The sequence below is a fragment of the Streptococcus urinalis 2285-97 genome (genome assembly GCF_000188055.2).
GTDB lineage: Bacteria > Bacillota > Bacilli > Lactobacillales > Streptococcaceae > Streptococcus > Streptococcus urinalis.
Map to the genome: position 1 here is coordinate 510,001 of NZ_AEUZ02000001.1, position 57,671 is coordinate 567,671.

A 57,671-nucleotide genomic window follows, 5' to 3' on the forward strand; every position below is an offset into this window, starting at 1 on the left:
GCGTGAGGTCGGTGGTTCGAGTCCACTCGTGCCCATTTTTATTGATATGGTCCGTTGGTCAAGGGGTTAAGACACCGCCTTTTCACGGCGGTAACACGGGTTCGAATCCCGTACGGACTATAGTATAAAAAAAGGAAAGTGGCAATTTTCCTTTTTTTATTATTCAATTTCTTCAGGTAAAAGAATTGTTTCCTTACCTTTATTATCCAAAACTTTTATTTGTTTAGGGAATTGTGGATTAAAATCGTAATTATAGTCAAATTCTATCACAAAATCTTTTTTCAAATCAATATATTGTAGAGAAACCTTATCTTTTTTATTTACGATTAAGAATGTTAGTACCTGAGGTAAAGGAAAAACATGCTTTAAGTTATTATCTATAATTTCCCAGAATAGATCTATGATTTGATATGGTAATAGAGTTGCAACTGCAAAACTGGCATATCTTTCTTTAGTATTTTCAATTGACATTAAATTTTCTCCCTTAAAATAGCAATTAAGCACCCTCTCGGGTGCTTGACAACTCTTTAACGATTCTTCAGTTCAAGATAACGTTTGTACCAAATATCGATGTAACTTTTAGAAAATGGTCCTTTGGAATTATTAATCCAATCGACTAATATCTTAACATTTTCTTTTAAAATAAAGTCAATTTGCGATGAATAATTCATCTTTTTTTGTGAACTTCGTATTCATCTACATCAAGAAGCTTTTTTTCACCATCTGCAAACACTTTTACATCTAGATCATAGTCTATATACTTGAGTGCTTCTTCATCCATTATATAAGGACTTGCGAGATTACAGTAGTAAGAGACGCCATTATCTCTTATCATAGCTATAATATTGAACCAATATTTTTTATGAAAGTAAACAATAGCAGGTTCTCTAGTAACCCATCGTCTACCATCACTTTCGGTTACTAGTGTGTGATCATTAACTCCAATTACAGCATTTTCAGTTGTCTTTAGTACCATAGTATCACGCCAAGTGCGGTGTAAACTACCATCATGCTTATAACTTTGAATTGTAATAAAGTCGCCTTCTTTAGGTAACTTCATGTTTTTCCAACTTTCTACAATTAAACTTATCTTTAATAGCATATCATAATTTTCTGAAAAAATCACTTACTTATCTTTTTTATTCAAAAAAGTCTTTATATCTTGATTTTATATCATCATAACCGAACCCTTTTCGAAATAATGATTGAATTAATCGTTGCTTCAATTCATAGCCTTGGTACTTTTTACTATATTTACGATATTGTTTTTCTAATTCTTTATCCAAAAGATTTTTTTCTTGAGTCTCATCTTTTTCCAATGGTAACTTTTTTAGACTAATAGTTATCATTTCTGTTGAGAATCCCTTTTGAGCTAAAAATGTTTTTATTTTTAGTTTTAATTGGTTAAGTGGGTATTTCTTATAGTATTTTTTAAAAGCTTTATTTGCGATACGATCTGAAACATTTTGAAAATCATAATTTTCTAATAGTTTATCGATTCTCGTTAGGGTTATACCTTTTTGAAAAAGTTTTTGTTTAATTTGTTTAGGACCTTTATCGCCATGATTTAAGTTTGATTCTATAGTGCTTTTGATAAATAAGTCATCATCTATCCATTTTTTCTCTTTTAAATGACTTACTACTTTGATTATGATTGGTTCAGTTATGTCATGTTTTTTTAGATATTGTTGGATTTCATTTTCTGTACGTGCTTGAAAGGAAATGTAATAGAGAGCTAAATCTTTGGCATAGGATTCTTGTGCAAAGGTTTCAATATCAACAAGTTCATTTTCAGTTAGGGACTTTCCTTTTGTGAGCATAAAGCGAACAATCGTGTCTTCAGTCACATATATTTTTTTCAAATTATCAAATTCAAGAAGGTAAAGGCGTTTTTTCTTTTCAATTTTGGTTATTTTCATATTAATAATTATATCAAAAATGTTAGAATATTATAGAGGCTATCAATGATAGTTTGAAACCAGTTTAAGTAGGTATTTGAATGTTATTAAAAGAAAGACAAACTTTTTCTCTCAAAATAAAACGCATGGGAATTAACGGTGAAGGAATTGGATTTTATAAAAAGACATTAGTCTTTGTTCCAGGCGCATTAAAGGGAGAAGAAGTTATTTGTAGAGTTACTTCTGTTAAACCAAGGTTTATCTTGGCTCAGTTAGTTTCAATAAAAAAAGCTTCTAAGTATCGTGTTATCCCTGAATGTCCTATTTACGAAGAATGTGGTGGCTGTCAAATCATGCATTTGAGGTATGATAAGCAACTGGATTTTAAAGATGATTTAATTAAGCAGTCGTTGAAAAAATTTAAACCCAAAAATTATGAATCAATTGAAGTTCGTCATACTAAAGGAATGGAAGTTCCAAAGCATTACAGGGCTAAACTCCAATTTCAAACTAGAATGATTTCGGGTTCAGTTAAGGCAGGGCTTTTTAAAGAGGGCAGTCACCATTTGGTTTCAATTAAAGATTGCTTAGTACAAGATAGTACAACTCAAAAAATAATTAACGAAATCGTTAGATTATTGGATAAATACAAAGTACCAATTTATAACGAACGTAAAATTCAAGGGATAAGAACTGTAATGATTAGGCGTGCTAAAGCAAGTGATGATGTTCAAATTATCTTTATCTCTAGTAAAGAAGTTAGATTGACACCAGTTATCAAAGAACTTGTAAATCAGTATGATAATCTTAAAACAATTGCTATAAATCTAAACAATTCTAAAAAAAGTGATATTTATGGTCAAGATACTGAAATTATTTGGGGCCAAGATAATATTACTGAAGAGGTATTAGATTATCAATTTGCATTATCTCCTAGAGCCTTTTACCAATTAAATCCTAGCCAGACTAATGTACTTTATCAGCAAGTGGTAGATGCCTTAGAAGTTAACGAAAATGATGATATTATTGATGCTTATTGTGGTGTTGGCACAATTGGCTTTGCTTTTGCAAATAAAGTCAAAAGTATTAGAGGAATGGATATTATTCCTGACGCTATAAAGGATGCAAAGAAAAATGCCTCTTTTATGGGATTTAAGAATACCTCTTATTTTGTTGGGAAAGCCGAAGAATTGATCCCAAAATGGTATAAAGAAGGTTACCGAGCGGATGCTTTAATTGTTGATCCTCCTAGAACGGGTTTGGATGATAAATTGCTAAAGACCATAATTCAATACCCTCCTAAAAAAATGGTTTATGTATCTTGTAATGCCTCTACATTAGCAAGAGACTTAGTGACCTTATCAAAACTTTATCAAATTGATTATATTCAGTCTGTCGATATGTTTCCACAAACAGCTAGGACTGAAGCGGTAGTGAAATTAAAACGAAAATAAGACTAGAATGTTTAATGAATCATATAAAAAGTGAGGTTAATAATGAGTATTTTAGTAAGATTTGCAAGTCTAAAAGATGCACAATCACTTTTATCTATTTACAAGCCCTATGTCGAAAAAACAGCCATAACTTTTGAATATGAAGTTCCTAGCTTAGAAGAATTTGAAAATAGAATCAGTCAGATTCAATCGTTTTATCCCTATTTAGTTGCCGAGGAGAACGGTCGCATTATTGGTTATGCTTATGCAAGTCCGTTTAAAGATAGAGCAGCTTATGATTGGTCGGTTGAAGTTTCAGTTTATTTAGATCATCAATCACGAGGACAGGGTGTTGGTACCATTCTTTATGAAAAATTAGAAATCATTCTTGAGGAAATGGGAATATTAAATACCAATGCCTGTATAGCCTATGCTTATGATGATACGCCATATTTAACAAATGCCAGTCAAGCATTTCATAAAAAATTAGGCTATCAAATTGTTGGTCATTTTCATCAATCTGGTTACAAATTTCAACACTGGTTTGACATGATTTGGATGGAGAAGCTAATTGGTGATCATACTTCAAAACCAAAACCAGTAAAATCAGTAAATGATATTAAGATTAGTTTATACTAATCTTTTTATTTTTACCTATAATTAAATTGCAATAAAAACATAATTAAGTTAAACTATTTAAGTATAACCGTTCGTGATAATAAAATAACCATTGATGATGTTTTAGCAGTTCTTGATTATCTTACTTGCTAAAATAAATGAAAAAGGAGACTGCATGAAGTATTTTATTGTCGAAAAAAATAACCAACTCTATCACATCAATCAACACGATGTCTACTATGTTTATACTAAAAATGATGCACCTCATTTGGTTTTTTATTGCACTGAAGATGGTGAATTTTATAATAGAACCACATTAAAAGCACTTCTTGAACAAAAAAGTTATCTTTTTAAGAGATGTCATCGAAGTGTCATTATTAATTTAGAAAAAGTAAAGTCATTAGATCCTCAGAAAAGGTTGATTTCATTCAGTCGTAGTATCCAAAGCGTTGTGGCTTCGAGACGTTATTTTAAGACTATTTTGGAAGAATTCAAGGCAGGTTAATTGAAATGTTTAATATTTTTGTATTAGAGGATAACTTTCTTCAGCAAACCAGATTAGAAGAATTACTTTTATCTATTGCCAAAGAAAAAGCAATTACTTATAAATCATTATCACTGTTTGGGAAACCCCAAAGCCTAATTGAAGCAATAAAAGAAAAAGGATCTCATCAACTCTTTTTTTTTAGATATTGAGATAAAAGATGAAGCTATGAAGGGATTGGAAGTTGCTAAGTTTATAAGACAAAAAGACCCTCATGCTATTATTATTTTTGTGACAACACATTCTGAATTTATGCCCTTAACATTTCAATACCAAGTTTCTGCTTTAGATTTTATTGATAAGACTGGGTCAGATAAAGAGATAAAAGCTCGTCTTGAGGCAGCCATTGATTATGCTCAGGATAAATTAGATTACCCTGAGCAAGACAGTTTTTTGTATAAGTCAAATCACACTCAAGTTCAAGTGCCTTTTAAAGATATTTTGTTCTTTGAAACGTCACCCAGCGTTCATAAAGTGATTTTGTATACTGAAAGAGATCGTGTGGAATTTTATGCTAAAATTTCAGAAATAGCAAAGTTAGATAAACGTTTGTTTCAATGTCATCGCTCATTTGTACTAAATCCTGCAAAGATTGTTAGGATTGATAAGGAAAATAGGATAGCATACTTTAGAGATGGTTCATTTTGTTTGGTTTCTAGAATGAAAATGAAAGGTTTAATCGAAGTTATGGAAAAACTTCAGTGTAGACATTAGAAATGAGAAACATGAATTTATTATTTTGGCAAATCGGTATCGTATTATTATTTGAAATGATAGATATTTTTTTACTACTTTGTTTTTTTAACTTTGTTAGTGATTCTAGACTACCTAGACGACAAATAGTGATACTTTCAGCTATTATTTGCGTTTGTAAAGCTATTATTAGTATTATTTCTGTCAATTTTTTACATTTGGATATTACCTTTATCTTTTTAATTTTTTTCTTTCTCAGTTTACCAATGATCTTAGATCATTATTCTGGATTAAGCATAAAACTCTTTTTTGGTATTTTTTCAATGGTAGTTGTCAATATTTTTTTGAGATTTATGACTTTTTTTATTTGCCCACTTTTTAATATTGATACAAAAGAAGTAAATAACAATTATTTAAGTCTTTACTTTTTTGATTATCTTAGTATTATAGTTAGCTTTTATTTTGTCAAATTATTTAGCTATGATTTTAACAGTTGGAAAGTAAACCTAGATAGTAAAGTGGGTAAGTTATTATTAAATACCATAAATATTTCAATGATTATCTATTTTGTCATTATTCAACTTTTGACAATGGTTCAATTTTCAAATATTAATATTGATACGAGTAATCCTAGAAAAATAATAGTTCTTTTTTATTTATTTTTATTTTTTTCCTTACTTGCTATTATAGATCGAAATGTTAAAAATAATTTATATCAAGAAATACTAAGTCAAAAAGAAAAACAGTTAATTGATTTATCTAATTATAGTCGACAAATTGAAAAAATTATATAATGACATTCGAAGTTTTAGACATGATTACGCTAATATTCTAACTAGTTTAAAGATCGGGATTGATTCACAGGATATTGAGGTCATATCTACTATTTATGAAACAGTTCTTAAAGACTCAAATAAAAGTTTAAATAAAGGGAATTTTTCATTGGGGTGACTATCAAATTTAAATAATGATGCTATAAAAAGCATGCTTCCTGCAAAAGTCTTAGAAGCTCAAAACCTTTGTTTAAAAGTAAATGTTGAAATTCCCAAACCAATTGATTTAAGACATATTGATACTTTAGATTTTATTCGGATTATGACGATTCTATTAGACAATGCTATCGAAGCTGCTATTGAATCTCGTGACAAAGAAGTCTCATTAGCATTTCTTGATGAAAAAGATAAAGTGGTTATTGTCATAAAAAATACCACAAAGCAAAAAAGAGTAAGTTATCAAAATATCTTTAATAAAGGTATTTCATCAAAAGGTTATGGTAGAGGTATCGGTTTATCCAGTGTCAGTGAAATTTTGGATCGCTATAGTTATATTACGATAACAACAACGTCTTACAACTTTTCATTTACACAAATAATAGAAATAAAAAAACTAGGATAATTCCTAGTTTTTTACTAAACACGTCTTAGTATAACAAATCTTTCTGCGACACCTTTTAAGAAACGTAAACTACCGTTAATTTGAGTCATTTCTTCTTTAGTTAGTACTTTATACTGTTTGACTGATTTATTATTGTTCATAAGACACACCCCTTTGTTTTAATAACTGTATTGTAATCTTTTTTGTTCTCAAAAGGTTAGGATGTCATAAATGGTAATAATTTAGTAGTAAATAGTCATAAAAATTACGTATTTAAGGTATACAACTGACTGTAAACGCCTTTTTGCGATAGGAGTTCTTGATGATTACCATACTCAACGATCTTACCTTTATCAAGCACTAAAATACAGTCTGTTTTCTTAGCAACAGATAGCCTGTGTGCAATAAAAATGATGGTTTTATCTTGAATAGACATGAGGTTTTGAATCACACTATTTTCAGTTTTTAAGTCAAGTGCACTCGTAGCCTCGTCCAAAATAATTATTGGTGATTGCCTTAGTAATGCGCGTGCTATTGCAAGTCGTTGTTTTTGTCCTCCAGATAAACCTGATGTATTGGAAATATGGGTATCAAATCCGAAAATCATTTGATTGATATCTTCCATTATATTAACTGTTTGGCAAACATCAATTAGTTCTTGGTCGGTCACCTCTTGAGAAAGTCCCAAGGTTAGGTTTGAACGTATGGTTCCCTCAAAAAGAAATGATTCTTGTGGAATATAGCTTATCATAGACCGTAAAAGAGTTGGATTGATCGTGTCAATATTGGTTTGATTAATTTTTATGATACCTTGTTGAGGTTTTATGAAAGAAACGAGTAATTTAGCAACTGTTGATTTTCCCGAACCAGAACTCCCTAATACCGTTATTTTTTGACCAAATGGTATTTTTAAATTGAGCTTTTCTATTGCATTTTGTGGATATTGGTATTGATAGCTGACGTTTTGAAGCGTAATCTCAGGATCCTTTTGAGAAAATTTTTGAGAAAGCTGTTGATTTTCAGTTTTTAAGTACAAAACATCATTTAAGCGAGAAGTTGCAACTTTTGCTTTTTGAATTTTTTCTTGAAGATTAATAATATTTTCAAGAGGATTCAAAAAAAGATCAGTAGCATATTAAAAGTAATAAGTTGTCCAATGGATAACCTTCCTTCTTCAATCATGGAAGCGCCAAACCATAAAATTACTATGGATAAAAATAATTGAGTCAGCTGTTTTAGGGCATTTTGAAGAAAATGTAATTTGGAAAGTTGAAATGATTCTCGCAAATAATCATTTAGTTCTAGCTTTATTTTTTCTTTGAAAAACAGTTCTTCACATAGTGATTTGATGGTTTCTATACCATTAATTGAATCAATCAGAGTAGCATTTAGTTTGGTGTTTTTTGCCATAATCTGTTGATTTTTTTCTCAAAAAGAGGGATAAACAATAAGATAAAAAAACAGTAAAAAGGAATTGATAAACAGACAAAAATAAATAAATGGGGACTTTGGCCTATCAAATAAAGTCCTATGAGAATAATCATTGTCAAATCCAGGAATAGAGAAATGACAATATTTGATAAGGCCTCAATAATATGGTTAGCATCTGTGAATCTTGTTAGTACATCACCAGCTTGTCGGTTGTAGAAAAACGACATTGATAGTTTAAAAAGATGGTTGATATATTTGAATAGAATCATGAACGTTAATTTTTGACTAAATTTCTCAAGAATTAATTCTTTTTGAACATAAAGAAATTGTTGAAAAAGATAAGCAATACCAAGTGTGATAAAGACAAGAGATAAGTCGTGTACTTTTGAATTTGGGATGTACTTATCAAGTGTCTTTTGAATGACATAAGAGCTAGATAAATTAATGATTGTGATAATCATGCTAAATAAGACACCAAAAATGATTTTTGATTTTGATTTTAATAACTCTTGTAAAAATGATTTTAAGTTGGATTGAGATTTCTTTTGGTCTATAAATGTTGTTCCTGGTGTCAATAAGATTGTATTACCAGTCCATTGCTTTAGAAATAGTTTGATATCAATCCAATGTTTTCCAAAGGCAGGATCAGGATCAGCAATCAGTAATTTGTTATTTTTTATATGATAAATTACTACAAAATGAGGCATATTGTCGTCTCTTAAGATATGCGCGATAAATGGATAGGTAAGATCGTGAGCATTAAATAACTCTTTATCAGCTTCAATACATAAGGTATCAAAATTTAGTTGGTGGGCAGCTTCGACGATACCTAAGATATTTGTACCACACTGGTTCGTTTTAGCTAATTCTCTAAGGTAATTTAGAGAATAAGTAGTTCCATAGTATTGTGCAATAGTTGCTAATGCTGCAACACCACAATCACCAGCATCATTCTGATATATGATTGGAAAATGTTTCAATTGTTTAACCTTTCTAAGTTATACTTATTATTTTAAGTTATATTGATTGGAGAAAATTAACTGTTTATGATACTTAAGCAGCCGTTTATGATTTAGTTCTTTAAAACTTTCCATTTACGTTAAACTTCTAAAAATAAAGAGTTTATAGAGAGCTTAGAAATGTTTCCAAAACAATACTATAAAGAAGTGATTAGATTGCTTATTTTTTTATGCCTGTTCTACATTGTTATGCAATTTTTATTCTTTTTGATGTGTGACTTTGAATATTTAACAAAACGATTTAGAATCATCTTTAGCTTATTTTCTGTTTATTGTTTGATAGTAAAATGTCGTCATCTTAGATTAAGAAGAAATAAAAAAAGAAGGTATGAATAAATAGCTACTAATAATCATGCACTTAATTGTATCATGTCAATATATAATAAAACTATTATTATAATTTAATTTTATTTAAATTATTATGAAAACTTGTAAAGAATTTAGTTGCCAAATGTTGAATTACCTGTAACCGATTTCTAAAATTTTTCTTTATCATCTTTTTTATATGAATTTTATAAGGAAAATGGTTTATATTAATTCGATAATTCCGTTTATTTATCTATTTTTTATTAAAAGCATTAATGTTTTATAAATTGATAGAATTATGGTATATTATAATTGATATTAAAACACTATTATAGAAATAAGTGAAAGGAGACGATATGGTTCAAAAATATCTTTTGTCGATTTGGCATTTTTTTCAACTGACAGTCATTTTTCATCTTCTATCATTTAGTGGCATTCTTTTTTTTGGTATTGGACCTGCTTGGCAAACAATACTGACACTTTACTTGATACATCAAAAAGAACCTTATCGTTATTCACTAAGAGAAGCATTTCATATTTGGAAACATAATTTTAAAAGAGCCAATCTCTATTTCTGGATGATGACACCTCTCTTTTTAGCTCTAATTTTTAACTTGAATTTAAGTATGCAAGGAAATGGAGTATTCTGGTACCTACTGACTTTTTTGATCTTTGTATTAATTATCATAGGTATGCTCTTTTATGTCTATCTGGCATTTTATGAATCTACTTATGAATTATCCATATGGGATAATTATAAATTGGCTGGGATTAGCTTAATGATTGACATCAGACGAACGCTAATATTGACTATAGCAATGATGTTGATGTTTATCGTGACTTGGTATTGTCCTGTTTTCTACCTTTTTTTAACTTTTGGTATTAATGTGTTTCTCTTTGATAAATTGACAAAACCTGTACGAAAAATTATTGATGACTTATTTATTATTAAACCAACGCGTCTGATTGACTAAAAAGTACTCTGCAGAGTACTTTTTTTGTTATACTAATAAAAGAGAAGAGAGGTTAAAAATGATAGACATTTTAATTAAGTCAATGGGATTTATCCTCATTATTTGTTTAGGTTATTTATTAAAAGTAAAGCGCTTTCTTAGTCTAGAAGATGGGAAAGCTATTTCACGTTTAGTTATTAATGTAACCTTACCTTGTGCTCTAATATTATCCACTAGAGAAATCAATGTTTCCGCAGAATTGTTTATTCTATTATTTGTTGGATTTTTTTCAAATTGTCTCTTGTTATTTCTTGGTTATATGCAAGGTAGACATTTTGATTCCATTTTAAAAGGTCAAAGTATTATTCAATTAGCTGGGTTTAACGTTGGTAACTTTGCTTTTCCTTTCGTTCAAAGTTTCTTTCCAATTCAGTATGGTGTATCTGTTATTTTATTTGATATAGGTAATGCGATCATGGTTTTTGGGGGTAATTATGCTTTATCCTCTTCAATTTCTGGAATTGGTGAAAAACTCAGTTTTAGAGGTTTGATAAAAACCCTATTACATTCAGTACCATTTTGTACCTATCTTGTTTGTTTTATTTTATCTCTTCTAAAATGGACGATACCAGATTCGATTGTAAGTGTTATTAAGCTCGGAGCTGATGCGAATCCTTTCTTAGCCATGTTGAGTTTAGGTACTATGGTCGATTTATCTATCAATAAAAGCCAAATTAAAGAACTCTTTCAGCTATTGGCAAGTCGCCTTTTACTAACTTTTCTTATTATTGCAATACTTAACCTCTTACCAATATCATCTATAGCAAAAGAAATGGTGACAATTTGCTTACTTGCGCCAATTGCTGTTGTGACACCAATTTTTGCACAAAAACTAGGCAGTAGCAGTTCTACCCCAGCAAATGTCAGCACACTTAGCATCTTTTCAAGTATTCTTTTAATGATGATTGCTATTTTAGTTTTTCACTGATTTCTATGTTATTTTTTTCGATCTTTAGTTATAATGAATTAATATTTGTGAAAGGTAAGTCTATCAATGATACTAGAAGAATTTGATTCAACTAAAACAGCTATTATCAACCCTTGTGACATTATTGCACCAATTGTTTCATTTCCAGATACTGTGATTACATGCTTTGCAAGAGAAACATTTAAACGTTTATTGCAGGAATTCCCACATCGACAGATTGCAAAAACCAGTGTCGCCAATTTAGACATACCTATTTATGAATTAACTTATCATCATCAGAGATTTGCTTTTTTTAATAGCTATGTTGGTGCTTCAGGTTGTGTTGCCGTTTTAGAAGATTTGGTCGCTATGGGGATGAAGAATCTTTTGGTTTTTGGGACCTGTGGTGTCTTAAAATCAGATATTCAAGAGATATCTATTATCATTCCAACAAGTGCTATTAGAGATGAGGGAACAAGTTATCATTATCTTGAGGCTAGTCCAGAAGTTAGTGTAAATAGAGCTTTTCTTAAGGATTTAGAAAGTTTTTTGACAAAATCAAAAGTTCATTATCAAACTGGAAAAGTCTGGACTACTGATGGTATTTACCGTGAAACGATAGAAAAAATGCGTCAACGAAAAGCTCAAGGTGCTATCTGTGTTGACATGGAATGCTCTGCAATAGCTGCATTTTCACAATTTCGAGAGATTAACCATATTCAATTTTTTTATTCTGCAGATAATTTAGATGCAGAAGTTTGGCAAGCAAGAACCTTAACTAATGAAAGTGACCTAGAAACTAAAGATACCATTGCTTTGCTGTCTCTTGAAATAGCTAGTCATATCTTTAACCATTAAGAGAAACTCTATAGAGGGTTTCTTTTTTTAGTTATTTGATGTAAAATAGTGAACACAAAAATAAATATAGGCTAACTAATATGCAACATTCATATTCTTTAAGATCAGTTTTCATACACAGTGGCTACCGTACACCAATAGGTGTTTTTAAAAAGCAATATTCTCACACTAGACCTGAACTACTAGGGGCAATATTTTTAAATCAATTAAAGAATGAATTACCCAATCAAAACTTAGATGCCTTTATATGTGGCAATGCCATTGGAACTGGTGGAAATATCGGAAGGTTGTGTCTTTTGTATTCTCATTTTGATGAGAGGATACCAGCACAAACAGTTGACCTTTAATGTGCTTCAGCAAGCGCAGCAATTGGCATAGGGTATTTAAAAATAAAAACAGGACAAGCTAATTGTGTCATTGCTGGAGGTATTGAAAGTAGTTCTCTACAACCTAAAAGGATTTATGCTGAGAATGATGAAAGATTGGGTGCCTATCAAGTTGCACAGTTTTCTCCAGATAGTGTTAGCCAATCAGTTATGATAGAAGCTGCAGAAAATATTTGTCTTGATTATTCTTTTCAAAAAAACTATTTGAATCATTATGCCTTAAAGAGTCATCAAAAAGCCGTACACGCTAAGGAGACTAAATTATTAGATGAACTTATTTTTCCAATTAAAGACTTTGAAGATCAAGGTATCAAAGATACGTTAACGCTAAAATTATTGGACCGACTACCAGCTATTTTAGGAAAAAACAAACAAATTACAGTGGGAAATGCCTGTCTAACACATGATGGTGCTGCTTTTGTGACACTTAGTCAAAGAGAATCACCTTTTGAAATGATTGATTATACTGAGGTAGCAGGTGATCCTAAAAGGTGTCCAGAATTGGTTGTGAAAGCTACTAAAGCTATATTAGAAAGAAATGAGTTAACAATGTCTTGCATTGATGCTGTTGAATGGAATGAAGCTTTTGCTGTTACTGATGCTTTATTTGATTATTATTTTTCTGGTTTTAGAGACATTTACAATATTTTTGGAGGAGCATTAGCTTATGGACATCCTTATGGTGCTTCAGGAGCCATCAATTTATTACATCTGATGCAAGCACTAAAATTAAAAAAAGGAAAATTAGGAGTTACCGCAATAGCTGCTGCTGGAGGTGTTGCTATAGCAATATTAGTTTCTTATAAAGGAGAATAAAGTGATTAATAAGCTTAAAGAATGGGTATCTATTTTTCCAGATAAAATTGCCATCACCTATCAAGATCAAACTATAACCTATGGTGAATTGTTTAATCAGATTTCAGAGACTGAAAAACAAAATCCAATTATTTTTGAAAAAAATCCTATGCAACAATTGATTTGCTTTTTAAGAGGACTTTATCAGGAAGTCTGTCCTATCTTATGTCATCCTTCTTTAGAAGCTACTGATATTGTGAAAAACCAATTACAATGTCAATCTAGACCTGAAATTGCGGATTTTGGCATACTAACATCAGGAACGTCATATCATGCAAGGATCATTTGGAGAACTTTAGGATCATGGAAAGATTTTTTTGAAGAGCAAGCTAGGAAATTTAAATTGACTGCTGATAGTCATTTATTTTGCTTAGGATCACTAAGTTTTTCAGGAAATTTGAATATGGCATTATGTCAGTTGTTTCTGTGTAAAGGATGCCTATGCTTTAAAAACCAATGATCAGACTAAAGAGACTTATGATTTAATAATTACTTTGAAAGAAAAAAATGAGCTAGATAAAGTAATGAAAAAAGTTAGAAAGTCTTCATTTCTACAACCCAAACAGATACATTTGTTAGATGAAATACCACGAAATGATTCAGGCAAAATTGCTATTAATAAGCTTAGACAGATTATTTTAAGTCAGGATGTTTAAGTTTTGTTTAAGTTAATAGTCCTAGAATGAGTCGTCATATGAATTGAAGTGATTATTTTAGGATGTGTTCATTGAAAAAAATGCTATAGCTAAGTTGTTTTCAATATTTTGTGAGCTTCAAAAATAAAAATGACTGAACAGCTTAGAATCATCCTATAAACAATCATCTTTTGGTTACAATAATGACAAAATTGGTTTTATTATTTGGAATAAAAAGACCAAAAGGGGGAGGAAACTAATGGTTTGTGTAGATTTCATTGATCAAAATACTTATGAAGAGTCTGAAGGGTTTTACGTTTCAGATTTAGATTTGGGCATTAAAGCTATGGTCAAAACACGCTATCCATCACTGATGGAAAATGATTTTATTTCTTATGGTAATTTAAGCCATTATTGTATGACTTACATTGATGAGATTGTTTTACGAGCCAAGCAGAAAAATGAGACGATAAAAGATAACGTCACTGGATTGATGAAAGATGAAGAAAAACCGTTCAACGTTGAAGAAAGATTGAATAAACAAGCAACATTTGGTCAACGTATTGCGGATAATGTCGCTAGATTTGGTGGTTCTTGGACTTTTATTCTTATTTTTGTGTTTGCGATGGCAATTTGGATGCTAATCAATGTCTTTAAACCTTTTGGGATTCAATTTGATCCTTATCCGTTTATATTATTGAATCTTGCTTTATCAACCATTGCAGCTATTCAAGCACCATTAATCATGATGAGTCAAAATAGAGCTGCGGATTATGATCGTCTTCAGGCTAGAAATGACTTTAATGTTAATAAAACTTCTGAAGTTGAAATCCGCTTATTGCATGAAAAAATTGATCACATGGTGCAACAAGATCAAACCGAATTGCTTGAAATTCAGAAATTACAAACTGAGATGTTAGTGTCATTGACAAATCAATTAGCACAATTAAAACAAGAACAAAAATTGAAATGACATTAAAAAAGCCAACTTTAAAGTTGGCTTTTTTTATTTACTTGTATCCAGTCTTTTAAATTGACCATTTTTAACAACTTTAAAACCATTGTTTAAAAGTAATTTTTTAGATTGTTTGTAGCTGATATAGCTAATTTTTTTACCATTAGAGTTAATGGAAACACCATTAATTTTTGAAAGCTCATCCAAATCACCTTTAGTATAATCAACTGAAACTTTTTCTACTAGATAAGTATCTTTATAATCAATAGATTCACTTAATCCTTTAACACCTTGGTATTGTTTAGTTGATGAGGCTAATTTTGCTTTAGCTTCGTCTTTATTTGTTGCACCAATAGCAGAATACTTAATAGTATTAGTTGCCGTTTGTTTGGTAACTTTATCACCTTTATAATAGTAAACCATACGAATGTCTTTGACATTGTCAATTTGTTGGAAATTAGTGTGTTTAACTGGCGTGCTAGTTGTCTTAGAGCCACATGCTGCGAGAACAACCAAGAAGAAGGCTGACAAAGTCACTAATAGATAACGTTTTACTTTCATAATCTCTCCTTTATTAAGTTTGTTATCGGATACAAATTTATTATAACACATGATTTTAATTTTTTTTATTTAAGGTTTTTAATTATTAAAAACAAAAAAATCCTTCAAAATGAAGGATTTTATGCCACCACCGAGAATTGAACTCGGAACTGAGCATTACCATTGCTCTATTATACCATTTAACTATAGCGGCTACCTTTCTATGATACTATAAGTTATATAGTGAAGCAAGATTTATTTTTCGTTATTTTGAATTATTAAGACCTTTGATAGGACATTTTTGTCTCCCGTCTAATAATTCATGTAGAAGGTCAGCTAAAAGTTGCGATTGTTCTGAATCAAGATTTTTTGTAAAGGTATTATTAATTTCTTGACTTATTCGTTCAAAGTTTAGCTTTTGGTCTTTTAATTTTTGACTAAGAATAATCACTTTACTGCGTTTATCTTCTGGATTTGGAAGTCGCTTGATATATTCTTTTTTTTCCAAATTTTGAAGGATTCCAGTGACAGTGGGATTTGACATGTTAAAGGTATGTTCAATATCGATTTGCCTGATCTTTTTTTCTTTAAAGTGATTAACATACCTAAGAATCTTAAACTGACTAGGTGTCAAATCATAATGTTTTAATATTGTTGCTGCGTCTTTTTCAAATTCCACACTTGCCATTTTGATTAAGATACCAATTTTATGTGTTTCCATAATTCTCTCTTTTTAAGTATTTCTCAAATAAATTTATCTTATCACAGTCAAAAATTGGTGTCAAACCCTAATTAGAAGGTTTTGATAGCACTTTCTTTTTTCATATGATATAATGAAAACACCAAATGAAAAGAGGGTCAAATAGATGACTTATGAGCAAGAATTTTTGCATGATTTTGAGGAATGGATCAATTCGCAAATCATGATCAATAATCTAGCAATGGAAGAAAGCCGTCGAATTGCTGAGGAAGACAAGGACGAAAGAGCTGCTGATGCTTATATTCGTTACGAAAGTAAACTTGATGCCTATCAATTTATTAAAGGTAAATTTGAAAATTATCAAGCTGGAAAATCCTTTCATGATTTACCGGACAATTTATTTGGTGAAAGACATTATTAACATAAAAGAAAGTAGGAAATCACTATGGCATCACAAAAAAATCGTAAAAAAGAACTAAAATTAGGTCTTAAACGTCAAGGTATTATTGGTCAAGAAAATCCAAAAGTTGTTACTATCGATAATAATGCTGACGTTACATCTCTTCAAAAAGATTCAGCAACTGTTTCAATCAGTGAAAAATAAAGCTTAAAAGAATTTTCTAATTCACCAGAACTTGAAGGATTACGTTCTGATGTTATTGAAAATATCTATGAAGAAGGTGTTACTTCAACAGATGAATTAAAAGACATGTCAGAAGAAGATTTGTTAGATGTTAAAGGTGTTGGGCCAGCAACCGTTGAAAAATTAGCTGAAAATGGTGTAACATTCAAAAAATAATCTTTTGGAAGCAATTGCTAAATCAATTAGCAATTGATATAATAATGACATTCAGAGGTAATTTGACAAGAACTTTTCACAGAAAGCGGTGTTGATGAGAAATCCGTAAAAGTTGCAGATGAGTTGCTGAATGCTTAATTAAATAGTAAAGTTGCGAATGAAATCATTCGAAACAGTGGTGGTACCGCGGAAATCAAACATGAAATTCGTCCCTGTCTAGTCAATCTAGACGGGTTTTTTAGTCTAAAAAGAGGAGGCCAATATGGTAAAACGTCAATACACTAGTTTTGGGAATCCAGAATTATTTGAAGAAGCAATTGCTGTAACGATGGACATAAATAGTCATTATCATGAACCTAAAGAATTACGTGAGTTGATGAGTCAATTGATTGGTAAAAAAGTTCCTGATAGTTTTAGATTATTTCCACCATTCTATGCTGATTTTGGAAAAAATATTACTTTTGAAGAAGATGTTTTTGTTAATTCTGGATGTCATTTTCAAGATCAAGGTGGTATTGAGATAGGTCAAGGAAGCCTTATAGGACATAATGTTGTTTTGGCTACTGTCAACCATGCTTTAGAGCCAAGTCAAAATCGCAAAAACACATATAATGGTATCACAATTGGAAATCATGTTTGGATTGGTTCCAATGCCACCATTTTACCAGGTGTTAGAGTGGGAGATTGGGCTGTTATTGCTGCTGGAGCAGTTGTTTCTAAAGACGTTGAGCCATACACTATTGTGGGTGGTGTACCTGCAAAAGTCATCAAAACAATTGATCCAAATAGTTAATAATTAGTAATGATATGTTATCAAAAGAAAAAGCCAACCAAAGTGGTTGACTTTCTCGGGGAGATTTATGAAAAAGAAATTGTTCACCTAAATGAACATACCAACACTGTTGGTAAGATTTTAGGATGTCTATAGTATAAGATGTCCCACTTAAAGAAGACTTAAAATATAATGAAAGGTAAACAGTAATGTCAAAAGAACTATCACCAAAATATAATCCAGCTGAAGTAGAAGCTGGACGTTATAAAAAATGGCTTGAGGAGGATGTTTTTAAACCATCTGGCGATAAAAAAGTAAAGCCCTACTCAATCGTTATTCCACCTCCAAATGTTACTGGTAAACTCCATCTCGGACATGCTTGGGATACGACACTCCAAGATATCATTATCCGTCAAAAAAGAATGCAAGGTTTTGATACTTTGTGGTTACCAGGTATGGACCATGCAGGGATAGCAACTCAAGCAAAAGTTGAAGAACGTTTGCGGCAACAAGGTATTTCACGCTACGATCTTGGACGTGAAAAATTCTTGGATAAAGTATGGGAATGGAAAGATGAGTACGCATCAACCATCAAGTCTCAATGGGGGAAAATGGGTATCTCTGTGGATTATTCAAGAGAGCGATTTACTTTAGATGATGGTTTGTCTAAAGCAGTTCGTAAAGTTTTTGTTGACTTGTACAATAAAGGATGGATTTATCGTGGTGAATTTATCATCAACTGGGACCCTGCAGCAAGAACAGCACTATCTGATATTGAAGTTATCCACAAAGATGTGGAAGGTGCTTTTTACCACATGAATTACTGGCTTGAAGATGGCTCAAGAGCTTTAGAAGTTGCTACAACCCGTCCTGAAACCATGTTCGGAGATGTGGCAGTGGCAGTTAATCCAGAAGATTCACGTTACAAAGATTTGATTGGTCAAAATGTAATCTTACCAATTGTTAATAAAGCTATTCCAATTGTTGCTGATGAACATTCTGATCCTGAGTTTGGAACTGGTGTTGTTAAAATTACACCAGCTCACGATCCAAATGACTTTGCTGTTGGACAAAGACATGGATTACCACAAGTGAATGTCATGAATGAAGATGGTACTATGAATGAACTTGCTGGTGAATTTAATGGTATGGATCGTTTTGAAGCCCGTAAAGCAACTGTTGCAAAATTAGAAGAAATAGGCAACTTGGTTAAAGTAGAAAAAATGACTCATTCAGTAGGTCATTCAGAACGTACTGGTGTAGTTGTTGAACCTCGCTTGTCAACACAATGGTTTGTCAAGATGGATCAATTGGCAAAAAATGCCATTGCAAATCAAGACACGGATGATCGTGTTGAATTCTTCCCTCCACGATTTAATGATACTTTTAATCAATGGATGGAAAATGTGCATGACTGGGTTATTTCTCGTCAATTGTGGTGGGGACATCAGATTCCAGCTTGGTACAATGCTGCTGGAGACATTTATGTTGGAGAAGAAGCACCTCAAGGTGATGGTTGGACACAAGATGAAGATGTCTTAGACACATGGTTCTCATCTGCATTATGGCCATTTTCAACAATGGGTTGGCCAGATACTGAGTCTGAAGATTATAAACGTTATTTCCCTACATCCACCTTAGTCACAGGTTATGATATTATCTTCTTCTGGGTTTCTCGTATGATTTTCCAATCATTAGAATTTACTGGAAGACGTCCATTTAAAAATGTATTAATGCATGGTCTGATTCGTGATGAAGAAGGTCGCAAAATGTCTAAATCACTTGGAAATGGTATTGATCCAATGGATGTTATTGATAAATATGGTGCAGACGCTCTTCGTTGGTTCTTATCAAATGGTTCTGCTCCAGGTCAAGATGTGCGTTTTTCATACGAAAAAATGGATGCCTCATGGAACTTCATCAATAAGATTTGGAATATCTCACGTTATATACTTATGAATAACGAAGGATTAACCTTGGATCAAGCCAAACTAAATGTGGGTAAAGTTGTTAGTGGTCAAGCTGGAAATGTGACTGACCGCTGGATTCTTCACAATCTTAATGAAACAATCGCTAAAGTAACTGAAAACTTTGATAAATTTGAATTTGGTATTGCTGGTCATATCCTTTATAACTTTATTTGGGAAGAATTTGCCAACTGGTATGTGGAATTGACTAAGGAAGTGCTGTACAGCGACAATGAAGATGAAAAAGGAATCACACGCTCTGTTTTGCTTTATACTTTAGACAAAATTTTACGACTTCTCCATCCAATTATGCCATTTGTGACAGAAGAAATTTTTGGTCAGTATGTGGAAGGGTCAATTGTAACTGCAAGTTATCCACAAGTAAATGAAGCATTTGAAAATACATCTGCTCATAAAGGTGTTGAAAGCTTAAAAGATTTGATTCGTTCCGTTAGAAATGCGCGTGCAGAAGTTAACGTTGCACCATCTAAACCAATTACCATTTTGGTGAAGACAAATGATTCTGAGCTAGAAAGTTTCTTCAAAGCAAACAGTAACTATATTAGACGTTTCACAAACCCTGAGTTATTAGAAATTAGTTCGGACATCACTACTCCAGATTTAGCCATGTCAGCAATTATTACAGGTGCAGAAATTTTCCTACCATTAGCTGATTTATTAAATGTTGACGAAGAATTATCCCGTCTTGAAAAAGAACTCGCTAAATGGCAAAAAGAATTAGACTTAGTTGCTAAAAAACTTGGGAATGAACGATTTGTGGCTAACGCCAAGCCAGAAGTCGTTCAAAAAGAACGTGATAAACAAACCGACTACCAAGCTAAATTTGATGCAACTAAAGAGCGCATTGGAGAAATGAAGAGATTATGAATCAAATTTCTAATATGATTGATAGACTGAAGGAGTACAATGTTCAGCATGAGAAGCTAATGAGTTGGCTAGTTTTTCCTATAGTAGTAGGATTGATTTTAAAAATTTTTCCAACGGTATGTAGTAATGTACGGAAATATTTTGGAAAAATAGATATAACTAAAGAAAGCTTCATAAATTGGTTTTAACTGATGTAGTCGTTGAGTCATACCAATATGTTGATTTAGTTATTCAAAATGGATTTGATAATACTTCTCAGACAGTAAGTTTTTACAGATTTAATAATGGAACCCAGAAGAGTAATATAAAAAAATATAATGTTGACATAAAATATCATAATTCAACCAATAATACAACGAATATTATTGAAAATAGGACTATAGATGGCCAATCATTAAAAAGTGGTGAAATTGAAATATTGTTAAAAATTAAGTTATCAGATCCAAAAATAAAAAGCTATTTTAAAGATTCGATACCCGATTACAAGCAGAATATCGAGATTGTAATATATTCTAAACATGAAAAATGTAAGATAGACATCCCATATTTAAGTTCAATAAGAAAATTTAATAGAAGTCTTGGAGGAAATGGGGTACCAATTGATAAGCCTATTGTACCTGTACTTGAATTGATAGATCCATATAAACGAGATTATAGTTTTATTATTGATCAAACTTTAATGGAGGGAAATAATTATTTTAAATTTAATATTTTAGTTGATAAAGCAAGTTTAATAACATATAAACTCAGCCTTACTGACGATAAAGGAAAGATTATTTTGAGTAAACAACAAAAAGTACCTATTCAGATAAGATTTCCCCAATACAAACTATTTTCCCCTTATAAAGATGATATTTATCATTATATGATAAACAATAAACTGAAAGAGAGTAACATAGACGAAGTTAAATTTCGTAAACCGGACTTAGTAAATAGTATTAATAAAACAAAGGTAGAATATAACTTTCAAAAATAGTGAATTTATCTAAATAGCTAATTTAGAAAATTTATATATGAGTTTTATGGATTTTTTTAATAGAAATATGAATTATACATAATAATTCTAGTGTTATCGGATTAGAATTTATTTGGATTGATATTGATAACCCACCTACTGATGCAATTGGATGGGTTGCCAAACAAAATTAAGTTAATTTTAATGATTATACATTATACTATCCTTATCCTAAAACTTTTCTTTTTCATAAAAAGTCCAATCCAAAGTGATTAGGCTTTTTTTGTTATAATATTAGCAATGTAAAAGGAGAAAAGATGACTATTTTATCGGATTTTTTCAAAAAACAAGAAGTATGCTTTGAGAAACTTCAGCCATTTGGTTTTAAAAAAAAGCAAGATAGTTATGTCTATCAGAAGTCTTTTTTTGATCAACAGTTTTTAGCAACTTTTATTATCACAAGTGATGGTGAGATATCTGGACAAGTTATTGACAATGATTTAGGTGAAGTTTACCAAGCAATAGAAGTGGAATCTCAACAAGGTTCTTTTGTGAGGCAAGTTCGTAAGCACTATCTTGATTTGTTATCAGAGATTGCTGATGCTTGTTTTAAACCTAAATTATTTCTTTCTGATCAAGGTAATTGGTTAGCAAATCGCATTCAACAAGATTACGAAGACCCGTATGATCATCCGTTTGAAAAACATCCACAGTATATTTCATATCGCGTACACCAAAAATGGTATGCACTTATTTTTCCACTTGAAAAAGGAAAATTAATCCCAGATTTAAAAGGTGATGATTTTGAAGAGATTGTTGAAGTAATTAATCTTAAAGTTGAAGCCTCAAAAATGAGCCAACTCCTTAAAAAAGATGGTATTTACCCCTCTTATCACATGTCTAAAAAAACATGGATTTCGATCATTTTAGATGATAAGCTGTCAAATCATGAATTGTACCAATTGGTAGAAGAAAGTCGTGAGCTTGTTAATCCAAAACCTTTGTCTAGTCAGGTAGGTCCTGATTATTGGGTCATTCCAGCCAATTTAAAATACTATGATATCGATGCTGAGTTTTCTGAGGACCCAGTTGTCTTATGGACACAAAAAGCATCTATAAAAAAGAATGATTTTGTTATTATTTATATCACAGCACCTACCAGAGCAGTTCGTTATATTTGTCAGGTGCTTGAGTCAGATATTCCAAATGAGGGCTATCGTGAAAATCCTAATATTAAAACATTAATGCGGTTAAAAATGATTGTTAAACTTAATGATGATCAGTTGACTTTTGACAAAATGAGTTCACTTGGAGTAAAAGCGGTTAGAGGACCAAGAAGAATTACGCCACAATTAATAGCCTACTTACACAAGATGTTAGCAATAAGTGACACATAATGTTATAGAATTATCAAAATTTTTAAAAAATTACAAATTAAAGCTTTTCTTTTGATCATATTGAGAGTATAATAATTTCATTGTTATAAAAACAAAATGTTATCAAAAAGGAGGAGCTATGAAAAAAAGTTTTATTCATCAACAAGAGGAGATTTCCTTTGTCAAGAATACATTCACAAAATACTTAATTGATAAATTAGACGTTGTTGAAGTGCAAGGACCCATTTTAAGTCGTGTCGGGGATGGTATCCAAGATAATCTAAATGGTATTGAACATCCAGTTTCTGTACGTGTTTTGAAAATCCCTGATTACAATTTTGAAGTTGTCCATTCCCTTGCAAAATGGAAACGTCACACACTTGCGCGTTTTGGTTTCAATGAAGGAGAAGGCCTTGTTGTTAATATGAAAGCCCTCCGACCTGATGAAGATTCGTTAGACGAAACACACTCGGTTTATGTTGACCAATGGGATTGGGAAAAAGTGATTCCAGAAGGTCGTCGTAATTTAGATTACTTAAAAGAAACAGTTGAAACTATATATAAGGTTATTCGCCTCACAGAACTTGCCGTTGAAGCACGTTATGATATTGAAGCTGTTCTACCAAAGAAAATTACCTTTATTCATACAGAAGACTTGGTAAAGAAATACCCTGATTTATCACCAAAAGAACGTGAAAATGCTATTACAAAAGAATACGGTGCTGTTTTCTTGATTGGTATTGGTGGTGAACTACCTGATGGTAAACCACATGATGGTCGTGCGCCAGACTATGATGATTGGACAAGTGAATCTGAGCCGGGATATCATGGTTTAAATGGTGATATTCTTGTTTGGAATGAACAGCTTTGTTCAGCCTTTGAGTTATCGTCAATGGGAATTCGTGTAGATCAAGAAGCCTTAAAACGTCAAGTTGAGATTACAGGTGATACTGATCGTTTACAATTTGACTGGCATAAGTCATTGCTTGATGGATTATTTCCTCTTACAATCGGCGGTGGTATTGGTCAATCTCGCATGGCAATGTTTTTACTTCGTAAAAAGCATATTGGAGAAGTACAAACATCTGTTTGGCCTAGTGAAGTCCGTGAAACATTTGAAAATATATTATAAAAAAAGTAAGATATTATCCTACTTTTTTTATTCACAGGCAACACCGTCATGGTCCCTATCTAGTCTTGTTGAATATCTTGGATCACCTTGGCTAACAGAAGGAATCCCTGCTTCATGCATTAATGTACAGTTAGCAAAAGAAGAGGGGCTAGCTTGATTTGAAGGCCTATCAGCAAATTGATTTTGACTCGCTTCTTGTGCAGCAGCATTTTCTGCTGCTGCTTTCTCTTCTCTTTCTTTTTGTTCATTTTCTTTCTTGGTGATTGCTGCATCGACAGCAGAAACTCGTTTTGATAGTGCTTCTTTTTTAGATGTATCTGTTAATGCATTGACTTTAGATTGAGCAGTTGCTAGAGCATCTCGAGTTTGATTTTTTTCAAGAGTTATAACTGCGTTTTCAGCTTCTGCATTAGCTTGATCTGATTTTAGTTTTTCAAGTTCTTTTTTGACTTTTTCAATACGATTTTTTAATGTTGTTTTAAAGGAGCTTTCTTTTAAAGCGTTAACTTTTGTTTGAGCTGCTACTAAGTTATCATTTGTTTTAACAGCTTCTAATTTTTCAACTACATTTTTAGCTTCAATAAGGGGCTTAACATTATTAATTCTTTTTTGAAATTTATCTTTGACAGATGCATTAGTTACTAAAGCAACTTTCTTTTCAGCTTCTAAGAGTAATTCATCACTTGGATTATTTTCTAATTTAAGTATCGCTTTATTGGCTTGCTTTTGTAATGATTTTTCTTTTTTTGCTCTTTTAAGACTTAATTTTCCAGCAGAAATGTAGTCTTCATTTTCTTCTTTAAAACGCTTAAATTCTTTCTTTTCAGCTTTTAATTGTTTTGAGAGTAGTTGATTAGTCTTTTGCTATTGATTTACTTTATCACGATGGTTACTGGTATTAATCATTGAACCAATTAAACCAATACTTAAACAAACAATTACAATATTTTTCTTATTTTTGAAAAATCCTTTTAATGACATTGTCTTTTCCTCTTTTTAATATTTGAACCACAAAAGTATTTTATCAAATAATTCTAATAAAGTATATATTATTTTAAAATCATTTTAAAGGAACCTTTTCAATACAGTTAGCTTGATTTTTGCTATAATATCAATTATGAGAATTGTATCAGGTGAATTTGGGGGACGGCCGTTAAAAACCCTCGAAGGAAAAACAACAAGGCCAACTTCTGATAAAGTCAGAGGAGCAATGTTTAATATGATTGGCCCGTATTTTGATGGTGGCAATGTCCTTGACTTGTACGCTGGCTCAGGAGGGTTATCCATAGAGGCTGTATCGAGGGGAATGACTCAAGCTATCTTAGTTGAAAGAGATAGGCGTGCGCAGGCAATTATTCAAGAAAATATCAAAATGACGCAGTCAGAATCACAATTCAAGCTCTTAAAAATGGATGCACAAAAGGCTCTTTCGCTACTTAATCAACAATTTAATCTCGTTTTTTTAGATCCACCTTATGCTAAAGAAGAAGTGATTAAGAATATCGAACAGTTAGATAAATCTGATTTACTAGCTGATAACGTTGTGATTGTTTGTGAAACAGATAAATCAGTCGCTTTACCTGAAGAAATTGCTTCTTTAGGTATCTGGAAACAAAAAACATATGGAATAAGTAAGGTAACTGTTTATGTCAAATAAAATTGCATTATATACAGGTTCCTTTGATCCGATTACTAATGGCCATCTTGATATTATCCAAAGAGCTAGTCAGCTATTTGATCAACTTATTATTGGTATTTTTTTTAATCAAGAAAAAAAAGGCTATTTTGGATTAGAAGCAAGGATCAGAATGATAGAAGAAGCTATTTCAGATTTACCAAATGTAACTGTCATTTCAGCTGAAAGTACTTTAGCTGTTGAGGTTGCCAAAAAACTTGGGGCTCAATACCTTGTTCGTGGACTTAGAAATGAAAAAGATTTTTCTTATGAAGCGGACATGGACTTTTATAATCATGCTTTATCACCAGATATAGAGACCATTTATTTGATTGCTAATCATCATTTACAAGTTATTAGTTCAAGCCATATGAGGGAGCTTATCTATTTTGGAGCTGATTTAAGCCCATATGTTCCTAAATCTGTCATTAAAGAAGTGGAGAATTTAAAAAAATGAAGAAAAAAAGAAGTCTCGTCAAATGGCTGATTTTTGTGTCAGTTTTTGTCCTGTTATTATTGGCACTCTTTTTACCTTTACCTTATTACATTGAAATGCCTGGGGGTGCCTATGATATCAGGTCAGTGTTAACTGTAGATAAAAAAACGGATAAAGAAAAAGGGTCCTATAATTTTGTTGCTGTTAGTCTGGTTAAAGCAACGCCAATAAAACTACTTTATGCTTGGTTAACACCTTTCACAGATATCCAGTCTGAACAAGCGACTACAGGAGGCTATAGTGATTCAGACTATATGAGAATTAATCAATTTTATATGGAAACTTCCCAAAATAGTGCTATTTATGAGGCATTGAATCTGGCTGGGAAAAAAGTCTCTTTAGATTATATGGGTGTTTATGTCCTAGATGTTGCTAAAAATTCAACGTTCAAAGGTATTTTAAATATTGCTGATACTGTTACTGGTGTTAATGGCAAGACATTTAAAAGTTCAAAAGAATTAATCAATTATGTCTCACATCTTTCAATTGGAGATAAAGTTACTGTTCAATTTGAATCAAATAATAAAAAACAAGAAAAATCTGGGAAAGTGATAAAACTAAAAAATGGTAAGAATGGTATTGGTATTGGTCTAACAGACCATACTAAAGTTAATTCACCAATTTCTGTCAAATTCAGTACAGAAGGTGTTGGCGGACCTAGTGCTGGCTTAATGTTCACGCTTGATATACTAGATCAAATCAATAATGAAGATTTAAGAAAAGGTCGCAATATTGCGGGTACTGGAACTATTGACCAAGATGGCAAAGTTGGTGATATAGGTGGTGCCGGTCTAAAAGTCGTTGCAGCAGCAAAAGAAGGAGCAAGCATTTTCTTTGTACCGAATAATCCAGTCAGTAAAGAAATGAAAAAAATTGATCCATCTGCGCAAACCAATTATTCAGAAGCAAAAGCAGAAGCTAAAAAATTAAAAACAAAGATGAAAATTGTCCCTGTTACTACGGTCCAAGAAGCTATCAATTACTTAAAAACACATTAAAGCGAAAAATATTTCGCTTTTTTTATTTTAACTATTGACAAAATAAAAGTAAGCGTTTACAATAACATTTGTGAGAACGGTTCCATAGGAAAGGAGATGCGATGGCGACAATAAAACAAGTAGCATTAGAAGCTGGTGTATCTAAATCCACAGTTTCTAGATACATCTCTCAAAATGGTTACATCAGTGAAGAAGCTAGCCAAAAGATTAAAAAAGCAATTGAAAAATTAAACTATAGTCCTAATGTTCTGGCACAGTCATTAAAAACTAAGAAAAATCAGTTAGTTGGTTTGTTACTACCTGATATTTCAAATCCTTTTTTCCCAAGATTGGCAAGAGGAGCCGAAGAGTATCTCAAAGAAAAAGGTTTTCGTGTTATGTTGGGTAATATTGGAAATCAAGAGACAGTTGAGGAAGAATATGTTAATGTTTTACTTCAAAGTAATGCCGCAGGGATTATTACAACACATGATTTCACCCCAAAATACCCTGACATAACAATACCTATAGTAGTTGTTGACAGGGTTGATCAAAAAACGAAGTATGGTGTGTTTTCAGATAACAAGCTAGGAGGTCAATTAGCTGCACAGACTATTATTGAGGCAGGTTCAAAATCAATTTTGTTGATAAAAGGTCCTCTTGATAATGCTGAAAATATTAATCAGAGGTTTGAAGCAAGTTATGCTTATTTGAAAAAAAGACAGAATCACCTTATTATTTGCGAAAGCAAAACGTTTGATTTTGAACAAATTCAACAAGAAGCAAAAGAAAATATAAGGAAACATCCTTATATTGATAGTATTATTGCGCCTTCTGATATTCATGCTATCGCATACATTCATGAATTGCTGTCTTTAGGAAAAAATATACCTGATGATGTCCAAATTATTGGTTATGATGATATCCTGATGAGTCAATTTATATATCCATCTTTATCGACAATTCATCAATCATCGTATAGTATGGGTCAAAAAGCGGCAGAATTGGTTTATAAAATTGCGATGCAACAACCAGTTGAAGAAGAACGCATAAAGCTTCCAGTTTACTACGTGAACAGAGAAACCATAAGGAGAAAACATGAGTAAAATTATCGTTATTGGTAGTATTTCAATGGATTTGGTTATGGAAACAAACCAAATACCAAATCAAGGAGAGACAGTTTTTGGAGAACAATTCTCAATGGTACCTGGTGGAAAAGGAGCTAACCAGGCTGTTGCTATTGGAAGGCTGAGCAATGAAAGAGATAAAGTCTATATGATTGGAGCTGTAGGAAAAGATGCCTTTGCAGAGCAATTATTAATGAATCTGAAAGAAAATCAAATAGACATGTCATTTGTGGGAACGGTACCACAATCTACAGGAGTTGCCCAAATAACACTTTATGAGAAGGATAATAGGATTATATATTGTCCTGGTGCTAATGCTAAAGTATCCACAAATGATTGGCAAGAAGAATGGGATTTGCTGAAAAATGCAGATTTAGTCGTCTTGCAAAATGAAATTTCACACGAAACAAACTTGGCAATTGCTCAATTTTGTCATGAGCATCAAGTGAAAGTCATTTATAATCCAGCACCTGCTAGAAAGACTGATTTTGAACTTTTGGAATACGTTGATTTCATCACACCTAATGAGTATGAAAGTCAACAATTATTTGCTAATCAAAATCAAGAAGCCATGTTAAAGGCCTATCCTAATAAATTGATTGTTACTTTAGGAGAAAAAGGCTCTGTATTTTATGATGGGAATAATATCAAACAAGTTCCTGCTATTAAGTCAGAAGTAGTTGATACAACAGGAGCTGGTGATACTTTTAATGGTGCATTAGCCTATGCTTTAGCTAATCAGTTATCAACGGAATCTGCATTAAAATTTGCAACACTGGCATCACACTTGTCAGTTCAAAAATTTGGTGCTCAAGGTGGTATGCCTACACTTGAAGAAATGAAGGAGAATAAAGCTTATGAAAAAGAATGGACTTTTAAATAGTCAATTGTCCAAGGTCGTAGATGATTTAGGGCATACAGACCTTATTGCAATAGGTGATTTAGGATTACCTGTACCTAAAGATATTAAAAAAATTGATCTTGCCTTAAAGATTGGATCGCCAAGCTTTAAGGAAGTTCTTGAAGAATACTTAACGCATGTCTTGGTGGAAAAAGTTTATTTAGCAGAAGAAATTAAAAGTCAAAATCCACAACAATTGGAAACCATAAAAGAGTTATTAGGTGACACCATTTCAATTGAGTTTATGACTCATGAAACATTAAAAGAAAAAACTAAGGAAGTAAAAGCTGTCGTTAGAACGGGTGAAGATACGGCATATTCAAATATTATTTTGCAATCAGGTGTTATCATTTAGAAAGGTTTGGAAAATGAAGATTGAAATGTTTCATATTTCTAAATCATTTGGTTCAAACAAAGTTTTAGAAGATATTAATTTAACAATTAACTCTGGACAGGTGCATGCATTAATGGGTGAAAATGGTGCCGGTAAATCGACGTTAATGAATATTTTGACAGGACTTTTTCCTGCCACAAATGGCAAAATTATGATTGACGGGGTCGAAAAGACATTTACCAATCCACAAGAAGCAGAGCAATTTGGGATTAGCTTTATTCATCAGGAAATGAATACATGGTCAGAAATGACTGTACTTGAAAATTTATTTTTAGGACGTGAGATTAAAACCAAACTTGGTCTTCTAGATCAAAAAGCTATGATTCGAAAAGCAAATGAAGCTTTTCAACGTTTAGGTGTTGTTATACCTCTAAAAAGACCAATCGGTGAGTTATCAATTGGTCAACAACAGATGATTGAAATAGCAAAAACGTTACTATCAGAAGTATCTGTGCTTATTATGGATGAACCAACTGCAGCCTTAACCGAACGTGAAACAGAAAATCTTTTTAAAGTCATTAATAGCTTAAAAAAAGACGGTGTCGGAATTATCTATATCTCACATCGAATGGAAGAAATTTTCAAAGTGACTGATTTAGTCACTGTTATGAGAGATGGTTGTGTTGTTGATACATGCCAAACACAAGAAACAACCTCTGAAGAACTTGTCAAAAAGATGGTTGGACGACAACTTGAAGATTATTACCCCCAAAAAACAGCAAACATTGGTGACCTTGCTTTTCAAGTAAACAATCTGACAGGAGAGACTTTTGAAGACATTTCTTTTTATGTCCGAAAAGGAGAAATTTTAGGATTTTCAGGTCTAATGGGTGCCGGTAGAACTGAAACGATGAGAGCCATTTTTGGAATTGATCCAATCAATTCAGGTCAAATATTAATTGATGGTAAGGAAGTTACGATAGCAAATCCTAATCAGGCCATAACTTTAGGAATTGGCTTTTTAACTGAAAATCGCAAGGATGAAGGCTTAATATTGGATTTCTCCATTAAGGATAATATGACTTTGCCAAGTACCAAAGATTTTATAAAAAGAGGTATGTTTGATGAAAAGACAAGTAATCTTTTTGTGCGACAATTAATTGATCGTCTTTACATCAAATCTGGAAAAATTGGAACTATTGTTGGTAATCTATCTGGTGGTAATCAGCAAAAAGTGGTCTTGGCTAAATGGATTGGTATTGCACCAAAAATTTTAATTTTGGATGAGCCGACAAGAGGTGTAGATGTTGGTGCAAAACGTGAAATTTATCAATTAATGAATGAATTAGCTGAACGAGGTGTTCCTATTATATTAGTTTCTTCAGATCTACCAGAAGTCCTTGGTGTCAGTGACAGAATAATGGTTATGCACGAAGGACATATCGTAGGAGAATTGAAACAAACAGAAGCAACTCAAGAAAAAGTTATGCACCTAGCTACAGGAGGAAAATAAAGTGAAGAAAGTTATGAAATATATGTCAGAGCTGACAACAGTAGTTGCTCTTGTTGTATTAATGATAGTAATTACCATTATTAATTCAAATTTCTTAACACCTAATAACTTATTAAATTTATTATTACAAGTAACTGCAAACGGTTTCATTGCTTTTGGGATGACGTTTGTTATTTTAACTGGTGGAATTGATTTATCAGTAGGATCGATATTAGCACTCTCTAGTGCAATTACAGCAGGTTTAATTGGTTCTGGATTTCCAGTAGCTATTGCAATTTTAGTAGCTGTCTTATTAGGTGGTATTTTTGGAATGTTGAATGGCTTATTTATCTCATATGGGAAATTAGCTCCATTTATTGTAACTTTGGCAACGATGACAATTTTTAGAGGATTTACTTTGGTTTATTCTAACGGAAATCCTGTTACAAAAGGTTTAAGTAATAGCTTTCTTTTCCAATTTTTAGGACAAGGATACATTCTAGGAATACCTTTTCCTGTCATTCTTATGTTTATTGTCTTTTTGATTTTATATGTTTTGCTTCATAAAACAGCATTTGGGAAATCTGTTTACGCAATAGGAGGTAATGAGAAAGCCGCGTATATCTCAGGTGTAAAGTTAAATAAAGTGAAAATCATTATTTATACGATATCAGGTATGATGGCAGCTATCTCAGGTTTGATTATCACATCTAGGTTGAGTTCAGCCCAACCGACTGCTGGTGCAAGTTATGAAATGGATGCTATTGCGGCTGTTGTTCTTGGTGGGACCTCCCTTTCTGGTGGGAAAGGTCGCATTTTAGGAACACTAATAGGTGCTTTAATCATCGGAGTCTTAAATAATGGTCTTAACATAATAGGTGTTTCGGCTTTTTGGCAACAAGTTGTCAAAGGGATCGTTATATTAATTGCTGTTTTACTTGATCGTTTTAAGGTTGCAAAACAATAAATGTTTATCATTCATATAATAAGGAGAAATTATGAAATCATTAAAAAAATGGTGTTTGGTTGCACTAAGTTTATCTTTAATTGTTGTATTAGGAGCTTGTGGTAAAACAGGTTTAGGAAACTCATCAGGAAATGGGTCAAAAACTGTTACAAAAAAAGATGCCAAAGATTTAAAACTTGGTGTTTCGATCTCCACAACAAACAATCCCTATTTTGTTGCTTTAAAGGGAGGATTAGAAAAGAAAGCTAAAGAAACAAAAGTTTCAATGAAAGTAGCCGATGCTCAAAATGATGCAGCTAGACAAGTAGATGATATTCAAAATTTTATCAGTCAAAATGTAGATGCAATTTTGGTTAATCCAGTTGACTCTGATGCTGTTGTACCTGCAATCAAAGCAGCAAATAATGCTAATATTCCAGTCATTCTCATGGACCGTGGTAGTAATGGTGGGAAAGCCTTAACTACTGTTGCTTCAGATAATGTGCAAGCTGGTAAAATGGCAGCTGACTATATCGTTAAGGAACTTGGTGAAAAGGCAAAAACATTTGAATTGTCAGGTGTACCAGGAGCATCTGCGACGGTTGATAGAGGAAATGGCTTTAAAAAAGTAGCCAAAACAAAATTAGATATCTTATCTAGTCAGTCTGCTAACTTTGATCGTGATAAAGCACTCAATACCACTCAAAACATGATACAAAGTAATAAAGATGTTCAAGTTATTTTTGCTCAAAATGATGAAATGGCACTTGGTGCAGCTAAAGCTGTAAAATCTGCTGGTTTAAAAAATGTTATGATTGTTGGAATTGACGGACAACCAGATGCTCATGAATCAATTAAAAAAGGTGAAATGACAGCCACAATTGCACAACAACCTGCTAAAATGGGGGACATTTCTATTCAAGCAGCAATTGACCATTACAAAGGTAAAAAAGTAGCAAAAGAAACAATTTCACCTATTTATTTAGTAACTAAAGATAATGTTGATCAACATAAATGGTAGAAAAAAGAAGACCGATGGTCTTCTTTTTTAGTGTGTGAAAAGAAGTGTTATAATGACTATTGAAGACTTCAAAGGAAAGGAAATGAAATGAAAGAAAACATAAGACTTTTACATATCAATGATTTACATTCTCATTTTGAATCTTTTCCAAAACTTGAACGATTTGTTAATCAGATTAGAGCGGAAAATCAAGAGTTGATTTGTTTTGATATCGGCGATAATATCGATAAAAGCCATCCATTGTCAGATGCGACAGGTGGAAAAGCAAATATTGATTTAATGAATCAAATTGGTATTCAATATGCAACAATTGGCAATAATGAAGGAATTGGTCTCACAAAAGAAGAACTCAATCATGTTTATGATGAAGCACAGTTTGATGTGATTATAGGTAATTTAAAAGATGAAGGAAAACAACCAACTTGGGGAAAACCATATAGTATCTATAAGACAAAGCAAGGAACACAAATTGCTATTTTAGCTTACACTTTTCCATATACTTTAACTTATCATCCAAATGGATGGGAAGTTCTAGACCCTATTGTTTGTATACAAAATGATCTGGAAATATCTGAATTGAAAAATGCTGATTTTATTATTTTAATGAGTCATCTTGGTTTACCATTTGATGAAAAAATTGCCCAATTATATCCGGAAATTGATCTAATCTTAGGAAGTCACACCCATCATTTGCTTGAAGATGGTGCTCAATTAAATGGGGTTAATTTGGCCGCTGCTGGGAAATACGGTTACTATATTGGCGATATTCAGTTAACCTTTGAAAACCATCAGAATACAGATATCCTTATCGAAACGCATGAAATGAGTCATTACCCTAGTCAAAAAACAGATTATGAGTGGACAGAACAGTTAGTTACTAGGGGTAAAACATTACTAGCACGAGATTTTGTTTCTCAGTTTGCAACTCCACTATCATTTGAAGAAACATGTCAGAAGATCATAGATGCCATGATGTGGGAAGCTGATGCAGATTTATGTATCATTAATTCAGGACTAATTTTGGATGCTTTTCCAAGTAGGTTGACAAAAGAAACTTTACAGAGCATTTTACCCCATCAAATGAGATTAGCTAGTCTTGAAGTTAATCGTAATGAACTAGAACAAATTTGTCATGATGTCTTTACACAAGCTGCTTTGTTAAAAAATCAATCAATCCGAGGTATGGGATTTCGTGGAAAAGAATTTGGGGAACTCTTGACTGGAGGGTTTACTTACAAAAACAAAAAAATAGTGTATAATAATAAGGTTACAGGTTTAGATAAAAAAATGAAATTAGTCATAGTAGATCAATACTTTTTTGCTTCCTATTTTGAAAGTATAAAAGAATTTGATGTGACATTGATTTTTCCTAAGCTACTTAGAGAAGTTGTTGGATCGTATTTAAAACAATTAACAAATAAAAACAGATAGAAAGGAGTACTTGTGAGAAAAGAAATTTCACCAGAAATGTACAATTATAATAAATTTCCTGGTCCAGAATTTGTACATTTTGATGATCTTGTCAAAAGTGAACAGGCTACTTTTAAATTACTGGAAAATTATAAAGATGCTTTTGATGTGACAAACTTTAATCAGAGATACTCTGATATTTTACTAAAATATGACTTCATTGTTGGAGACTGGGGAAATGAACAATTACGGTTGAAAGGATTTTATCTAGATAAGTCAGATATCAAAAAGACCAGCCGTATTTCCCGTGTGGAAGATTATATTAAAGAATACTGTAATTATGGATGTGCTTATTTTATCTTACAAAATGAGCACCCAGTTGAAGTGACTTTTGAAGAAGAAAAATCACCACGAAAAAGACGGTCACACAAGCATCATAAATCCAAAGAGAACAGACCAAAAGTTAACCAGACTGAACAAAATCAGTTTAAGACAAAAAAGAAAAAAGCAATTCCTGACAAGTCAAAAAACCTAGAAAAAATCAGGATAATTCAGTGAAAAATGATAATTCACATTTTGTCATCAGAAAGAAGGAAAAATAAGCAATGAAGCCATCTATTTATAACCTTACTAGAGATGAACTTATTGAATGGGCAGTAGAGCAGGGTCAAAAAAAGTTTAGAGCTAATCAAATCTGGGATTGGCTTTATAAGAAACGTGTCTCTTCCTTTGAAGAAATGACCAATCTTTCAAAAGATCTAATAACGACTCTATCTGAGACATTCTGCATTAATCCACTAAAACAACGAATTGTCCAAGAGTCTTCAGACGGAACAGTCAAATACCTATTTGAACTAACTGATGGCATGCTAATTGAAACAGTTATGATGCGTCAACATTATGGATTGTCGGTTTGTGTGACAACACAAGTTGGCTGTAATATTGGTTGTACTTTCTGTGCAAGTGGTTTAATAAAAAAACAAAGAGACTTGACTAGTGGTGAGATTACAGCTCAAATCATGCTTGTCCAAAACTATTTTGACCAACGTGCTCAAGGTGAACGGGTTAGTCATGTTGTTGTTATGGGAATTGGAGAACCTTTTGATAACTATCAAAACGTCTTGAAGTTCCTTAGAACAATTAATGATGATAATGGTTTGGCTATTGGTGCAAGACATATTACGGTATCGACTTCAGGTTTGGCACATAAGATTAAAGAATTTGCAAACGAAGGTGTCCAAGTGAACCTTGCTGTATCTTTACACGCGCCAAATAATGAGTTGCGCTCAAGCATTATGCGAATTAATCGCTCTTTTCCATTGGAAAAATTATTCGATGCTATCGAGTATTATATTGAAACGACTAATCGCCGTGTGACATTTGAATATATTATGCTCAATGAAGTCAATGATTATCCAGAAAATGCACAGGAATTAGCAGATTTAACTAAAAAAATTAGAAAATTGTCTTATGTCAATTTGATTCCTTATAATCCTGTTTCTGAGCATGATCAATATAGTCGAAGTCCAAAAGAACGAGTAGAAGCTTTTTATCAAGTTTTGAAGAAAAATGGTGTTAACTGTGTGGTTCGTCAGGAGCACGGAACTGATATTGATGCAGCATGTGGTCAATTGCGCTCTAATACCATGAAAAAAGACCGTCAAAAGGCGATGGTTGATATCTCTAACTAATGTTACTTAAAACTAAAAATATCAAAAATCGATTGTTAACGGTTTTCATCATTAGTTATGGTATTGCGATAGCTGTGATGTGCTTTTGGCCACAGCCTGCACTTTTTGATGGGAAAATAACACCTAATATTATCAAAATAGGTCGTCTAAGATTATTATTGATTCCTTTTAATAGTTTTGTTAGTTTGCCAGCTATTCATAGTTTGAGTCAATTGGTATGGTTATTTTTACAAAATGCTATGAATGTGTTATTGTTATATCCCTTAGGTCTAGCTTACTTCGCTTTAAAATCAAAAAAACAAACTCATCTAAAGGTACTAATCCTAGGGTTTACAATCAGTTTTTCAATAGAAGTAACTCAGTTGATTCTTGATTTATTACTTGATGCTAATCGTGTTTTTGAGGTTGATGATTTAATGACAAATACTTTTGGAATATATTTGGCATATCAAACCATCAAAAAACTTGGACTCTTAAAAGAATGATTCTCTCATATGAGAGAATTTTTATTGGGTTTATAAAATGAAAAATTATGACAATTAAAATATTAATTAAGAAATAATAGGAAAGGAAATTTATGTCCATCATCAAAAATCTCTGGTGGTTTTTCAAACAAGAGAAAAAAAGATATCTAATCGGGATATTTTCACTGAGTTTAGTAGCAGTGCTCAATCTGATTCCACCTAAAATAATGGGTTATGTTATTGATAAGGTTACTAAGGGTAACTTAAGTCATACTGAGCTCCTTTAATTGAAGTAACTCAGAATTTTTCAACCTTACAAACATCAATGGTTTCCGCAGGACGTGTTTTTGATTTAATTGATGAGAATGGATATGAACCTAAACAAGAATCAAAGGGAATGACTATCAGTGATGGTAATATTGCCTTTAAAAATGTCTCTTTTTCTTATGATGGCGAACATAAAATTCTAGATGATATATCTTTTGAAGTAAATCATGGAGAAACCATAGCTTTTGTTGGTCCGACAGGGTCAGGAAAGTCGTCTATTATTAATGTTTTCATGCGCTTTTATGAATTTCAAACTGGACAAGTATTGTTGGATGGTATCGATTTAAGACAATATTCACAAGAAGAATTACGTGAAAATATTGGACTTGTTCTTCAGGATCCCTTTTTATACCATGGCACTATTAAATCAAATATTGCAATGTATCGTGACTTAAGTGATGAGGCTATTAAGGCTGCTGCAGAATTTGTTGATGTTGATCAATTTATTCAAAAATTACCTCAAACTTATGATTCTCCAGTTTCTGAGAGAGGGTCTATTTTTTCAACAGGACAAAGGCAGCTATTAGCATTTGCAAGAACTGTTGCTAGTCAACCAAAGGTCTTAATTCTTGATGAAGCGACAGCAAATATTGATTCTGAAACAGAACAAATTGTCCAACATTCCCTTGAAAAAATGAGACGTGGAAGAACTACTATTGCAATTGCTCACAGATTATCTACTATTCAAGATGCAAATTGTATTTATGTTTTAGAAAAAGGAAAAATTATTGAAAGTGGAACACATGATGAGCTCCTTGCAAGAAAAGGCACTTATTATAGAATGTATCAACTACAAGCAGGAATGCTAGGTAGTGAATAAACAGAACAAATAGAGTTAGCGTATGCTAATTCTATTTTTGTATTGTGTTATAATGTTAGAAAATATCATTTTTGATTTTGTTTTAGGAGATTAAATGTTAGAACTTGTTAATGTAAAAAAATTTTACCAAGCTGGTGAGACTGAAATTAGAGCACTTGATAGTGTTTCAATTCGTTTTCGTCAAAATGAATTTGTAGCCATTTTAGGTCCTTCAGGATCAGGTAAAACAACTATGTTGAATGTAATTGGTGGCTTAGATACTTATGATTCTGGAGATATGCTAATAAATGGGAAATCAACTAAAGATTTCAAAGAACAGGATTGGGATGCTTATCGAAATAATGCTATTGGCTTTGTTTTCCAAAGTTATAACTTAATTGGACACCTTGATATACTAACCAATGTTGAAATGGGAATGACATTATCAGGCGTTGATAAAAAAGTAAAAAAACAAAAAGCTGAAAAAGCCTTAGAAAGAGTTGGTTTAAAAGCTCATATTCATAAAAAACCAAGTCAGCTCTCTGGTGGGCAGATGCAAAGAGTTGCTATTGCAAGAGCAATTGCTAATGATCCTGAAATTCTCTTGTGTGATGAACCAACTGGTGCATTAGACTCAGAAACAAGTTTACAGATTATGGAACTGATCAAGGAACTTTCAAACGAAAAATTGCTTATTATGGTAACACATAATGCCGAGCTGGCTCATCAGTATGCTAATCGAATCGTTTCATTTGAAGATGGGAAAATCTTTGATGATACAATGCCATTTGTAAATGACCACTATCAGAATGGCTTTGATTTAGTAAAAACGCATATGAGCTTTTGGACAGCACTTAAATTATCTTTTAATAATATTCGGACTAAGAAGTTTAGAACATTTTTAACAGCTTTTGCTTCAAGTATTGGCATCATCAGTATAGGGATAGTACTAGCTTTATCGAATGGCTTTCAAAAGCAAATTAAAGAGAGCCAAACCAAAACAATGTCCCAATTTCCGATTACGATTGCTCCTTTAGCAACTAATTATTCAGCTTCAATTCAAAGTAGACAAAAACCAACATTTTCAAATAAAAAAGTATTGCTTCCTGAAAAGAGTTCGGATGAAAAAGTGCAGCATACGAATGTTATCACTCAGAAATATGTTGATTATATTGAAAATATCAATCCTAATTACAGTAACAATATTAGCTTTTCAAGATCAACTCAGTTAAATTTAGTTCGTAAAAAAGGTAATGATATCATACCAGTGACATTTTCAAATCAAGATACTAATTCAACATCTACTTCAACAGAGAGTCAGAGAGCTTCTATGACAGGTATAGGTGTATCAACTTTCCCAATTGCGCTAGATAAATCTAAAACCAATTTTTTGAAAGATAATTATAAACTTTTATCAGGTTCCTTTCCAAATAAATCAACTGATGTAGTAGTGGTCTTAGATGGAAACAATGAGACTAATATTCATGCCCTTGAAAATCTTGGATTTGACGTCAAAGAAGGAAAAGCAGTTGATTTTTCAAAATTTGTAGGTACAGAAATACAAGCTATTTCGAACAATGATTATTATAAAAAACTACCTACTGGGACCTATATTCCAACGACTTCCTATAAGCAACTTTGGAACAAAACGGATAATGAATCATTGAAAATTGTAGGGATTATCAGAGTTAAAAAAAATGCATCTATGGATCTATTGGCTCCAGGTATAGCATATAGTGATTTATTTGTTCAAAATATGATTGCCAAAAATAAGGTATCTCAAATTGTAAAAGATCAAAAATCAAGTAAAACAAATATCTTAACTGGTGCAAATTTAAAAGCATCAGAAAAGACTCAACTTATTTCATATTTAGGAGGATCTTTGCTACCTTCTAATATAATGATTTATCCAAATAGTTTTAAAACAAAAGAAAAAGTATTAGACTATTTGGATAACTATAATAAAGGTAAAACTAATAACGAAAAAATAGTATATACTGATCTTGCAAGTACGATGACTTCTCTAACAGGAGGAATTATGGATGCTATAACTTATGTGTTGATTGCTTTTGCAGCAATTTCACTCATTACAAGTATGATAATGATTGCAATCATTATCTACACATCTGTGTTAGAAAGGACAAAAGAAATTGGTGTTTTAAAAGCTTTAGGTGCCAGAAAGAAAGATGTTACTAGAGTTTTTGATGCTGAAACATTTTTATTAGGTCTTGGTTCAGGCATACTAGGTATTGGAATTGCCTGGTTAAGCACATTTCCTATAAATCACATATTGTATAAAATGACAGAATTAAAAAATGTATCGCAATTAAACCCAATTCACGCCATCATTTTAATTGCTATTTCCACTATTTTAACAATGCTAGGTGGGCATATCCCAGCTAAGATGGCTGCAAAAAAAGATGCTGCCACAGCATTGAGAGCAGATTAGGAGACTAAAGATAGTCTCTTTTTTGATTTTTTAGAGACACTTCTTATTTCGAATTACTGTAAATAGCTTTGAAAGAGTTGAAAAATGAGATAAGCAATTGTTAAGAAGGGAATAAATGGAAGTTCCTTCTTCTTTTGTATCCCAAAATAAACTAACCCTAAAAAAGAAGCAATTTGAATCGGCCATAATAATACATTGAGTGAATGATTGAAAGAAAAAAGTGATAAAAATAAGAAGTCACCACTGCCAATATGGAGTGATTTTAGGTGACATAATAATCCTAAGAGAAGTAAAATGATATTGAGGCTATTTATAGGATATAGAAATGCCAAAATTAAATATGCTATTAGCCACAAAGAAATAGGATAGGAATGGTATTTAATATCAAAAATACTTAGAAGAAAACCATAGAATAAAAGCAACTCTTTTGCAAGTGGAAATAAACCAGAACAAAAATGAAGAAAGCAGAATAATAAAGCAAATGATATGATTTTTAGGGACTTAAGATAATAAAAATAATTAACGAAAGACTTCATAACTATTTATTCGTAATAAGAGATTAAAAACTTGAAATTATGATTTTAAAAGAGTAAAATAAAATTAAATAATAAGAATGATTCTAATTAAGAATATTTTATTATGACGTTTTAAGGTTGAAAGGAGATAAAAAATGACAGATACATTAGTTGAAAGCATTTATGCAACAATTACACATAAACTTCCCAAAAAATCAAATAGTTCAAATGAAAAAACAAAAGCAGTATTAAATCAAGCTGTTGCTGATTTATCAAAAGCCGCTTCAATTGTCCATCAAACACATTGGTATATGCGAGGACCTGGTTTCTTATACTTACATCCACAAATGGATGACTATATGGATTCCTTAAATGAACATTTGGACGTTATAAGTGAACGTTTAATTACCATTGGAGGTCAACCTTATTCTACTTTGAAAGAATTTGATGAACAATCTAAATTGAAAGAAGAAAAAGGTAGTTATGACGTTTCAATGTCTGATCGTTTAACAAAATTAGTTGAAGTATATCGCTACCTTTCAAGTCTTTACCAAGTTGGTTTAGATGTGACTGCTGAAGAAAATGATGATGTTACTAACGATATCTTTGTTGCAGCAAAAACAGAAGCAGACAAAACAGTGTGGATGTTGCAAGGAGAATTAGGAAATTCATCAGAACTTAATTAATAAAAAAAGACTAACAATTGTTAGTCTTTTTTTATGGAAACCGATTGCACAGATTTCTTGAAAATTAAATGGTTTTCTGATAAAATCTTTTTATATGAAAACACTATTTGATGTTCAACAATTATTAAAAAACTTCGGTATTTTTGTATATATAGGAAAGCGACTTTATGATATTGAAGTTATGAAAATTGAGTTAAAAAAATTATATGATAATGAGCTTATTTCGAAGGATGATTATTTAAAAGCAGAATTAATTTTAAGACAAGAACATCGTATAGAATTGGAAAAAGAAGGACGTAGTCATGGCTAAAAAATTACTTGGAATCGATTTAGGTGGAACAACTGTTAAATTTGGAATTTTAACTCAAGAGGGTGAAGTACAAGAAAAATGGGCTATCGAAACCAATATCCTTGAAAATGGGAAACACATTGTTCCAGATATCATTGCTTCCATTAAACATCGTTTAGAACTTTATGGTCTTTCTAAAGAAGATTTTATTGGAATGGGAATGGGATCTCCTGGAGCTGTAGACCGTGAAAAAAATACGGTAACGGGTGCATTTAATTTAAACTGGAAAGACACACAAGAAGTAGGCTCCCTTATCGAAAAAGAACTGGGTATTCCATTTGCTATTGATAATGACGCTAATGTGGCAGCACTCGGTGAGAGATGGGTCGGTGCTGGTGAAAATAATCCAGATGTTGTCTTTATGACATTAGGTACAGGTGTTGGTGGCGGTATTATCGCTGATGGAAACCTTATTCATGGTTTTGGTGGTGCAGCTGGTGAAATTGGGCACATGATTGTTGAGCCTGAAAATGGTTTTGCGTGTACTTGTGGAAATAATGGCTGTTTAGAAACTGTCGCCTCAGCAACAGGTGTCGTCAAGGTTGCTAGACTCTTAGCTGAAGAATATGAAGGAAACTCACATATAAAGGCAGCAATTGATAATGGTGAATCTGTAACAAGTAAAGATATCTTTGTTGCTGCAGAATCAGGTGATCAATTTGCAGACTCTGTCGTTGAAAAAGTAGGAAACTATTTAGGTTTGGCATCTGCAAATATTTCAAATATTTTAAATCCAGATTCAGTTGTTGTTGGTGGTGGTGTGTCAGCCGCGGGTGAATTTTTAAGAGAGCGTATTGAAAAGTACTTTATGACTTATACATTTCCACAAGTTAGAAAAACGACTAAAATTAAAATTGCTGAGTTAGGAAATGATGCAGGTATTATTGGTGCTGCAAGCTTAGCTTCGCAATTTGCTAGATAAGAAGGTGTAACAATGTCAGTTGGAGTTATTATTTTATGGATTATCTTACTTGGTATAATTGCTTATTTTGCTTGGAATTATTATTCTTTGAGAAAAACAGCAAACTTTATTGATAATGATGAATTTAAACATTTAGCAAAATCTGGACAAGTCATTGATGTTAGAGAACCTAGTTCTTTCCAAAATAAACACATTCTAGGTGCTAGAAACTTTCCACCTGCACAATTCAAAGCATCACTAACGGCTTTGCGAAAGGATAAACCAGTACTTCTTTATGATAATCTTAGAGGTCAAAATATTGCGAGATCAATCAGAATCTTAAAAAAAGAAGGCTTTAAGTCTATTTACGTTTTACAAGATGGCTTAGATCATTGGAATGGTAAAATCAAAGAAAAATAAGAGACATACCTAAGTCTCTTTTTTTATATTGAGAGTTTGTAAATAGCTGAAAACATTTACAATGTGTGAAATTCTGATTTTTAATCTTTTTTGTGATATACTTGTTTAGTTAAAATATAATATTATAGAGGAAATCATGACTAATTTAAGAGAAGATATCCGTAACGTCGCTATCATTGCCCACGTTGACCACGGAAAAACAACACTCGTTGATGAGTTATTAAAACAATCACACACACTTGATGAACGCAAAGAGCTTCAAGAAAGAGCGATGGATTCAAATGACCTTGAAAAAGAACGCGGAATTACAATCCTAGCAAAAAACACTGCTGTTGCCTATAATGATGTACGTATCAATATTATGGATACACCAGGTCACGCGGACTTTGGTGGAGAAGTTGAACGTATCATGAAAATGGTAGATGGGGTTGTTTTAGTTGTTGATGCTTATGAAGGTACAATGCCACAAACTCGTTTTGTGTTGAAAAAAGCGCTAGAACAAAATTTAACTCCAATTGTTGTTGTTAACAAAATTGATAAGCCATCTGCACGTCCACAAGAAGTTGTTGATGAAGTTCTAGAGCTATTCATTGAGTTAGGTGCAGATGATGATCAACTAGAATTTCCGGTTGTTTACGCGTCAGCTATTAACGGAACTTCTTCATTATCAGATGATCCTGCTGATCAAGAAAAAACAATGGCGCCTATTTTTGATACAATCATCGATCACATCCCAGCACCAGTAGATAATTCAGATGAACCATTACAATTCCAAGTGTCATTACTTGATTATAATGACTTTGTTGGACGTATCGGTATTGGTCGTGTATTCCGCGGTTCTGTAAAAGTTGGTGACCAAGTTACTCTTTCAAAACTAGATGGCACAACTAAAAACTTCCGTGTAACAAAATTATTTGGTTTCTTTGGATTAGAACGTCGTGAAATCCAAGAAGCAAAAGCTGGAGATTTGATTGCTGTTTCAGGAATGGAAGATATCTTCGTCGGTGAAACAGTGACACCTACTGATGCGATTGAGCCATTACCAATTTTACGAATTGATGAACCAACACTTCAAATGACATTCTTAGCAAATAACTCACCTTTTGCTGGACGTGAAGGAAAACATGTGACTTCTCGTAAGGTTGAAGAAAGACTACTTGCTGAGTTACAAACTGACGTTTCTTTACGTGTTGATCCTACTGATTCTCCTGATAAATGGATTGTTTCAGGACGTGGTGAACTTCATTTATCTATTCTAATTGAAACAATGCGTCGTGAAGGATATGAACTTCAAGTATCAAAACCAGAAGTAATTATCAAAGAAGTTGATGGTGTTAAATGTGAACCTTTTGAACGTGTTCAAATTGATACTCCAGAAGAATATCAAGGGTCAATAATCCAAGCACTTTCTGAACGTAAAGGTGATATGTTGGATATGCAAATGGTAGGAAATGGCCAAACACGTTTAATCTTTATGGTACCTGCGCGTGGATTAATTGGATTCTCAACTGAATTTTTATCAATGACTCGTGGATATGGTATTATGAATCATACCTTTGACCAATACATGCCATATGTAAATGCTGAAATTGGTGGTCGTCATCGTGGAGCGCTTGTATCCATCGATACAGGTAAAGCTACGACTTATTCAATCATGCGTATTGAAGAACGTGGAACTATCTTTGTAAATCCAGGGACAGAAGTTTATGAAGGCATGATTGTTGGTGAAAATGCACGTGAAAATGATTTAGGAGTAAATATTACAACTGCTAAACAAATGACCAACGTTCGTTCTGCAACTAAAGACCAAACTGCTGTTATCAAAACACCACGTATCTTAACACTTGAAGAATCTATAGAGTTTCTTGACTACGACGAATATATGGAAATCACACCAGAATCAATTCGTTTACGTAAACAAATTCTAAATAAAGCTGAACGTGAAAAAGCACGTAAGAAGAAAAAATCGGCAGAATAAGATAAGCTGAGGAAGTGCTATGTTTTATCTCATTATAGCTATATTAATAGTGTCTTATTACTTTTTTTTGGCTCCTAAAACAGTTAGAAACACTTTAAATATGATTGGATTAGTAGCAATAGTTGCATTACTTATTGTACTTGCTGGGATGAGTTTTATTAAGCTAATTCAATCACCTCCAGAATTATTCATTGGTTTAGCAATGATTGTACTAACTTATTTTGCTATCAAGGATATTTTAACCTTATCTGATAAAGACGAAAAATAAAGTAGACTTTAGTCTACTTTATTTTTAATGTGATATGATTGGCAATTGAAGATTCATGGAACTTAGATTAATATTTTCAAAATCTTGAAAAAGACCATAAATAAGGGTAGAATAGTTTAGGAACACGCAATGATAGGTGGCAATATGAAAACAATTAATACATTTGAAAATAAAAAAGTCTTAGTTTTAGGGCTAGCAAAATCTGGTCAAGCAGCAGCGCAACTGTTAGCAAAATTAGGAGCCATTGTTACGGTTAATGATGGAAAACCTTTTGAAGAAAATCCAACAGCACAAGCATTATTAGCAGAAGGTATTAAAGTTATCTGTGGCTCCCATCCAGTTGAGTTATTGGATGAAGATTTTGAACTAATGGTGAAAAATCCAGGAATTCCTTATAATAATGTTATGATAAAAAAAGCTATTGAAAAAGGTATTCCAGTCATTACTGAGGTGGAGTTGGCTTATTTAATCTCTGAATCTCCAATTATTGGAATAACAGGATCAAACGGGAAAACAACTGTAACAACTATGATTTCAACTGTCTTAAATGCAGGTGGGCAATCAGCTCTTTTGGCAGGTAATATTGGCTTTCCAGCCTCACAAGTGGCACAAACGTCAACCCAAAATGATACTTTGGTAATGGAACTTTCTTCCTTCCAATTAATGGGTGTATCACAATTTCATCCTCATATTGCAGTTATAACTAATTTAATGCCAACTCATATTGATTATCATGGTTCTTTTGAAGAATATGTCAAAGCAAAATGGCATATTCAAGATAAAATGACCGAAACTGATTACATTGTTTTGAATGCTGGACAAACTATTTCTCATCAATTAGCCGAAAAAACCAAAGCACAAGTTCTTTACTTTTCATTAAACGAAAAAGTAAATGGTGCATACTTATATGATGGAAAACTTTTCTATCAAGATGACTATATCATGGATGCCAATCAAATTGGAGTACCTGGAAGTCATAATATAGAAAATGCTTTGGCAACCATTATTGTCGCAAAACTTCGTGGTATTGAAAATTCTTATATTAAAGAAGCCCTCATGACTTTTAGTGGGGTTAAACATCGTCTTCAATCACTAGGTCAAATTGAAGGTGTTTCTTTCTATAATGATAGTAAGTCGACTAATATATTGGCTACTCAAAAAGCACTTTCTGGTTTTAACAGTAAAAACCTAATCTTAATTGCAGGTGGACTTGATAGGGGAAATGAATTTGATGAATTAGTCGATGATATCAAAGGTATTAAGTTAATGGTTATCATAGGTCAATCAGCACCTAAAATGATTAAAGCAGCTGAAAAAGCACAGGTTAATTGGATTGAAGCTGAAGATGTAAAAGCTGCCACTTTGAAAGCATATCAACAAGCACAAGAAGGTGATACTATTCTTTTAAGTCCTGCCAATGCAAGTTGGGATATGTACAAAAATTTTGAAGTTCGTGGTGATGAGTTTATTGAAACCTTCGAAAATTTAAAGTAAAAGAAAGGTAAAGAAGTCTAGTATCGATTTTTAGTATTGCAATACTAGTATTCATAAAAATAATGATGAAATCTAAAAAGATTGTCTTTACAGGCGGTGGGACAGTAGGTCATGTAACATTAAATTTAATCTTAATTCCAAAATTCATTGAAGATGGTTATGAAGTTCATTATATTGGTTCTAAAAATGGAATTGAATATCAGGAAATAAAGAAATTAAACCTTCCAATCACTTTTCATTCTATAGCTACGGGTAAATTAAGACGTTATTTTTCTTGGCAAAACCTAAAAGATATTTTTAAAGTAGCCTGGGGAATCATTCAATCTTTAGTAATTATTGCTAAATTGAGACCAAGTGCACTCTTTTCAAAAGGGGGATTTGTGTCAGTTCCTCCTGTTATTGCTGCGAAAACGTTAGGTGTCCCAGTTTTTGTACATGAATCTGACTTATCAATGGGGTTGGCTAATAAGATTGCTTATCGCTTCGCAACAAAAATGTATACCACATTTGATCAAAGTAACTCTTCTTCAAAAATGAAACATGTCGGAGCAATCACAAAAATTTCAGATGATAAGGCCGATTTTTCATTGATCGCTGATATTTTAGACTATTTCGATCCAAATTTACCAACATTATTATTTGTTGGTGGTTCAGCTGGTGCTAAAATATTCAATGACTTTGTTACCAAAAATAAAGAACAGTTAAAATCCTATAACGTTATCAATATCTCTGGAGATTCATCATTGAATGAATTAGAACATCAACTTTATCGGGTTGATTATGTGACCAAAACCTATCAATCTTTGGTAAGTAAAGCGGATGTTGTTGTGACAAGAGGAGGGTCTAATACTATCTTTGAATTGTTAGCAATGGCAAAACCACATATCATTGTTCCTTTGGGACGTGAAGCAAGTCGTGGCGATCAGATAGAAAATGCTGCTTATTTTGTTAAAAAAGGCTATGCAAAAGCAATATCTGAATCTGATTTTAACTTTGATAATCTTGATAAGAATATCAAGGATTTATTAATACATAAAAATGACTATATCAAAAACATGAAAGCAACACAGGAAATTAAGTCTCAGCAAGATTTTTATCAAATGCTTTTAGAAGATATGTCTAACCAAAAATGAGGAACTTCAAATGCCAAAAAAGAAAAATGATCCTCCTAAAGAGCAACCAGAATTAACGGAGTGGCAAAAACGTAATATAGAATTTTTACAAAAAAAGAAACAGCAAGCTGAAGAAGAAAGAGTTTTAAGAGAAAAACTTAGAATTGAGAAAAAAGCCCAATTCCAACCAGATTTAATTGAAAAAGATAATAATGAAAAATCTGAAGATGGCGAAAATGTCAAAAAAGAAAAATCTTTCAAAAAGTCTTTTGGTAAACTCAGTCTTAAATCAAAGAGAAAAAAAGAAAAGAAGCCAAAAACAAAAGAACAAAGAGCTAGGAAGCAAGCAATGCCTATTTTTCTATTAGCTTCATTAGCTATATTGATTTCTTTATTTTTAATATCACCATTTTCAAAGCAAAAAGATATAACAGTTTCAGGGAATAAAAATAGTCAAACTCAAGAGTTGATTCAGGCTTTACAAGTTAAACAAACTGATTATTTTTTCACCTTGATAACGTATAATCAACATTATATAAACAATGTTCTGAAATCTGTTCCATGGGTAAAAACTGCACGGTTAGATTATCAATTTCCGACTCATTTTAATTTGACTGTTACAGAACATCGCATCATTGCTTATACTGAAAAAAATGGTGTTTATCAACCTATTTTAGAAAATGGTAAACGCATTGATACTGTTCAAAAATCAGCACTTCCAAAGAATTACATTATTATTAATTTGGATAAGGAAAAAGACATACAAACTCTTATTAGTGCTTTAGCCAAATTTGATAAAACGTTAGCGAAAAATATTCATTCGATTTCACTTGCAAATTCAAATTCCACAGCTGATTTATTAAAAATAGAGATGCAAGATGGAAATCTCGTTCGAGTACCCCTATCAGAAATTGAGAAAAAATTACCATATTATGATAAAATAAAAAGTAAGTTAAGTGAAGATAGTATTGTTGATATGGAAGTTGGTATTTACACAACAACTGAAGCTAATGAGACAGAAACAAGTGATTCAAGTCAGACTGATGTTTCAAGTACTACTGCTGACAATTCTCAAGAACAAAGTGAAACACAAGCTAATAGTAGTGAAACGAATCAAACAGAAAATACGAACAATCAACAAATTGAACAGAATCAGTCTCAAACAACCAATCAAGAGCAAGCTGGTCAATGAAAAAAATCGTTAAGATTGTATAACAAAAAACGTAAAATGGTAACATTTTACGTTTTTTTATGTTATAATATTTTCTGAATAATTCTGTTTTATACAGTAGTTAGAATAGCAAAAGTTTGGAAAGATAGTGAGGTCGAGTGAATGGCTAGAAATGGCTTTTTTACTGGTTTGGATATAGGAACAAGCTCGATAAAAGTTTTGGTGGCAGAATTTATATCAGGTGAAATGAATGTTATCGGTGTAAGTAATGTTCCTAGTACCGGCGTAAAAGATGGAATAATTATTGATATTGAAGCAGCAGCTGCTGCAATTAAAAAAGCAGTAGAGCAGGCTGAAGAAAAAGCCGGAATGACTATAGAAAAAATCAATGTAGGTCTTCCAGCAAATTTACTTCAAATTGAACCAACTCAAGGGATGATTCCTGTTCCGAGTGAATCAAAAGAAATAAAAGATGAAGATGTTGAAAGTGTTGTTAAGTCAGCTCTTACAAAAAGCATCACTCCTGAACGTGAAGTCATTTCTTTAGTTCCTGAAGAATTCATTGTTGATGGTTTCCAAGGTATCAGAGATCCAAGAGGAATGATGGGAATTCGTCTTGAGATGCGTGGTTTGATTTACACTGGACCAACAACAATTTTGCATAATCTTAGAAAAACTGTTGAGCGTGCAGGAATTCAAGTCGAAAATATTATTATTTCACCACTAGCGATGGCTAAATCAGTTCTAAATGAAGGTGAAAGAGAGTTTGGTGCTACTGTTATTGACATGGGTGGTGGACAAACAACTGTTGCTTCAATGAGAGCACAAGAGTTACAATATACCAACATTTATGCTGAAGGTGGCGAATATATTACAAAAGATATTTCAAAAGTACTAAAAACGTCACATCAAATTGCAGAAGCACTTAAATTTAATTTTGGACAATCAAATGTTCAAGAAGCTAGCTTGACTGAAACTGTCAAAGTTGATGTTGTGGGAAGTGATAAACCAGTAGATGTAACTGAACGTTACTTAGCTGAAATTATTTCTGCAAGAATTAAACATATATTAGATCGTGTTAAACAAGATTTAGAACGCGGCAGACTTCTTGATTTACCAGGCGGTATAATTCTAATTGGCGGTGGTGCTATTATGCCTGGCGCGGTTGATGTCGCTGAAGAAATCTTTGGAGTGACTGTTAAATTACATGTTCCAAATCAAGTTGGTATCCGAAACCCAATGTTTGCAAATGTTATTAGTTTGGTAGAGTATGTTGGGACGATGTCTGAAGTTGATGTGATTTCACAAAATGCGGTTTCTGGTGAAGAATTACTTCGTCGTAAACCAATTGATTTTACTGAAGAAGAACGTTTTGGTATTCCAGTTTACAATGAACAACCCGTTGAAAATAGAGTACCAGTTCAACCACAGAATCAATCTGCACCTCAACCTCGATATTCGGATGAAAAGCCAAGTGAACCTAAACCAGGTCTTGGTGATCGTGTTCGTGGTATTTTTGGAAGTATGTTTGATTAATAGTTATAAAGTGAGGAATTAAAATGGCATTTACATTTGATGCAGCATCAGTACAAGGTGCAATTATTAAAGTTATCGGTGTCGGTGGCGGTGGCGGAAACGCTATTAACCGTATGATTGACGAAGGACTTGCTGGAGTTGAATTTATTGCAGCAAATACGGATATTCAAGCGTTAAGCTCTTCTAAAGCTGAAACAGTAATTCAACTTGGCCCAAAACTTACTCGTGGTTTAGGTGCTGGAGGGCAACCCGAAGTTGGTCGTAAAGCAGCCGAAGAAAGTGAAGAAGTATTAACAGAAGCTCTAACTGGTGCTGATATGGTATTTATCACTGCTGGTATGGGTGGTGGTTCTGGTACTGGAGCTGCCCCTGTAATTGCTCGTATAGCAAAAAGTCTTGGTGCCTTAACAGTAGCTGTTGTTACTCGTCCATTTGGTTTTGAAGGTAATAAACGTGGGAACTTTGCTATTGAAGGAATCCAAGAACTTCGTGAACAAGTTGATACGTTACTAATTATTTCAAACAATAACCTATTAGAGATTGTAGATAAAAAGACTCCTTTATTAGAGGCATTGAGTGAAGCTGACAATGTTCTTCGTCAAGGTGTTCAAGGAATAACTGATTTAATCACTAGTCCAGGTCTAATTAATCTAGACTTTGCTGATGTGAAAACTGTTATGGCGAATAAAGGTAATGCCTTGATGGGTATTGGTATTAGTACTGGAGAAGAAAGAATTGTAGAAGCTTCAAGAAAAGCAATTTACTCACCATTACTAGAAACTACAATCGACGGTGCAGAAGATGTTATTGTTAACGTTACTGGTGGTCTTGACATGACATTGACAGAAGCTGAAGAAGCTTCCGAAATTGTTGGCCAAGCAGCTGGACAAGGTGTGAATATCTGGTTAGGTACTTCAATTGATGACACTATGAATGATGAAATACGTGTTACTGTTGTGGCAACTGGTGTTCGCAAGGATAGAGCTGATCAAGTATCTGGTTTTAATAGAACAGCGCAACGTAACGTTTCACAAACCAACGCACAACAAGCTGCTGGAGCACAGTATGCTTCTGAACAAACACAACAATCTTCCCAAGCAGGTTTCGATCGTCGTTCAAATTTTGATATGGGTGAAAAGCATGAAATGCCAAAAACACATCAACCTTCATCATCTCAAAATCAACAACAAAACTCTGCATTTGGTAACTGGGATTTAAGACGTGATAATATTGCGAAACCAACTGAAAGTGAATTAGATAATCAATTATCTATGTCCACATTCCAAGGTGATGAAGATTTAGACGATGAGTTGGAAACACCACCATTCTTTAAAAACCGCTAATGATGGATTTACAAGAAAATAAAAATCTCGTTTTTGAAAATGTTAAAAAGGCTGCTCGTTCGGTCAATCGTTTGGACAGTGACATTAATATTGTTGCTGTTACAAAAACGGTTGATAGTGAAACTGCAGCTTTACTTATAGATACTGGAGTTCAGCATATTGCTGAAAATAGAGTTGATAAGTTTTTAGATAAATACCAAGCTTTACATAAAAGACCGGTAAAATGGCATCTTATTGGAACTCTTCAAAGAAGAAAAGTTAAAGATGTTATCAATTTTGTTGATTATTTTCATGCTTTGGATTCAGTAAAGTTAGCTGCTGAAATTCAAAAAAGAGCTGAGAAACCTATCAATTGTTTTTTGCAGGTTAATATTTCAGAAGAAGAATCTAAACATGGTTTTAAGATTGATGAAGTTGAAGATGCATTAGATCAAATGACAGCTTTTGATAAAGTTATTATTACTGGATTAATGACAATGGCACCTTTAGATGCGACTTCTGAGGAAATTAATGCTATATTTAATAAAACGAATCTATTAAGACAACGTTTAGAAAATCAAAAACGTCTACACATGCCACTAAAAAACTTAAGTATGGGAATGAGTAATGATTATCAAATCGCTATTCAAAATGGCTCTACTTTTGTTAGAATTGGTACATCATTCTTTAAGTAAATGGAGAAGAAACTATGGGAATTAGAGATAGTTTTGATAAAATAATTTCATACTTTGATACTGAAGATATCAGTGACGTGGAAGAAACAAAAGAATCAACTGAGAGTGCTCAAGATGCTTATCAAAGAAGGACACAACAGACAGGACAAGAGTCGAAAAGACAAGAACCTAGACAACAGCAATCTGTACGTCAAAGTCAAGAAAGACCTAATCAACAAACGACTCCTCAAAAGCCAGTACAACAGCAACAACGTACTCAAAGATCTGAAAGCTATTCTTCTGCTCAAGTGAGTCAAGTGAATACACCCTCTAGTAGATACCAACAACAAACAAAACGCGAACAAGTTCAATCAGTTAATCATGAAAAGACAACTATAGCAATTAAATATCCTCGTAAATATGAAGATGCTCAAGAGATTGTTGACTTATTAATTGAAAATGAGTGTGTTCTTATTGATTTTCAATACATGCTGGATGCTCAAGCAAGACGATGTCTTGACTTTATTGATGGAGCAAGTAAAGTTTTGTATGGTAAACTTCAAAAGGTTGGAACTTCTATGTTTTTATTGACACCGTCTAATGTTTACGTTGATATTGAAGACATGAATATCCCACATAATGGTCAAGAAGTAAGTTTTGACTTTGATATGAAGAGACGTTAATTTATGGGAATTTTTATTATTATTGTTATTCTAAAAGTAATAAGATTTTACTCTTACTTACTATTCGCATATGCATTACTTTCATGGTTTCCTGGAGCTTCACAATCTACAATTGGGAGACTAATAGGAGAGTTAACAGAACCTATTATTAAGCCATTTCGAAGATTTAATTTACAAATTGGTGGTTTAGATTTTACCATTTTTGCTGTTATGATTGCCTTAAATCTTTTGAGTGAAGTATTGATTAGACTATTTTCATAAAAATGAAGCAAGAAACTGTATATCAGCATTATCATCCTGATGAGAGATTTCTAATTGATAGATATCTGGACATTATCAATAGAGTAGATGCGACTTATTCACTCTATGTTAGTGAATTTTTGAACCCTAGACAGGTACAGATTTTTAGTAATCTAGTGTCATCTACTGATTTGTTATTTTTTACAAGTTCAAGAATTATAGATTCTGAATACATTAAAGTTATTATTGCCCCTCAGTATTATCAATTAGAAAATAAAGATTTTAATTTGGCCTTAATTGAGATTAGCTATAATGCTAAATTTAATCATTTAAAACATGGTCAAATATTAGGGACATTAATTAACGAACTTGGAATTAAGCGTGAAAAAATAGGCGATATTTATGTTCATGATGGATTTGCACAAGTTTTGGTAGATTGTTCGATTGTTGCTTTACTAAAGCAATCCATAACTAGGATTGCTAGAGCTAAGGTTTCAGTTAAAGAAATTTCATATAATCAATTTGTTAGACCGGAAATAGCAAATCAAACCATTGAACTCTTGCTTTCTAGCATGAGATTAGATAAAATAGTGGCAAGTACTTTTAAACTTTCTAGAAATCAAGCCATTTCATTAATTGAATCTGACAGAGTAAAAGTCAATTATCGTCCAAAAAATAAAATTTCTGAACAACTAACTATTGACGATTTAATTAGTGTCAGAGGTTTTGGACGTATTTACCTAAAAGAAGATCATGGACTTTCGAAAAGTGGTAAACATAAAGTAGTTGTTGAAAAAACGGCGCATAAATAAGGAGATATCATGGCACTTACTGCACTTGAAATTAAAGACAAAACGTTTAAAACAAAACTTAGAGGTTACAGTGAAGAAGAAGTAAATGAATTTCTTGACATTGTAGTTGATGATTATGAAGCACTTGTTAGACAAAATAGAGAACAAGAAGCTCGAATTCGTGATTTAGAAGAAAAATTATCTTATTTCGATGAGATGAAAGAATCACTTAGCCAATCTGTTATTCTTGCACAAGAAACAGCAGAAAAGGTTAAAGCCTCAGCAAATACTGAAGCTTCTAATCTTGTCAGCAAAGCAAATTATGATGCTCAATTACTTTTGGATGAATCTAAATCAAAAGCAAATCAAATATTAAGAGATGCTACAGATGAAGCAAAACGTGTTGCAATTGATACTGAAGAATTGAAACGTAAAACAAGAGTTTTCCATCAACGTCTTATTTCAGCAGTTGAATCACAATTAAGTTTAGCCAATTCACCAGAATGGTCAGAGTTATTACAACCAACTGCTGTTTATTTGCAAAATTCAGATTCTGTATTTAGAGAAGTTGTTGAAAAAGTTTTAGATGAAGAAGTTCCAGAAAGTTCAGATTCTGCATCATTTGATGCAACGCGTCAATTTTCACCAGAAGAAATGGAAGAGCTACAAAGACGTGTTGAAGAAAGCAATAAACAATTAGAAGCAGAACAAGCTAAACATGAAGAATCAACTTCAGCTGAAGTTGAACATTCTGAAATTAATCTTAATGAAACACAAACATTTAAATTAAATATTGAAGACTAAGAAAAACAAGATTCTATTACTCAAATTTACAGCAAGTGAGTGTTGATGAGAGACTTACAATCCCTGGGTAAATGAATTATCATTTTCTGTTATTCTAACTGAACAGAGTAAGTTAGGAGGGATGCTCACCTTACGAGCACTGAGGGAATAGTCAATGACTATTCTGAATTAAGGTGGTACCACGAGCATTCGTCCTTTTGTGACGGGTGTTTTTTATTTTGATAAGGAGAAATTATTTCATGAAATTGAAGGAAACGTTAAACCTTGGGAAAACAGCTTTTCCAATGCGAGCTGGACTTCCAAACAAAGAACCAATTTGGCAAACGGAATGGGAACAAGCTGAAATTTATAAAAAAAGACAAGCTTTAAATGAAGGTAAACCATCATTTAATTTACACGATGGCCCTCCATATGCTAATGGTAATATTCACGTTGGTCATGCTTTAAATAAGATTTCTAAAGATATTATTGTTCGTTCAAAATCAATGTCTGGTTACAATGCTCCTTATATTCCTGGTTGGGATACACATGGATTACCAATCGAACAAGTTCTTGCTAAAAAAGGTGTAAAACGCAAAGAAATTGATTTAGTTGAATATTTAGCAATGTGTAAAGAATATGCTTTAAGTCAAGTTGATAAGCAACGTGATGATTTTAAACGATTGGGTGTTTCAGCTGATTGGGAAAATCCTTATATTACTTTAAAACCTGAATACGAAGCTGAACAAATCCGTGTCTTTGGTGCAATGGCGGACAAAGGGTATATCTACCGTGGTGCAAAACCTGTTTATTGGTCTTGGTCATCAGAGTCTGCTCTTGCTGAGGCAGAAATCGAATACCATGATATTGATTCAACATCTCTTTATTATGCTAACAAAGTTAAAGATGGCAAAGGTATTTTGACAAATAACACATATATTGTTGTTTGGACAACGACTCCTTTCACAATCACAGCTTCACGTGGTTTAACCGTTGGTCCTGATATGGATTATGTTGTTGTAAAACCTGAAAATGATACACGTCAATTTTTAGTCGCTGAGGGACTTCTTGATCAATTAGTAGATAAATTTGGTTGGGAAAATGTTAGTGTTGTTGAAAAACATAAAGGTTATGAATTAGAAATGATAGTTGTTGAGCACCCATGGGATAAGAAAGTTGATGAACTCGTTATTCTTGGTGATCATGTTACTCTTGATTCTGGTACTGGTGTTGTCCACACAGCGCCAGGATTTGGTGAAGACGACTATAATGTTGGGGTAAAATACAAGCTAGAAGTTATGGTAACCGTTGATGAGCGTGGTATCATGATGGAAAATGCAGGTCCTGATTTCCAAGGTCAATTTTATGACAAAGTAACACCTTTAGTTCAAGACAAATTAGGTGACTTACTCTTAGCAAGTGAAGTTATTAATCACTCATATCCATTTGATTGGCGTACAAAAAAACCAATAATATGGCGTGCAGTACCACAATGGTTTGCATCTGTATCAGATTTTCGTCAAGATATTTTGGATGAAATTGATAAAACGATCTTTAGTCCATCTTGGGGTAAAACACGACTTTATAATATGATTCGTGACCGTGGTGACTGGGTAATTTCGCGTCAACGTGCTTGGGGAGTTCCGCTACCAATTTTTTATGCTGAAGATGGAACACCAATTATGACTAAAGAAGTAACTGACCATATTGCTGACTTATTTGAAGAAAATGGTTCTATTATTTGGTGGCAAAAAGAAGCTAAAGACTTATTGCCAGAAGGCTTTACACATCCAGGTTCTCCAAATGGACAATTTACAAAAGAAACTGATATTATGGATGTTTGGTTTGACTCAGGTTCATCATGGAATGGTGTCATGAATGCTCGAGAAGGTCTTGAATATCCTGCAGATTTATATTTGGAAGGATCTGATCAATACCGTGGCTGGTTCAACTCATCATTGATTACATCAGTCGCAGTAAATGGACATGCACCATATAAACAAGTATTGTCACAAGGTTTTGTTTTAGATGGTAAAGGTGAAAAAATGTCTAAATCTTTAGGCAACACAATCTTACCTTCAGATGTTGAAAAACAATTTGGTGCTGAAATTCTTCGACTTTGGGTAACAAGTGTTGATTCAAGTAATGATGTTCGTATTTCTATGGATATCTTGAAACAAACTTCTGAAACTTATCGTAAAATCAGAAATACACTTCGTTTCTTGATTGCAAATACTTCAGACTTTGTTCCTGCTGAACATACGGTTTCTTATGAAGATTTACGTCCAGTTGATAAATACATGACAATTAAATTTAATCGTCTTGTGAATACAATTAACAAAGCTTATGAGTCATTTGATTTTATGGCTATTTATAAAGCTGTCGTTAACTTTATCACGATTGATTTATCAGCCTTTTACTTAGATTTTGCAAAAGATGTTGTTTATATTGAAGCAGCAGACAGTCTTCCAAGACGTCAAATGCAGACAGTATTTTATGATGTTTTGGTGAATATTACTAAATTATTAACACCTATTTTACCGCATACAGCTGAAGAAATTTGGTCATATCTTGAACATGAAGAG

At 32.5% G+C, this 57,671-nt stretch carries 55 protein-coding genes, 3 tRNA genes and 8 pseudogenes (2 of these 66 only partly in view); 56 read left to right on the forward strand and 10 right to left on the reverse strand.

Annotated elements, in window-relative coordinates; translation table 11 throughout:
• Together STRUR_RS02530 and STRUR_RS02535 are read left to right on the forward strand one after the other, a co-directional pair.
• A tRNA-Ile gene (locus STRUR_RS02530) sits at positions 1–35 on the forward strand (it extends 39 nt beyond the left edge of the window).
• A 13-nt stretch (positions 36–48) separates the two neighbouring features.
• Positions 49–120: transfer RNA gene (locus STRUR_RS02535), tRNA-Glu, on the forward strand.
• A gap of 39 nt (positions 121–159) precedes the next feature.
• Here STRUR_RS02535 and STRUR_RS02540 read toward each other — a convergent pair.
• The 3 genes and pseudogenes from STRUR_RS02540 to recX all read right to left on the reverse strand — a co-directional run bounded on the left by STRUR_RS02540 (position 160) and on the right by recX (position 1,919).
• Positions 160–471, reverse strand: a complete 312-nt coding sequence (locus STRUR_RS02540; protein WP_006739682.1) for a DUF960 family protein — start codon at positions 469–471, stop codon at positions 160–162.
• Between the two features lie 56 nt (positions 472–527).
• Positions 528–1,060 (reverse strand): annotated as a pseudogene (ntdP, locus tag STRUR_RS02545) (nucleoside tri-diphosphate phosphatase).
• 79 nt (positions 1,061–1,139) lie between these two features.
• A complete protein-coding gene (gene recX / locus STRUR_RS02550; RefSeq protein WP_006738769.1) occupies positions 1,140–1,919 on the reverse strand; it encodes a recombination regulator RecX in 780 nt (259 codons plus the stop codon).
• An 80-nt stretch (positions 1,920–1,999) separates the two neighbouring features.
• Here recX and rlmD point away from each other — a divergent pair, with 80 nt between their 5' ends.
• The 6 genes and pseudogenes from rlmD (at position 2,000) to STRUR_RS02580 (ending at position 6,581) form a co-directional block, all read left to right on the forward strand.
• Positions 2,000–3,352 (forward strand): 23S rRNA (uracil(1939)-C(5))-methyltransferase RlmD, encoded by a 1,353-nt coding sequence (gene rlmD / locus STRUR_RS02555; RefSeq protein ID WP_006740426.1) that lies wholly within the window; start codon positions 2,000–2,002, stop codon positions 3,350–3,352.
• A gap of 42 nt (positions 3,353–3,394) precedes the next feature.
• Positions 3,395–3,970 carry a GNAT family N-acetyltransferase gene (locus STRUR_RS02560; RefSeq protein WP_006739956.1) on the forward strand — a complete coding sequence of 192 codons (576 nt, stop codon included), beginning with the start codon at positions 3,395–3,397 and terminating at the stop codon, positions 3,968–3,970.
• Between the two features lie 154 nt (positions 3,971–4,124).
• Complete coding sequence (locus STRUR_RS02565) at positions 4,125–4,454, forward strand: LytTR family transcriptional regulator DNA-binding domain-containing protein (protein WP_006738984.1); 330 nt, start codon at positions 4,125–4,127, stop codon at positions 4,452–4,454.
• Positions 4,455–4,459: 5 nt separating this feature from the next.
• Positions 4,460–5,207 (forward strand): annotated as a pseudogene (locus STRUR_RS02570) (response regulator transcription factor).
• Positions 5,208–5,218: 11 nt separating this feature from the next.
• On the forward strand, positions 5,219–5,980 hold the full coding sequence (locus tag STRUR_RS02575) for a hypothetical protein (RefSeq protein ID WP_006740054.1): 762 nt from the start codon (positions 5,219–5,221) through the stop codon (positions 5,978–5,980).
• A gap of 190 nt (positions 5,981–6,170) precedes the next feature.
• Positions 6,171–6,581, forward strand: coding sequence for a GHKL domain-containing protein (locus STRUR_RS02580; RefSeq protein WP_006739054.1), 411 nt, complete (start codon positions 6,171–6,173; stop codon positions 6,579–6,581).
• Positions 6,582–6,595: 14 nt separating this feature from the next.
• On the opposite strand, the gene STRUR_RS11995 is transcribed toward STRUR_RS02580, so the two are convergent.
• The 3 genes and pseudogenes from STRUR_RS11995 to STRUR_RS02595 form a co-directional block, all read right to left on the reverse strand.
• Positions 6,596–6,721, reverse strand: coding sequence for a hypothetical protein (locus tag STRUR_RS11995; protein ID WP_006739507.1), 126 nt, complete (start codon positions 6,719–6,721; stop codon positions 6,596–6,598).
• Positions 6,722–6,825: 104 nt separating this feature from the next.
• Positions 6,826–7,677, reverse strand: coding sequence for an ATP-binding cassette domain-containing protein (locus tag STRUR_RS02585; RefSeq protein ID WP_006740282.1), 852 nt, complete (start codon positions 7,675–7,677; stop codon positions 6,826–6,828).
• Positions 7,674–8,971 (reverse strand): annotated as a pseudogene (locus STRUR_RS02595) (ABC transporter transmembrane domain-containing protein). The gene STRUR_RS02585 and the pseudogene STRUR_RS02595 overlap by 4 nt, the downstream one beginning before the upstream one ends.
• A 701-nt stretch (positions 8,972–9,672) precedes the next feature.
• Here STRUR_RS02595 and STRUR_RS02600 point away from each other — a divergent pair.
• The 6 genes and pseudogenes from STRUR_RS02600 to STRUR_RS02625 all read left to right on the forward strand — a co-directional run bounded on the left by STRUR_RS02600 (position 9,673) and on the right by STRUR_RS02625 (position 14,943).
• Complete coding sequence (locus STRUR_RS02600) at positions 9,673–10,290, forward strand: YesL family protein (RefSeq protein WP_006740315.1); 618 nt, start codon at positions 9,673–9,675, stop codon at positions 10,288–10,290.
• 58 nt (positions 10,291–10,348) lie between these two features.
• On the forward strand, positions 10,349–11,257 hold the full coding sequence (locus STRUR_RS02605; RefSeq protein WP_006738887.1) for an AEC family transporter: 909 nt from the start codon (positions 10,349–10,351) through the stop codon (positions 11,255–11,257).
• Between the two features lie 66 nt (positions 11,258–11,323).
• On the forward strand, positions 11,324–12,094 hold the full coding sequence (locus STRUR_RS02610) for a nucleoside phosphorylase (RefSeq protein WP_006739392.1): 771 nt from the start codon (positions 11,324–11,326) through the stop codon (positions 12,092–12,094).
• 80 nt (positions 12,095–12,174) lie between these two features.
• A pseudogene (locus tag STRUR_RS02615) lies at positions 12,175–13,296 on the forward strand (acetyl-CoA C-acyltransferase).
• Between the two features lies 1 nt (position 13,297).
• Positions 13,298–13,795 carry a hypothetical protein gene (locus tag STRUR_RS02620; protein WP_006739439.1) on the forward strand — a complete coding sequence of 166 codons (498 nt, stop codon included), beginning with the start codon at positions 13,298–13,300 and terminating at the stop codon, positions 13,793–13,795.
• Between the two features lie 434 nt (positions 13,796–14,229).
• Positions 14,230–14,943 carry a DUF1003 domain-containing protein gene (locus STRUR_RS02625; protein WP_006740381.1) on the forward strand — a complete coding sequence of 238 codons (714 nt, stop codon included), beginning with the start codon at positions 14,230–14,232 and terminating at the stop codon, positions 14,941–14,943.
• A gap of 33 nt (positions 14,944–14,976) precedes the next feature.
• Here STRUR_RS02625 and STRUR_RS02630 read toward each other — a convergent pair whose 3' ends face one another.
• The 3 genes from STRUR_RS02630 to STRUR_RS02640 form a co-directional block, all read right to left on the reverse strand.
• Positions 14,977–15,486 carry a YehR family lipoprotein gene (locus tag STRUR_RS02630; protein WP_006739102.1) on the reverse strand — a complete coding sequence of 170 codons (510 nt, stop codon included), beginning with the start codon at positions 15,484–15,486 and terminating at the stop codon, positions 14,977–14,979.
• 122 nt (positions 15,487–15,608) lie between these two features.
• A tRNA-Thr gene (locus tag STRUR_RS02635) sits at positions 15,609–15,679 on the reverse strand.
• 51 nt (positions 15,680–15,730) lie between these two features.
• Complete coding sequence (locus tag STRUR_RS02640; protein ID WP_006739695.1) at positions 15,731–16,186, reverse strand: MarR family winged helix-turn-helix transcriptional regulator; 456 nt, start codon at positions 16,184–16,186, stop codon at positions 15,731–15,733.
• A 145-nt stretch (positions 16,187–16,331) separates the two neighbouring features.
• Between STRUR_RS02640 and STRUR_RS02645 the strand changes: the two genes are divergently transcribed.
• From STRUR_RS02645 to asnA, 8 genes and pseudogenes are all read left to right on the forward strand, one after another.
• Complete coding sequence (locus tag STRUR_RS02645) at positions 16,332–16,586, forward strand: DUF1912 family protein (RefSeq protein WP_006740106.1); 255 nt, start codon at positions 16,332–16,334, stop codon at positions 16,584–16,586.
• 24 nt (positions 16,587–16,610) lie between these two features.
• On the forward strand, positions 16,611–16,769 hold the full coding sequence (locus tag STRUR_RS11675; RefSeq protein ID WP_006738476.1) for a hypothetical protein: 159 nt from the start codon (positions 16,611–16,613) through the stop codon (positions 16,767–16,769).
• A gap of 48 nt (positions 16,770–16,817) precedes the next feature.
• Positions 16,818–16,964 (forward strand): annotated as a pseudogene (locus STRUR_RS11195) (helix-hairpin-helix domain-containing protein); the annotation flags it as partial.
• A 262-nt stretch (positions 16,965–17,226) separates the two neighbouring features.
• Positions 17,227–17,757, forward strand: a complete 531-nt coding sequence (locus STRUR_RS02650) for a DapH/DapD/GlmU-related protein (protein WP_006739493.1) — start codon at positions 17,227–17,229, stop codon at positions 17,755–17,757.
• A 188-nt stretch (positions 17,758–17,945) separates the two neighbouring features.
• A complete protein-coding gene (locus STRUR_RS02655; RefSeq protein ID WP_006740163.1) occupies positions 17,946–20,591 on the forward strand; it encodes a valine--tRNA ligase in 2,646 nt (881 codons plus the stop codon).
• A gap of 178 nt (positions 20,592–20,769) precedes the next feature.
• Positions 20,770–21,567, forward strand: coding sequence for a hypothetical protein (locus STRUR_RS02665; protein ID WP_006739480.1), 798 nt, complete (start codon positions 20,770–20,772; stop codon positions 21,565–21,567).
• 296 nt (positions 21,568–21,863) lie between these two features.
• Complete coding sequence (locus STRUR_RS02670) at positions 21,864–22,943, forward strand: MmcQ/YjbR family DNA-binding protein (protein WP_006739941.1); 1,080 nt, start codon at positions 21,864–21,866, stop codon at positions 22,941–22,943.
• 118 nt (positions 22,944–23,061) lie between these two features.
• Positions 23,062–24,054 carry an aspartate--ammonia ligase gene (gene asnA / locus STRUR_RS02675; RefSeq protein WP_006739337.1) on the forward strand — a complete coding sequence of 331 codons (993 nt, stop codon included), beginning with the start codon at positions 23,062–23,064 and terminating at the stop codon, positions 24,052–24,054.
• Positions 24,055–24,081: 27 nt separating this feature from the next.
• On the opposite strand, the gene STRUR_RS12085 is transcribed toward asnA, so the two are convergent.
• Positions 24,082–24,657: an excalibur calcium-binding domain-containing protein gene (locus tag STRUR_RS12085; RefSeq protein WP_406874635.1), complete on the reverse strand. Its 576-nt coding sequence runs from the start codon at positions 24,655–24,657 to the stop codon at positions 24,082–24,084.
• Positions 24,658–24,676: 19 nt separating this feature from the next.
• On the opposite strand from STRUR_RS12085, the gene STRUR_RS11445 reads away from it, so the two are divergent.
• From STRUR_RS11445 to ileS, 34 genes and pseudogenes are all read left to right on the forward strand, one after another.
• Entirely contained in the window at positions 24,677–24,838 is a 162-nt protein-coding gene (locus STRUR_RS11445; RefSeq protein ID WP_155812470.1) for a hypothetical protein, read from the forward strand.
• 333 nt (positions 24,839–25,171) lie between these two features.
• Positions 25,172–25,711 carry a 16S rRNA (guanine(966)-N(2))-methyltransferase RsmD gene (gene rsmD / locus STRUR_RS02685; protein WP_006740669.1) on the forward strand — a complete coding sequence of 180 codons (540 nt, stop codon included), beginning with the start codon at positions 25,172–25,174 and terminating at the stop codon, positions 25,709–25,711.
• Positions 25,701–26,186, forward strand: a complete 486-nt coding sequence (gene coaD, locus STRUR_RS02690) for a pantetheine-phosphate adenylyltransferase (protein WP_006739642.1) — start codon at positions 25,701–25,703, stop codon at positions 26,184–26,186. The genes rsmD and coaD overlap by 11 nt, the downstream gene beginning before the upstream one ends.
• The gene (locus STRUR_RS02695; protein ID WP_006739052.1) at positions 26,183–27,223 is read left to right on the forward strand and encodes a SepM family pheromone-processing serine protease; all 1,041 of its coding nucleotides are present in this window, start codon (positions 26,183–26,185) and stop codon (positions 27,221–27,223) included. Before coaD ends, STRUR_RS02695 begins: the two co-directional genes overlap by 4 nt.
• Positions 27,224–27,324: 101 nt before the next feature.
• Complete coding sequence (locus STRUR_RS02700; RefSeq protein WP_006738416.1) at positions 27,325–28,308, forward strand: LacI family DNA-binding transcriptional regulator; 984 nt, start codon at positions 27,325–27,327, stop codon at positions 28,306–28,308.
• Positions 28,301–29,212, forward strand: coding sequence for a ribokinase (rbsK, locus tag STRUR_RS02705; RefSeq protein ID WP_006739765.1), 912 nt, complete (start codon positions 28,301–28,303; stop codon positions 29,210–29,212). The genes STRUR_RS02700 and rbsK overlap by 8 nt, the downstream gene beginning before the upstream one ends.
• Positions 29,187–29,585, forward strand: a complete 399-nt coding sequence (gene rbsD / locus STRUR_RS02710; protein WP_006738601.1) for a D-ribose pyranase — start codon at positions 29,187–29,189, stop codon at positions 29,583–29,585. The genes rbsK and rbsD overlap by 26 nt, the downstream gene beginning before the upstream one ends.
• Positions 29,586–29,598: 13 nt before the next feature.
• The gene (locus tag STRUR_RS02715; protein WP_006740670.1) at positions 29,599–31,077 is read left to right on the forward strand and encodes a sugar ABC transporter ATP-binding protein; all 1,479 of its coding nucleotides are present in this window, start codon (positions 29,599–29,601) and stop codon (positions 31,075–31,077) included.
• Position 31,078: 1 nt separating this feature from the next.
• Positions 31,079–32,023 (forward strand): ABC transporter permease subunit, encoded by a 945-nt coding sequence (locus STRUR_RS02720; RefSeq protein ID WP_006739551.1) that lies wholly within the window; start codon positions 31,079–31,081, stop codon positions 32,021–32,023.
• A 31-nt stretch (positions 32,024–32,054) separates the two neighbouring features.
• Positions 32,055–33,023, forward strand: a complete 969-nt coding sequence (locus tag STRUR_RS02725) for a substrate-binding domain-containing protein (RefSeq protein WP_006739057.1) — start codon at positions 32,055–32,057, stop codon at positions 33,021–33,023.
• 87 nt (positions 33,024–33,110) lie between these two features.
• On the forward strand, positions 33,111–34,454 hold the full coding sequence (locus STRUR_RS02730; protein WP_006738592.1) for a bifunctional metallophosphatase/5'-nucleotidase: 1,344 nt from the start codon (positions 33,111–33,113) through the stop codon (positions 34,452–34,454).
• A gap of 12 nt (positions 34,455–34,466) precedes the next feature.
• Positions 34,467–35,035 (forward strand): annotated as a pseudogene (locus STRUR_RS02735) (YutD family protein).
• Between the two features lie 3 nt (positions 35,036–35,038).
• Positions 35,039–36,124, forward strand: coding sequence for a dual-specificity RNA methyltransferase RlmN (rlmN, locus tag STRUR_RS02740; RefSeq protein WP_006739413.1), 1,086 nt, complete (start codon positions 35,039–35,041; stop codon positions 36,122–36,124).
• Positions 36,124–36,609, forward strand: coding sequence for a VanZ family protein (locus tag STRUR_RS02745; protein WP_006738807.1), 486 nt, complete (start codon positions 36,124–36,126; stop codon positions 36,607–36,609). Before rlmN ends, STRUR_RS02745 begins: the two co-directional genes overlap by 1 nt.
• Before the next feature lie 92 nt (positions 36,610–36,701).
• Positions 36,702–36,872, forward strand: a pseudogene (locus STRUR_RS12090) (ABC transporter ATP-binding protein); the annotation flags it as partial.
• Positions 36,869–37,735, forward strand: a pseudogene (locus tag STRUR_RS02750) (ABC transporter ATP-binding protein); the annotation flags it as partial. The pseudogenes STRUR_RS12090 and STRUR_RS02750, both read left to right, overlap by 4 nt.
• A gap of 94 nt (positions 37,736–37,829) precedes the next feature.
• Entirely contained in the window at positions 37,830–40,163 is a 2,334-nt protein-coding gene (locus STRUR_RS02755) for an ABC transporter ATP-binding protein/permease (protein ID WP_006739468.1), read from the forward strand.
• A gap of 670 nt (positions 40,164–40,833) precedes the next feature.
• Complete coding sequence (locus STRUR_RS02760) at positions 40,834–41,364, forward strand: Dps family protein (protein ID WP_006738959.1); 531 nt, start codon at positions 40,834–40,836, stop codon at positions 41,362–41,364.
• 94 nt (positions 41,365–41,458) lie between these two features.
• Positions 41,459–41,674: a YqgQ family protein gene (locus STRUR_RS02765; protein WP_006739528.1), complete on the forward strand. Its 216-nt coding sequence runs from the start codon at positions 41,459–41,461 to the stop codon at positions 41,672–41,674.
• Positions 41,667–42,635: an ROK family glucokinase gene (locus STRUR_RS02770; protein ID WP_006739891.1), complete on the forward strand. Its 969-nt coding sequence runs from the start codon at positions 41,667–41,669 to the stop codon at positions 42,633–42,635. The genes STRUR_RS02765 and STRUR_RS02770 overlap by 8 nt, the downstream gene beginning before the upstream one ends.
• 12 nt (positions 42,636–42,647) lie before the next feature.
• Positions 42,648–43,034, forward strand: coding sequence for a rhodanese-like domain-containing protein (locus tag STRUR_RS02775; protein WP_006740457.1), 387 nt, complete (start codon positions 42,648–42,650; stop codon positions 43,032–43,034).
• A gap of 136 nt (positions 43,035–43,170) precedes the next feature.
• Positions 43,171–45,012: a translational GTPase TypA gene (typA, locus tag STRUR_RS02780; protein WP_006739297.1), complete on the forward strand. Its 1,842-nt coding sequence runs from the start codon at positions 43,171–43,173 to the stop codon at positions 45,010–45,012.
• A 19-nt stretch (positions 45,013–45,031) separates the two neighbouring features.
• Positions 45,032–45,280 carry a DUF3165 family protein gene (locus tag STRUR_RS02785; RefSeq protein WP_006739723.1) on the forward strand — a complete coding sequence of 83 codons (249 nt, stop codon included), beginning with the start codon at positions 45,032–45,034 and terminating at the stop codon, positions 45,278–45,280.
• Positions 45,281–45,424: 144 nt separating this feature from the next.
• Entirely contained in the window at positions 45,425–46,774 is a 1,350-nt protein-coding gene (gene murD / locus STRUR_RS02790; protein WP_006740402.1) for a UDP-N-acetylmuramoyl-L-alanine--D-glutamate ligase, read from the forward strand.
• 62 nt (positions 46,775–46,836) lie between these two features.
• A complete protein-coding gene (locus tag STRUR_RS02795; RefSeq protein WP_006738741.1) occupies positions 46,837–47,907 on the forward strand; it encodes a UDP-N-acetylglucosamine--N-acetylmuramyl-(pentapeptide) pyrophosphoryl-undecaprenol N-acetylglucosamine transferase in 1,071 nt (356 codons plus the stop codon).
• 10 nt (positions 47,908–47,917) lie between these two features.
• Positions 47,918–49,078 carry a cell division protein FtsQ/DivIB gene (locus STRUR_RS02800; protein WP_006739574.1) on the forward strand — a complete coding sequence of 387 codons (1,161 nt, stop codon included), beginning with the start codon at positions 47,918–47,920 and terminating at the stop codon, positions 49,076–49,078.
• 141 nt (positions 49,079–49,219) lie between these two features.
• Positions 49,220–50,593 (forward strand): cell division protein FtsA, encoded by a 1,374-nt coding sequence (ftsA, locus tag STRUR_RS02805; RefSeq protein ID WP_006740312.1) that lies wholly within the window; start codon positions 49,220–49,222, stop codon positions 50,591–50,593.
• Positions 50,594–50,616: 23 nt separating this feature from the next.
• Complete coding sequence (gene ftsZ, locus STRUR_RS02810; protein WP_006740066.1) at positions 50,617–51,936, forward strand: cell division protein FtsZ; 1,320 nt, start codon at positions 50,617–50,619, stop codon at positions 51,934–51,936.
• A complete protein-coding gene (locus STRUR_RS02815) occupies positions 51,936–52,610 on the forward strand; it encodes a YggS family pyridoxal phosphate-dependent enzyme (protein WP_006740675.1) in 675 nt (224 codons plus the stop codon). Before ftsZ ends, STRUR_RS02815 begins: the two co-directional genes overlap by 1 nt.
• Before the next feature lie 14 nt (positions 52,611–52,624).
• Positions 52,625–53,272, forward strand: coding sequence for a cell division protein SepF (locus tag STRUR_RS02820; RefSeq protein WP_006739086.1), 648 nt, complete (start codon positions 52,625–52,627; stop codon positions 53,270–53,272).
• Between the two features lie 3 nt (positions 53,273–53,275).
• Entirely contained in the window at positions 53,276–53,533 is a 258-nt protein-coding gene (locus tag STRUR_RS02825) for a YggT family protein (RefSeq protein WP_006738620.1), read from the forward strand.
• A gap of 2 nt (positions 53,534–53,535) precedes the next feature.
• Positions 53,536–54,324, forward strand: coding sequence for a YlmH family RNA-binding protein (locus STRUR_RS02830; RefSeq protein ID WP_006738612.1), 789 nt, complete (start codon positions 53,536–53,538; stop codon positions 54,322–54,324).
• Between the two features lie 9 nt (positions 54,325–54,333).
• Entirely contained in the window at positions 54,334–55,107 is a 774-nt protein-coding gene (locus STRUR_RS02835) for a DivIVA domain-containing protein (RefSeq protein ID WP_006740676.1), read from the forward strand.
• Between the two features lie 239 nt (positions 55,108–55,346).
• Positions 55,347–57,671: the 5' portion of an isoleucine--tRNA ligase gene (ileS, locus tag STRUR_RS02840; RefSeq protein ID WP_006739753.1), read on the forward strand. The gene runs 468 nt beyond the window's last position; 2,325 of the gene's 2,793 nt are visible here — the first part of the coding sequence; the start codon lies at positions 55,347–55,349; its stop codon lies off the right edge, out of view.

Excerpts from the sequence above, each read along its gene's own strand:
- STRUR_RS02540 (WP_006739682.1), bottom strand. The coding sequence starts at position 471 with ATGTCAATTGAAAATACTAAAGAAAGATATGCCAGTTTTGCAGTTGCA.
- recX (WP_006738769.1), bottom strand. The coding sequence starts at position 1,919 with ATGAAAATAACCAAAATTGAAAAGAAAAAACGCCTTTACCTTCTTGAA.
- rlmD (WP_006740426.1), top strand. The coding sequence starts at position 2,000 with ATGTTATTAAAAGAAAGACAAACTTTTTCTCTCAAAATAAAACGCATG.
- STRUR_RS02560 (WP_006739956.1), top strand. The coding sequence starts at position 3,395 with ATGAGTATTTTAGTAAGATTTGCAAGTCTAAAAGATGCACAATCACTT.
- STRUR_RS02565 (WP_006738984.1), top strand. The coding sequence starts at position 4,125 with ATGAAGTATTTTATTGTCGAAAAAAATAACCAACTCTATCACATCAAT.
- STRUR_RS02575 (WP_006740054.1), top strand. The coding sequence starts at position 5,219 with ATGAATTTATTATTTTGGCAAATCGGTATCGTATTATTATTTGAAATG.
- STRUR_RS02580 (WP_006739054.1), top strand. The coding sequence starts at position 6,171 with ATGCTTCCTGCAAAAGTCTTAGAAGCTCAAAACCTTTGTTTAAAAGTA.
- STRUR_RS11995 (WP_006739507.1), bottom strand. The coding sequence starts at position 6,721 with ATGAACAATAATAAATCAGTCAAACAGTATAAAGTACTAACTAAAGAA.
- STRUR_RS02600 (WP_006740315.1), top strand. The coding sequence starts at position 9,673 with ATGGTTCAAAAATATCTTTTGTCGATTTGGCATTTTTTTCAACTGACA.
- STRUR_RS02605 (WP_006738887.1), top strand. The coding sequence starts at position 10,349 with ATGATAGACATTTTAATTAAGTCAATGGGATTTATCCTCATTATTTGT.
- STRUR_RS02610 (WP_006739392.1), top strand. The coding sequence starts at position 11,324 with ATGATACTAGAAGAATTTGATTCAACTAAAACAGCTATTATCAACCCT.
- STRUR_RS02625 (WP_006740381.1), top strand. The coding sequence starts at position 14,230 with ATGGTTTGTGTAGATTTCATTGATCAAAATACTTATGAAGAGTCTGAA.
- STRUR_RS02630 (WP_006739102.1), bottom strand. The coding sequence starts at position 15,486 with ATGAAAGTAAAACGTTATCTATTAGTGACTTTGTCAGCCTTCTTCTTG.
- STRUR_RS02640 (WP_006739695.1), bottom strand. The coding sequence starts at position 16,186 with ATGGAAACACATAAAATTGGTATCTTAATCAAAATGGCAAGTGTGGAA.
- STRUR_RS02645 (WP_006740106.1), top strand. The coding sequence starts at position 16,332 with ATGACTTATGAGCAAGAATTTTTGCATGATTTTGAGGAATGGATCAAT.
- STRUR_RS11675 (WP_006738476.1), top strand. The coding sequence starts at position 16,611 with ATGGCATCACAAAAAAATCGTAAAAAAGAACTAAAATTAGGTCTTAAA.
- STRUR_RS02650 (WP_006739493.1), top strand. The coding sequence starts at position 17,227 with ATGGTAAAACGTCAATACACTAGTTTTGGGAATCCAGAATTATTTGAA.
- STRUR_RS02655 (WP_006740163.1), top strand. The coding sequence starts at position 17,946 with ATGTCAAAAGAACTATCACCAAAATATAATCCAGCTGAAGTAGAAGCT.
- STRUR_RS02670 (WP_006739941.1), top strand. The coding sequence starts at position 21,864 with ATGACTATTTTATCGGATTTTTTCAAAAAACAAGAAGTATGCTTTGAG.
- asnA (WP_006739337.1), top strand. The coding sequence starts at position 23,062 with ATGAAAAAAAGTTTTATTCATCAACAAGAGGAGATTTCCTTTGTCAAG.
- rsmD (WP_006740669.1), top strand. The coding sequence starts at position 25,172 with ATGAGAATTGTATCAGGTGAATTTGGGGGACGGCCGTTAAAAACCCTC.
- coaD (WP_006739642.1), top strand. The coding sequence starts at position 25,701 with ATGTCAAATAAAATTGCATTATATACAGGTTCCTTTGATCCGATTACT.
- STRUR_RS02695 (WP_006739052.1), top strand. The coding sequence starts at position 26,183 with ATGAAGAAAAAAAGAAGTCTCGTCAAATGGCTGATTTTTGTGTCAGTT.
- STRUR_RS02700 (WP_006738416.1), top strand. The coding sequence starts at position 27,325 with ATGGCGACAATAAAACAAGTAGCATTAGAAGCTGGTGTATCTAAATCC.
- rbsK (WP_006739765.1), top strand. The coding sequence starts at position 28,301 with ATGAGTAAAATTATCGTTATTGGTAGTATTTCAATGGATTTGGTTATG.
- rbsD (WP_006738601.1), top strand. The coding sequence starts at position 29,187 with ATGAAAAAGAATGGACTTTTAAATAGTCAATTGTCCAAGGTCGTAGAT.
- STRUR_RS02715 (WP_006740670.1), top strand. The coding sequence starts at position 29,599 with ATGAAGATTGAAATGTTTCATATTTCTAAATCATTTGGTTCAAACAAA.
- STRUR_RS02725 (WP_006739057.1), top strand. The coding sequence starts at position 32,055 with ATGAAATCATTAAAAAAATGGTGTTTGGTTGCACTAAGTTTATCTTTA.
- STRUR_RS02730 (WP_006738592.1), top strand. The coding sequence starts at position 33,111 with ATGAAAGAAAACATAAGACTTTTACATATCAATGATTTACATTCTCAT.
- rlmN (WP_006739413.1), top strand. The coding sequence starts at position 35,039 with ATGAAGCCATCTATTTATAACCTTACTAGAGATGAACTTATTGAATGG.
- STRUR_RS02745 (WP_006738807.1), top strand. The coding sequence starts at position 36,124 with ATGTTACTTAAAACTAAAAATATCAAAAATCGATTGTTAACGGTTTTC.
- STRUR_RS02755 (WP_006739468.1), top strand. The coding sequence starts at position 37,830 with ATGTTAGAACTTGTTAATGTAAAAAAATTTTACCAAGCTGGTGAGACT.
- STRUR_RS02760 (WP_006738959.1), top strand. The coding sequence starts at position 40,834 with ATGACAGATACATTAGTTGAAAGCATTTATGCAACAATTACACATAAA.
- STRUR_RS02765 (WP_006739528.1), top strand. The coding sequence starts at position 41,459 with ATGAAAACACTATTTGATGTTCAACAATTATTAAAAAACTTCGGTATT.
- STRUR_RS02770 (WP_006739891.1), top strand. The coding sequence starts at position 41,667 with ATGGCTAAAAAATTACTTGGAATCGATTTAGGTGGAACAACTGTTAAA.
- STRUR_RS02775 (WP_006740457.1), top strand. The coding sequence starts at position 42,648 with ATGTCAGTTGGAGTTATTATTTTATGGATTATCTTACTTGGTATAATT.
- typA (WP_006739297.1), top strand. The coding sequence starts at position 43,171 with ATGACTAATTTAAGAGAAGATATCCGTAACGTCGCTATCATTGCCCAC.
- STRUR_RS02785 (WP_006739723.1), top strand. The coding sequence starts at position 45,032 with ATGTTTTATCTCATTATAGCTATATTAATAGTGTCTTATTACTTTTTT.
- murD (WP_006740402.1), top strand. The coding sequence starts at position 45,425 with ATGAAAACAATTAATACATTTGAAAATAAAAAAGTCTTAGTTTTAGGG.
- STRUR_RS02795 (WP_006738741.1), top strand. The coding sequence starts at position 46,837 with ATGATGAAATCTAAAAAGATTGTCTTTACAGGCGGTGGGACAGTAGGT.
- STRUR_RS02800 (WP_006739574.1), top strand. The coding sequence starts at position 47,918 with ATGCCAAAAAAGAAAAATGATCCTCCTAAAGAGCAACCAGAATTAACG.
- ftsA (WP_006740312.1), top strand. The coding sequence starts at position 49,220 with ATGGCTAGAAATGGCTTTTTTACTGGTTTGGATATAGGAACAAGCTCG.
- ftsZ (WP_006740066.1), top strand. The coding sequence starts at position 50,617 with ATGGCATTTACATTTGATGCAGCATCAGTACAAGGTGCAATTATTAAA.
- STRUR_RS02815 (WP_006740675.1), top strand. The coding sequence starts at position 51,936 with ATGATGGATTTACAAGAAAATAAAAATCTCGTTTTTGAAAATGTTAAA.
- STRUR_RS02820 (WP_006739086.1), top strand. The coding sequence starts at position 52,625 with ATGGGAATTAGAGATAGTTTTGATAAAATAATTTCATACTTTGATACT.
- STRUR_RS02825 (WP_006738620.1), top strand. The coding sequence starts at position 53,276 with ATGGGAATTTTTATTATTATTGTTATTCTAAAAGTAATAAGATTTTAC.
- STRUR_RS02830 (WP_006738612.1), top strand. The coding sequence starts at position 53,536 with ATGAAGCAAGAAACTGTATATCAGCATTATCATCCTGATGAGAGATTT.
- STRUR_RS02835 (WP_006740676.1), top strand. The coding sequence starts at position 54,334 with ATGGCACTTACTGCACTTGAAATTAAAGACAAAACGTTTAAAACAAAA.